This is a genomic window from Streptomyces sp. NPDC058239 (assembly GCF_042882185.1).
Lineage (GTDB): Bacteria > Actinomycetota > Actinomycetes > Streptomycetales > Streptomycetaceae > Streptomyces.
In genome coordinates this window covers 57,672-112,139 of the sequence record NZ_JBHVWS010000029.1, presented here as the reverse complement: position 1 = coordinate 112,139, position 54,468 = coordinate 57,672, and the positions used below count along the sequence as shown (strand labels likewise).

Sequence of the window (54,468 nt, the reverse complement as noted above, 5' to 3'; positions counted from 1 at the left end):
CAACGTCCCCAGATCAGTACTCGACCCACGCGACTTCGACGACAGCGTCGAAAGAACCTGCGCCCCCATGTCGAACTTCATCCAGTCCCCCTGCCAAGCCAATCGAATCGTCTAGGGGGCCATGCCTATCAACTCCGCGATCACGGATGCAATCGCAGGGAACTCCTGTGACACACGCGTGACAGCCGGACGGGGTGTGAGGTGCCGGGCCACATCATGGGAGACGATCTCGTTCGGTCCGTCCTCGGGAAAGGTTCTCCATGTCCGATCACGCCTACGGAAACCGCGGTTCTCTGCTCGCGGTGAGCGACCTTCACGTCGGGATGGCGGACAATCGCCCCATCGTCGAGTCCCTGAGGCCGGATTCGGACGAGGACTGGGTCATCGTCGCCGGTGATGTCGCGGAGAAGGCCGAGGACGTGGAGTGGGCGCTGCGGCTGCTCGCGGGCCGGTACGCCCGGGTGATCTGGACCCCCGGGAACCATGAGCTGTGGACGACCAAGCACGACCCGGTCCAACTGCGGGGCCGGGAGCGCTACGAGTATCTGGTCGAGCTGTGCCGGAGCCTCGGGGTGTCCACTCCGGAGGACCCGTATCCGCTGTGGCCCGGCCCCGAAGGGCCGGTGGCCGTCGCGCCCGTGTTCCAGCTGTACGACTACAGCTTCCGGGCGCCGGGCACGACGACCAAGGAGGAGTCCCTGGCGTACGCGCACGAGACGGGGGTGGTGTGCACCGACGAGTTCCTGCTGCACCCCGACCCGTATCCGAGCCGTGACGCCTGGTGCCGTGCGCGAGTTGCGGAGACAGAGCGGCGTCTCGCCGCGCACGATCCGGAGATTCCGCTGGTCATCGCCAGTCACTGGCCCCTGGTCCGCGAGCCGATGGCCGTCCTGACGTATCCCCAGTTCGCCCAGTGGTGCGGCACGGAACTCACTGCCGACTGGCACCGGCGCTTCAATGTGGCGGCCACGGTCTACGGCCATCTGCACATCCCCCGCACGACCTGGTACGACGGGGTGCGCTTCGAGGAGGTCTCCATCGGTTACCCAAGGGAATGGCGCAAGCGGGGCCACCCCAAGGGGCTCCTGAGGAGGATCCTCCCGTACGACGACGGCGTCACCGGGCCGGGTCCGGTCGGCGATGGCCCAGCACGTTGATCACCCGGCCGTTGGGGTCGCGGACGAAGAAGCGGCGTACCCCCCATTCCTCGTCGTGCAACGGGTACACGATCTCCGCGCCGTCCTCCTGCATGGCGGTGTAGGCCGCGTCCACGTCCTCCACCTCCATGCTCATGTCCGGGGTGACCGGGGCGGTTGCGTCTGCCTCCATGATGCTGATCTGGGCCGAGGGACGGGAGGGAGAGGCGAGCGTCATGATCCAGCCGTGGTTCATTACCTCCTGGAGGCCCAGCAAGCCGTAGAACTCCGCGTTCCGTTGCATGGCGGCGGCGGTGGTGGCGTCGGCGTCGGAGTCCGATTCGGCACCGGGGCCGGTGTTGGTCCGAATGTTGGGGACGATCCTGCGGACGGACATCGACAACTCCTGTCTCGGGACTGACGCTGTGCCACCCGGCCCCGTCGCGGATCAGATGACCGGTGGCCGTCCCAGTTTCGTCATCCGCCACACCGTGCGCCACCGCATGGGCTGTCGCCGCCCGCACGGCGTACGGACCCCCTCGGCGAAGCCGCCGGCCCAGGCGCGCAGCCCCGTCGCCGACCGGGTGCGGGCCACGGTCAGGAGGGTCCAGGTGCCCAGGTAGGCCGGGACCAGGGGAAGGGGAAGATTGCGGCGGGCCAGCCAGACCCGGTTGCGGGCCGTCATCCGGTAGTAGACGGAGTGCCTGGCCGGGGAGGTCTTGGGGTGCTGGAGCAGCAGATCGGGCTCGTACAGGATCTTCCAGCCCGCGTCGAGCGCCCGCCAGGACAGGTCCGTCTCCTCGTGCGTGAAGAAGAACTCCGCGGGCCAGGGCCCCGTCTGGGCGAGCATCTTCATGGAGAGTGCGTGGCCGCCGCCCAGGAACGCGGTGACCGGGCCGCGCCGCATCGGGTCGGCGGCGCGCAGGCGCGGGACGTGGCGACGCTGGGTCTCGCCGTGCTCGTCGGCGATCCGGAAACCGACGATGCCGAGCCGTGGGTCGGCGGCGTACAGCTCCTGGACCTTGCGGAACACCCCGCCGTCGACCAGGAGCCCGTCGTCGTCGAGCTCGATGACGACATCCACATCGCCGAACTCCGCCAGCTTGCGCAGGGCGACGTTGCGGCCACCGGGGCAGCCCAGGTTCTCGTCGAGTTCGATCGCCGTCACACCGCCGGACAGGTCGGACAGACCGGGAAACGCGGTGAAGTCCGGGAGCGGTGAGCCGTTGCCCACGACGACGAGCCGGGCCGGCCGGACGTCCTGTCCGGCCACCGAGGCCAGCAGGGCCTCGACCTGCTGCGGGCGATCACCCATGGTGACGACGGATACGGCGATGCGCGGTTGGGACACGGTCGGCACTCCTGGTCTCGCTGCGGTGCCCGCGATCGTAGCCGCAACCTGTCGTCTCCCGATGTTCAGCCACCCGTTGCCGCCGTGCCATGCCCTGTGATTCTTCGTCAGGGTGTGACGCCGGGGGGTTCGTCGCCGGTGGGTGGGGCGGCCCGCCTGCCGATCGACGAGCCGAGGGACGTCCATGAGGTCAGAAGGGCACCGTGACACCCGCCGCAGGACCTTCGGCGAGGTGGCCGAGGCGTACGACGCCGGCCGCTCCGGGCACGCGGAGCCGATGACGGCCGCCGAGGTGCTCGCGTACGCGGGGCTGGGGGACCGTGCGGCTGTGGAGGTCGGTGCGGGCACCGGCAAGGCCGTGGTGCTGTTCGCCGCACTGGGGGTTTCGCCGGTGTGCGTCGAATCCGACACGCGCATGGCCGAGGTGCTGCGACGCCACACCGCCGGATGTACACCGGGTCACCGACGTCTTCCTCGCCCGCGCCCGCTGACCGGGCCCCACCGTCAGCCTGGTGCGCCGGCCTGGCTGGGGACTGATCCGAGGGTGCCGATCAGGCGCTCGCCCCGGTCCTCGGCCATGTCGAGCGTAGCCAGCACGGCAGGGGTCGAGATGCTCGGCAGTACGTAGTGCAGAAGAATTGAAATCCGTCGCCCCAAGTCCTCGCGCTTGCACAGGGCTTGAGACATCACCTGAATGCCGGAGAAGGAACCCGCCAGCATCTCGGCGGTCTCGCGGGGGTCGACGTGCGGCAGGAGTTCGCCCTGGTTCTTCGCGGCGGTCAGCAGATGTTCGAGCCGGTCTATCCAGGCACGGAACGGGGTGCCCCGGTCGAGGCCTTCCACCGCCTGGTCCATGGCCAGCCCGACGCTGGCGCGTACCAGTGGCTCATGCCGGAGCCGGTGGGCGAGCAGCATGCCCTGATCGACCAATTCCTGAAGCTTTGTCAGCTGGGCGGGAAGCGGGTCGCTGTCCAGCTGTACGTCCATCACTCCGAGTGCCAGGTCTTCCTTCGAGGTGAAATGGAAGTAGAGCGCACCCTTTGTCACTCCGGCCCGCGCAAGAATTTCACTGATCGTGGCGCTGCTGTAACCGCGTTCGTCGAAGACGGCGGCGGCCGCCACCAGGATTGACCGTCGAGTCTGGATCGCGCGCGCCTGCTGTGCCATCAGCTACGAGTCTCTCTCAGTCGTGGCGTGGTCAGCGCCACTGGGATAAGGCTGGATAGGAAAACCGGACTGTCAGTATCTTACTGCGAGGGCGGCCCGCCCTCCCGGTATGGATCCTCTGGGAGGAAAATTCATGGTTCAGCTCACCTCGCACAGCGCATCGGTGTCCGTCGAGGACGAAGGTGCCGCCGAATTCACCGAAATCCCCGAAAAGGGCGAGACGGCGTCGAGGGGCAGACATGGGGAGGCGGACTTCCCGAGACACCTGGTCCACCGGTCCGATGCCGAGGATGTCTTTCCCACCGGCTGGACCCCGCAGACCGACACCCAGTTCTCGGTATCGGCTCGTTGGCCGCATACGCACCGCTTCTTCGCCCCCGTGTCGGGCCGTTACCAGGACCCGCTGCTGATCGCGGAGACCATGCGGCAGACGACGATGCTCCTGGGGCATGCGGCGTTCGACGTCCCGGTCGGGGACCAGTTCGTGATGTGGGAGCTCGCGTACGTCTCCGAGCCCGATCGGCTGCTGCTGGGCGATGCGCCCTGGGACATCACGGTGGACGTGTCCTGTTCCCGGATCCGGCGGCGCGGCCGGAGCATCGGCTCCATGCATGTCGAGCTGCTCCTGCACCGGCTCGGCACCGTCCTCGCCAGAGGCGGAGGACGTATCAGCTGCACCTCGGCCAAGGTGTACGACAGGCTGCGGGGCGACCGGCAGGACGTGATCGGCGCCCCGATACCCCTCCTGCCCTCCGTCGCACCGGCCGAGGTGGGCAGGACCGATGAACGCGATGTGGTGCTGTCACCGGGGCCGCAGCGGAACGTCTGGCAGCTGCGGCTCGACACCGCACATCCGACATTGTTCGCCCGGCCCAACGACCATGTGCCGGGCATTCTGCTGCTGGAGGCGGCCCGTCAGGCGGCCGTCGCCGTCACCCCCGGCCATGACTTCCTCCCGGCATCGGTGAAGACCGACTTCCTCCGGTACGTGGAACTCGACCGTCCCTGCTGGATCGAGGCCCGGCCCGTCCCGGCCGGCGGACGCAACACGTCCGGGGTGCACGTCTCGGCGATCCAGGACGGCGAGCCGGTCTTCACCTGCACCCTCGGCTCCCCGAGCCGCCTGCACAGCACAGCGGGGAATCAGGGGAGCCGGCCGGACGACCGGCAGAATGACCCGTCATGACACTGCGCATACTCATCACCGGCGCGACCGGCTTCATCGGCAGCCATGTGGTGGCCGCGGCCCGGGCCACCCCCGGTGTCCGGCTGCGGCTGATGACCCACCGGACAGCCCTCACCGCATCGGCAACGGCAGGCGCCGGGCCCGGCATCGAGACGGTGTACGGAGACCTCGCCGACCCCGCAACGCTGCGCGGCAGCTGTGAGGGCATCGACGCGGTGATCCACTGCGCCTCATGGATCGGCGGCGACGAACCGACCGCCCGGTCCATAAATGATCAAGGAACCCGTGCCCTGGCCGAAGAGGCGGCCCGCTGCGGAGTCACCCGGATCGTCCACCTGAGCACGGCATCCGTCTACGGCCGGGGCCCGTTCACCCGGCTGCGGCCCGGACAGGCGGAGCCGGCCCCGGCCTCGGTCACCAGCCTGACCCGCGCCGCCGCAGAACAGCACGTCCTGGCGGCCGGCGGCGTCGTCGTGCGCCCCCACATCGTGTACGGGGCCGGGGACCGATGGGCCGTGCCCGGCCTGGTCGCGCTCGTCCGGCAGCTCTCGGCCGGACTGGCCGGGTGCGAGGCACGGCACTCGATGATCGACGTACAGACGCTGGGGCGGGCGCTGCTGGGTGCGGCGCTGTCCCCGAAGGAGCCGGCCGGGGTCTACCACGTCAACCACCCGGAACCGGTGAGCTGTTCGCAGCTGCTGTCCACGGTCGTCGACGAGCTGCGGCTGCCCTGGGGAGCCACCGGCATCGATGTGGACACGGCCCGCGAGCGGCTCGCCGACGTCCCGTACGCACTGCACCACCTCGGCATGCTCGCCGTGGACCACTGGTTCACCGACGAGCGGGTCGGCCAGGACTTCGACTGGGAGCCGGGCGAAGGGTTCGCGACCGCGTTCGCCCGGCACGCGCCGTGGTACCGCCGGCACCTCGGCGGCTGACGGCGCCGCGGCGCCCTCTCGTCAGGCCTCGATCCGGGTACCCGTACCGCTCACCCGCACCCGCGCGTCACCTGCCCGCAGTTCGACCGTGAGCGTGCCGGGGCGGCCCATGTCCTCGCCCTGGTGAAGGGTGAGGACGGCGGTGTCCGGGACGAGGCCCAGGGCGCGCACATAGGCGCCGAAGGCGGCCGCCGCCGCGCCCGTGGCGGGGTCCTCCACCACACCGCCGACCGGGAACGGGTCGCGGACGTGGAAGACGTCCGGCGCGGCCCGCCATACCAGCTGCAGGGTCGTCAGGTCCAGCCGGTGCATCAGGGCTTCGAGGCGCGCGAAGTCGTAACCGAGGTCGGCAAGCCGCTCACGGGTCGCGGCGGCCAGCACCAGGTGGCGGGCGCCCGCGAAGGCGATCCGGGGCGGCAGGGCGGGGTCGAGATCGGCGGCCGGCCAGTCCAGGGCGGCGAGCGCCTCCGTCAGATCGTCCGGGGTGATGTCCGTGACGTCCGGTTCGACGCTGGTGAGCGTGGCGCGGAGTTCGCCGCCCTCCTGGGTGACGGTGACCGGGACCGTGCCCGCACGGGTGCTGAACACCAGATCGCCGGGGCCGTCGCGCTCGGCGAGTGCGAGGGCCGTCGCCACGGTGGCGTGGCCGCAGAACGGGACTTCGGCCTTCGGGCTGAAGTAGCGGATCGTGTATCCCCGGGCGGCCGACGGCCCATCGTCGCCCGGCTCGTCCCGACCGGTCAGAAAGGCCGATTCGCTGTAACCCAGCTCCGCCGCGACGGCGAGCATCGCCGCATCGTCGAGACCGGTCGCATCAAGGACGACACCTGCCGGATTGCCGCCCTCCGGGTCGGCGGAGAAGGCGGTGTAGCGCAGGATCTCGGTATCTGAGTTCTGGTTCATGTCGCAGGCCAACCCTGCCGCGACCCGGGGCATTCCCGCTCCGGCAGGCCGGATGGTGCCCCGAGCCGCGGTTGCCCGGCTCAGTGGCAGTTCTTGGTGCCCTTGCTCGACTTCGTCCAGGAGCAGGAGTCCTGGAGCTTGCCGTTCGGCTTGATCAGCCGGGCCTTGTCACCGGTGTTGTTCCAGACGTACGAACCGCGGTTCCAGTAGACGTGGCCCGAGGCGTTCCTGCCCTTGCCCGTGTGGACCTTGACGGTCTTGCCCGCGCCGATGGTGTAGCTGCCGAAGGTGTACGTGTACCCGGTGTTGTCCTTCAGCCTGTAGCCCTTGAGCTGAAGCTTGGACTTGCCGTTGTTGTGGATGTCCACCCACTCGGCGTTGAGGGACGTGTTGGTGCGGGTGTCCTTGCCGGGGCTGTCGTACTGGATCTTGCCGAGGTGCAGCCCGCCCTGGTGCGAGGCGGCCGAGGCCGGGGCGGTGACGATCAGCGAACCGGCCAGGGCGGTGGCGGCGGCCAGGGCGAGCGGCGCGGTGGTGCGTATGTGCATGCTGTGATCCCTGTGTGGAGTTCCGGTGAAGAACTGTGATCATAAGGGCAGCGCACACCGACCCGAAGGGTAGGTGTGTCTTCCGGTCGGGGTGTGGTCATTCGGGTGGCAATCGCCCACGCCGGGCGGCCGGTTCGGGCGGTCCCGTCAGCCGCGGCCCACGTACGGCATCGCCGTCGCCAGGACCGTCGCGAACTGCATGTTCGCCTCCAGGGGCAGCTCCGCCATATGGAGCACCGTCCGGGCCACGTCCGCCGCCGCCATCACCGACTCCACCGCCAGTTCACCATTGGCCTGAAGGGTGCCGGTCTGCATCCGCTCCGTCATGTCCGTGGCGGCGTTGCCGATGTCGATCTGCCCGCAGGCGATCCGGTATGGACGGCCGTCCAGGGACAGTGATTTCGTCAGGCCCGTCATGGCGTGCTTGGTCGCGGTGTAGGCGACCGAATGCGGGCGTGGTGCGTGGGCGGAGACCGAGCCGTTGTTGATGATCCGGCCGCCCTGCGGATCCTGCGCCTTCATCAGCCGGTACGCCGCCTGCGCGCAGAGGAACGCGCCCGTCACATTCACGTCCACCACCGAGCGCCAGTCCTGAACGGACAGGTCCTCGACCGGGACGGAACGCGGGCCGAACGTACCCGCGTTGTTGAAGAGCAGATCGAGTCGTCCGAAGCACTCCCGTGCCGAGGAGAAGAGCGCGTCCACGTCCTCGGGGCGTGACACATCGGCGGGGACGGTGATCACCCGGGCGTTCTCCCCGGCCAGCGCGGCGGTCTCGGCGAGGGGTTCCGGGCGCCGGCCCGCGAGCGCCACCGACCAGCCGGCGCCGGCCAGGGCGAGAGCCACCGCGCGGCCGATTCCGGATCCCGCGCCCGTCACGACCGCCGTCTTCGGGCCGGAGTTCAACAGTTTGTTGCTCATGGCGCCGCAGCGTACGCCTTCCCGTTCCGCGGGTCGTGTGGGGCCACACGGGGTCAAGACGGCGTATGCGGCGGCGGGTTCACGTCTCGGAGGGCCGGTATTGATGATCATGGCCTCCGTCGCTTATGCGCACTTTGTCGTGGGCATCCATTCCCGTCGTACTCCTCATCCGCGCGACGCCCGAGCGACGCGAACACGACAGCCGCTCGATGCGCCGGCCCGGTGCACTTGCCGAGTACACCACCAGCCAGGGGAGGGACAGATGACGCACTCATCGCACCAGCAGGAGATGCGCGACGCCGCCAGGCATGTCGGACGCCGCCGCTTCCTCACCGCCACCGGCGCAGCTGCCGCGCTGGCCTTCTCGGTCAATCTGCCGGCCGCGGGCACCGCGAGCGCCGCCGAGCTGGACGGCCGGAGGATCGGCGAGGACCCGTTCACCCTCGGCGTCGCCTCGGGCGACCCGCAGCCCGGCTCGGTCCTGCTGTGGACGAGACTCGCACCCAGCCCGTACGAGACCGGCAGCGGACTTCCCCAGTCCCGTGTTGAGGTGAGCTGGGAACTCGCCCACGACGAGCGCTTCTCCCGCATCGTCCAGCGAGGGTCGGTCACCGCCCACCCGGAGTTCAACCACAGCGTCCACGTAGAGGTCAGGGGTCTCGAAGCGGACCACGTCTTCTACTACCGCTTCCGCACCGGTACGTGGATCAGCCCCGCCGGCCGGACCCGCACCGCGCCCGCCCCCGACGCACGCAACAGCGCGCTGAGCCTGGCCGCGGTCTCCTGCCAGGCCTACCACGACGGTTACTTCACCGCGTACAAGCACCTCGCCCAGGAGGACGTCGATGTCGTCTTCCACCTCGGCGACTACCTCTACGAGTACGCCGTCAACGCGACCGGCGGAGCCCGTAACCACACCGACCGCAAGCTCCCCGCCCATTTCAACCGGGAGACGGTCACGCTGGAGGACTACCGGCTGCGGTACGGCCTCTACAAGTCCGACCCCGATCTGCGCGCCGCTCATGCCGCGCACCCCTTCGTCGTCACCTGGGACGACCACGAGACCGAGAACAACTACGCGGGCGACATCCCCGAGAACGGCGTACCGCCGGAGGAATTCCTGCTGCGGCGCGCCGCCGCCTACCGCGCGTACTGGGAGAATCAGCCGCTGCGCACCCCGCAGCGGCCGACCGGCCCGGACATGAAGCTCTACCGGCGCCTGCAGTTCGGAAGCCTTGCCCAGTTCGACATCCTCGACACCCGTCAGTACCGCAGCGACCAGGCCTACGGCGACGGCTGGCACAAGCCCGGACCGGAGTCCGAGGACCCCTCGCGCACCCTGACCGGCGCCACCCAGGAACGCTGGCTGCTCGACGGATGGCACGCCTCACGGGCCACCTGGAACGTCGTACCGCAGCAGGTCACCTTTGCTCAGCGGCGCGATGTCCCCACCGACGCCTATCTGCTCTCCATGGACGCGTGGGACGGCTACCCCGCCTCCCGGGACCGGATTCTGAAGGGGGCCGGGGCCGCCGGGATCGACAACCTGATGGTGCTGACCGGCGATGTGCACGTCGGCTACGGCTTCGACCTGAAGAAGGACTTCGACGACCCGTCGTCCCGCACCGTCGGCACGGAGATCGTCGCCACATCCATCACGAGCGGCAAGGACGGTACGGACAAGCCGGCCGGCTGGGACAACCAGATGCGGGCCAACCCGCACATGAAGTTCTTCAACGGCCGCCGCGGATACGCGGTCATCACGCTGGGCCGGAAGCAGGCGCGCGCCGACTACCGCACGGTGCCGGCCGTCACCACGCCCGGTGCGCCCGTGACGACGGCCGGATCGTTCGTCACGGAGGTGGGGAACCAGGGCCTCACGCCCGCGTAGGACCGACCGGCAAAAAAAGGGGGTGGGAGAAGGAGCGGGGCAGGGTGCGGGCCCGGCCCCGCGACGCCGCCCTCCATCTGCCAGTCCGTCCGGGGCCCTTCGGGGACGGGCCCCGGTCAGACGAGGCCGTCGGCCGGGTAGCGGACGCCGATGCGGTCACGTACCGCGTCGAGCGTCCGCATCACGGCAAGGGAACCGTCCAGCGGCACCAGCGGCGACTCCGTCTCGCCCGCCCGCAGCGCCCGCGCAACCTCGGCCTGCTCGAACTGCATCCCGCGCAGCCCCTCGCCCGCCGCCCCCGCGGTGAACTCCTCCGGCTCGTGCCCCTCGCGGTGCAGCACGAACCGTTCCGGGTAGAAGAAGCCGCGCGGGAAGTCGATCCGCCCCTTCGTGCCCGTGACCGAGGCGGTCAGCGGCGTGTCCGCGACGATCGAACAGTTCAGCAGTGCCGAGGCGTTCGCCTCCGACCAGCCCAGCAGCATCGCGGTGTGCAGATCGACGCCCTCGGGGGAGAGCAGTGCGTCGGCCTGCACCCGGTCCGGCTCGCCCAGCAGCAGATGCGCGAACGACACCGGATAGACCCCGAGGTCCAGCAGCGCGCCGCCGCCCAGCGACGGGTCGCGCAGCCGGTGTTCGGGGCCGAAAGGACCCGCGAGCCCGAAGTCGGCCTGCACGGTACGGATATCGCCGATGGCGCCGTCCCGCACCAGCTCCGTCATGCGCCGGATGACCGGGTTGCAGTACGTCCACATGGCCTCCATCAGGAAGAGGCCGCGGTCCCGGGCGAGCTTCACCAGCTCGTCCGCCTCCCGCGCGTTGAGCGTGAACGCCTTCTCGCACAGCACGTGCTTTCCGGCCTCCAGACAGAGCGCGGCCGCCTCCCGGTGCGCCGAGTGCGGTGTCGCGACGTACACCACATCGACCTCGTCGTCGGCGGCGAGATCGGCCCAGCTGCCGTACGCCCGGGGTATCCCGAACCGCTGCGCGAACGCCTTCGCCGCGGCGTCCGTACGGGATGCGACGGCCACCACCTCCGCGTCCGGCATCGACCGCAGGTCCTCGGTGAACGTCGCGGCAATACCGCCGGTCGCCAGCACGCCCCAACGCACAGCCCTGCTCTTGCCTGTCATGCCTGCTCCCCAAAAAGGTCTCGACCAGTCCGGCTGAGCTGAGAGCATAGAGGCGGATTCAACGACATGGAGATGAGAATGCCGGAGAGCGGCGCAAGCCGGGCCCAGCAGGAACGTACACACATATCGACCACCCAGGCCGTGGCCGCGGAGTCCGCGGCCACCGGCACACCTCCCGGAAATCCCGCCGCCACCGACGCGGCCCGGCGCACCGGACTTCTCGTCACCCTGGTCCTCGGCGGCCTCACCGCACTGCCGCCGCTCTCCATGGACATGTACCTCCCGGCCCTGCCCGCGGTCACCGAGTCCCTGCACGCCCCCGCCGCGACCGTGCAGCTCACCCTCACCGCCTGCCTCACCGGCATGGCGCTCGGTCAGGTCGTCGTCGGACCGATGAGCGACCGGTGGGGGAGGCGCAGGCCACTGCTCCTCGGCATGATCATCTATGTCGTCGCCACCGCGATCTGCGTCTTCGCCCCCACCACGGAACTCCTCATCGGCTTCCGCCTCCTGCAGGGCCTGGCCGGCGCGGCGGGGATCGTCATCGCCCGTGCCGTGGTGCGCGACATGTACGACGGCGTGGAGATGGCCAGGTTCTTCTCCACCCTGATGCTGATCTCCGGCGTCGCACCGATCGTCGCACCGTTGATCGGCGGACAGGTGCTGCGGTTCACCGACTGGCGGGGGATCTTCGCCGTCCTCACCGTCGTCGGCGTGGTGCTCACTCTGGTCGTCTGGAAGTGGCTGTACGAGACCCTGCCGCCGCACGAACGGCACACCGGCGGCATCGGCGACGCGCTGCGCACCATGCGCGGGCTGCTCGCCGACCGGGTCTTCACCGGATACATGATCGCGGGCAGCCTCGCCTTCGCCGCCCTCTTCTCGTACGTGAGCGCCTCGCCGTTCGTCGTGCAGGAGATCTACGGGGCCTCGCCGCAGACGTTCAGCCTGCTCTTCGGCATCAACTCGGTCGGCCTGATCGTCGTGGGCCAGATCAACGGCAAGGTGCTGGTCGGCCGGATCAGCCTGGACAAGGCGCTCGCCTTCGGGCTCTCGGTCATCGTGCTGGCCGCGGCCGCGCTGCTGCTGATGACGTCCGGGGTCTTCGGGCACGTGGGCCTGGTCCCGGTCGCGGCCGGGCTCTTCGTGCTGATGTCGGCGATGGGGCTCGCGATGCCCAACACCAACGCGCAGGCCCTGATGCGTACGAAGCACGCCGCCGGGTCCGCCTCCGCACTGCTCGGTACGTCGTCGTTCCTGATAGGCGCCATCGCCTCGCCGCTCGTCGGGATCGCGGGCGAGGGGACGGCCGTTCCGATGGCTGTCGTGCAGTTGGTGTGCGCGGTGGGTGCGATGGCCTGCTTCCTGGGGCTGTGCCGGCCCTGGCAGCGGGCTTCGTAGCGGGGGCCGGGTTCAGCCCCAGGTCTTGCCACTGATCAGGTCCGGTCCGAGGTGGCGGGAGACGACGGAGACGATCGCCGGTACCGCGCCTTCTCCCGACGCGTGCTTGAAGGTGTGGACCACGCAGGTCTGCACCGGGTGCATCGGCCCGCCGGGCCATCCGCCGTCGTCGGCGTACAAGGGCCGGTGCTGGGGGCGCGCCAGGGCGAAGCAGACGAGCATCGTGCGGTGGTCCTCGTACCGGAAGTAGTCGGTGATCCTCCGGTTGCCGAAGTCCATGCGGTCGAAAGCGACGGCGATGTCCTCGCTGCCGTACGGGGCCGCCCGGAGGGCCGGCAGTACATCGAGGACCGCGTCGCCGGCGGCGAGCAGCCGGGCCTCTTCGTGGGAGTCGCCCCAGGGCGGCGGGTCGTCGTCCCGCATGCCTTCCGGGTACTCCTCGGAACGCAGCACCGTGCCGACGGGAGGCCGGTCCCAGCGTGCCTGCCCGCTGACGCTTCCCCAGTTGAGGCAGGCGTTGGCACAGAGTTTCCCCGCGACGAGTGCCCACGGCGTCCGGACCAGACGCTCACGCGCCAGCTCGACCACGAAGCGACCGAAGGCCTCGGGCGGCAGCAGAGTCGGCTTCGTGGGCGCTATGAAGGCGTCGGTCCAGATTCCCATGCCCTGTTGTAACAGCGGGGTCCGGTGCGGAGCGAGCGGGTTTCCGCGGGCCCGGTCGGAGCGAGTGGTACGCCTAGTTCTCGCTCGGGTAGCCGATCAGATGCGGGCGGTCCTTCTCGTCCGTCCAGCGGAACAGGCCGACGCCGTCCGACGTCACCGCGCCCGGAACCCGCTGATTCGAGGGCAGGGCGCCCGTCGTGCCGCTCCTGATCGCCACCGCGACGGGGGTGCCGCCGCCGGCCAGCACGTCGGCCGCGTTGCGTGCGTTCGCCGCGCCGTACGCGATGCCCTCGTCGTTCACGGACGCGAGCGTCAGCGGCTTCGTGCCGTCGGTCCCCTCGAAGCAGAACCCCCGCTTCGTCAACAGGTCGAAGGCGAGCGGCCCGGCCACCAGGAAGTTGCCCGAGGGGGCGGCGACCAGCTGCGGGTACTGGCCCGGCTTGATTGCAGGCTTGCTGCACTCCACCGAGGCGAGGGGCTTGCCCGTCTCCATGTCCTGCACCGTCCACAGGTCATGGGTGGCGGCGCGCTTCGCCCCCTTCGCGAGCTGCCACTTCGCCAGCAGCAGGCCCGGGATCACCGATGTCGGGATTCCGCTGAGCCGGTCGGTGCCCTTGGGGGCGACATTGCGGCTGAACCAGCCGCCCTGCACCCAGAATTCCTTGGCCCCGCTGACCAGCAGACCCTTCTTCGTCAGCCCGCGCACCTCGGTGAGCTGCTTGCAGGTCTTGCAGCCCTTCGGGTACTTGAGCGCGGGGGCGGTGATCTCCGACACCCGGCCGGTCACCGGGTCGACCACCGCGCTGTTCGTCCGGCCGTCGCTGATGAGGATGCCGGGGCCGGTGGCGGTGACCGTCGGCACGGAGCCCCACGGCACCTCGATGCGCCGCCGGGAGCCGTCCTCCACGTCGTAGACATCCAGCGAGACGATCGTGTCGGCAGGAGTCAGCGCGTTCTCACCGACCTTCCCGTACGCCCACGTCACGAAGTACTCGTGGTCGTCCACGGTGACCGGGAGGAGCCTCGGGAAGTGCTGCGGGGACGGGGGCCGCCAGCTCTCCCCGTGCCAGCCGGCCTCCCCGGTCTCCGAGTCGATGGTCCGCAGCTGGTACTTGGTGTCCGAGACCCGCACGAGATAGGCGAGGCTGCCCGTCGTCCGGGAGAGCGCGTAGTCGGGCGAGGTGCCGATGAGCTCCCAGCCGCGCTCGGTGGCGAACACGGAGGGAACGGTGAGCTGTGTCACCGGGGCCGCGCTCGCCTTGACCTGCTTCTTCGGCTTGTCGGAGCTCTTCTCGCCGCTGCCGCAGGTGGCCAGCAGAAGAAGCATGGCAAGCACGAGCACTCCGCCGACCAGAACCAGGCGCACGATCTTCTGTCTCATGGTTTCCCTCGATGGGCGATCCCGACCTCGCGCCGGTCAGCGTAGCAACTTGCGCAGGTGTCGCGGCAGTTCGCATGCACTGCTGTTCGCTGCGGGTGCCTGGTCGGAAGCGAGTCGGCCGCCTTTGCCTACAATTCGTCGGTGAACGCCACCATCCCCACCGCGGAAGCCCTGCGCGCGGCGCTGGCCGGACTGCTCGACGGGCTGCCGCCCAAGCAGGCCGCCCAGGCCGTCGACCGGCTCATCGCCAACTACCGCGGGACCACCCCCACGGACGCCCCGGTGCTACGCGACCGTTCCGACGTCGCCGCGTACGCCGCGTACCGGATGCCCGCGACCTTCGAAGCCGTACGGTCCGCGCTCGCCGCATTCCAGGAGGCCGCCCCGGACTGGGTGCCCGCCACGCACACCGACATCGGCGGCGGCACCGGAGCGGCGAGCTGGGCCGTGGCGGGGGCCTGGGAGGGGCCGAGGACGACCGTCCTGGACTGGGCCGAGCCCGCACTCGCCCTCGGCCGGGAGCTGGCCGCGATCTCCGGCATCCCCGCTCTGCGCACTGCCGAGTGGCGCCGGGCCCGGATCGGCACCGGCCTCGAACTCGCCCCCACGGACCTGATCACCGTCTCCTACGTACTCAAGGAGCTGACGGCGGACGCCCGCGCCGGCCTCGTCGACACCGCGGCGGCCGCCGCACAGGCGGTCCTGGTCGTCGAGCCGGGCACCCCCGACGGCTACGCCCGGATCATCGAGGCCCGCGACCGGCTGATCGCCGCCGGGCTGAAGGTCGCCGCGCCCTGCCCGCACGACGACGCCTGCCCCATCGAGCCGGGCACGGACTGGTGCCACTTCTCGGCCCGGGTCAGCCGCTCCTCGCTGCACCGGCAGGTCAAGGGCGGCTCGCTGCCGTACGAGGACGAGAAGTTCAGCTATGTCGTGGCGACCCGCTTCCGGACGGAACCCGTCCGCGCGCGGGTCACTCGCAAGCCGCAGATCCGCAAGGGGCAGGTGCTGCTGGATCTGTGCACCCGTGACGAGGCCCTGCAGCGCTCCACGGTCACCAAGCGGCACGGCGAGCTGTACCGGGCCGCCCGGGACATCGCGTGGGGCGACGAGTGGCCGCCGCACGACGCGGGTGAGTCCGGTGCCTGAGAGCGGCTGACGCCCCCGGCTGCCGGACCCCCGGCTACCCGCGCAGCTCCTGCGTGCAGCACTTCACGCTGCCGCCGCCCTTCAGCAGCTCGCCCAGATCCATCGGCACCGGCTCGAAGCCGCGTGCCCGCAACGGATCGAAGAGCCCCGTGGCGGCCTGCGGCAGCAGCACGTGGAGCCCGTCGCTCACCGCGTTCAGGCCGAGCGCCGCCGCATCCGCCTCCTCGGCGATCAGTGCGTCGGGGAAGAGCCGCGCCAGCACCGACCGGCTGCCCGGCGAGAAGGCGCCCGGGTAGTACATGATCTCGTCGCCCGCGTCGTCGAGCACGGACAGAGCCGTGTCCAGGTGGTAGTAGCGCGGGTCGACCAGATCGAGCCCGACCACCGGGCGCCCGAAGAACTCCTGCGCCTCGTCGTGCGAGAGGGGACTGGACCGGAAGCCCCGCCCGGCCAGGATGTACGAGGCGGTGACCGCGAAGTCGCCCTCGCCCTCGTTGACGTGGGCCGGTTCATGGATCTCGGTGAAGCCGTTGTCCCGGAACCACTCGCGATGGGCCCCGGCCTCCTCGTACCGCTCCTGGTACGCGAACCGGGCGCCGAGCACCCGGCCGTCGATGACGGTGGCGCCGTTGGCGGCGAAGACCATGTCGGGCAGCTCGGGGCGGGGGGTGAGCAGCTCCACGGTGTGTCCGAGGGCGCGGTAGCGGTCGCGCAGGTCCTCCCACTGGGTCTGGGCCAGGGGGAGATCCACGGGCTTGCTGGGGTCCATCCATGGGTTGATGGAGTACGTCACCCTGAAGTGGGCCGGGGCGCACATCAGGTAACGGCGGGGTGTGGCTTCACGAGGCAAAGAAGGCTCCTCACGAAAAGCAGGGGTCACCTGCCGGGGGACTTCGCACGGGTGTGTGCGTGAGCCCATGGTCCGCTCTCCGGAGCCTGCGCGCAGTGATCCGATCGGGTGATTTCGCACGGTGATGAGACGACACGTATCGACTCGTGCCGCTGCTAGATTTGCCGCATGCTAGAGAACCGGCCACCTGACTCCAGTCGCCGCAGCGAGCGCTCGCGCCGTGCGATCTACGACGCGGCGCTCGGCCTGGTCGGTGAGGTGGGCTACCCGAGGACCACCGTCGAGGCCATCGCCGCGCGGGCCGGCGTCGGGAAGCAGACGATCTACCGGTGGTGGCCCTCCAAGGCGGCCGTCCTACTGGAGGCCTTCGTCGCTCTCGGTGACCGGGCCGCCGAGGGGAACGGCGCGGGTGACGTGCAGGGGCTCCCGGACACCGGTGATCTCGCGGCCGACCTCAAAGTCGTTCTGCGGGCCACTGTCGACGAGCTGACCGACCCCGCCTTCGAGGCGCCGACCAGGGCGCTGGCCGCCGAGGGGATCGTCGACCCGCAGCTCGGCGCCGAATTCGTCCAGAAGCTGCTCGATCCTTCACTCCGGCTGTACGTCGCACGGCTGCGCGCCGCCCAGGAGGCGGGTCAGGTGCGCGCCGACATCGTCCCGCGGATCGCCCTGGAACTTCTCGTGGGCCCGCTCACCCACCGTTGGCTGCTGCGCACCCTCCCGCTCACCCATGAGTACGCGGACGCGATCGTCGACTACACCTTGCGCGGGCTGGCACACCCCTGAGACGCACCCGTCATTTCATGACAAGAAGCGGCATAGTGCCCAGTTCATGGCGTCGCCACCCGTACCCCGCTTCGGGACTCTGGCCACCCGAGGCGCAGGATGGTGGGACCATGGGCAGGGGCAACGCTGAGGTAAGGGGATAGATGGGCGCCGATTTCGGCCGTTATCGCGGCTCAGAGAGCAAATTTTCCCAATGGCTCCGCCGCCGACCCAAACCGCAGCAGAGCGAGGCCGACGACACCGCCCGGGAGGCGCTGCTCCTGGCTGTCGCCGAAGCCGGAATGCCGATCGCGCCCGCCGCCCATCCGGTCGGCTACCGATGTTCGTGCGAACGCATCGGCTGTCCCACCCCCGCCCGGCACCCCATCTCCTTCGCCTGGCAGACGCAGTCCACCACCGACCGCGCCCAGATCGAGCGCTGGGCCCGCAGCCAGACGCAGGCCAACTTCATCACTGCGACCGGCATGATCCACGACGTTCTCGACGTGCCGCTGTCCGCGGGCAGCCAGGCACTGGAACGGCTTCTCGCCGCAGGCATCGAGGTCGGCCCCGTCGCCAGGTCCGGCGACGACCGGATGCTCTTCTTCACCGCCACCCGCGGTACGCCCGAGGACGAGGACGAGTGGTGGCCGTGCGAGCTGGACTGCCACCCCGAGACCATGGACGAGCATCCGGGACTGCGGTGGCACTGCCGCGGCAGCTATGTACTCCTGCCGCCGGCCAGACTGCCCGGTGAGCTGGATGTGCAGTGGGTGCGGGGGCCGGAGAACCCGCTGCCCGATCCGCTGACGCTGCTGGAGACGCTCACCGATTCGTGTGCTCAGTACGCGGACGCGGCGGACCAGAGCGATCTGGACCACGACTCGGTGGCGTGGCCGCTGAGCCGTTAGCGCAGTGGCCGGGGTCGTCCGGCGGCCGCTTTGTCCTGAAACGCCGGACGGGCTCGACGACATCCTCAATCGCCGGACGGGCTTGATCCTGCCCCGGTTACGACCCCTTCGCCGCCGTCAGGCCCGGCAGCCGGTTCAGCATGACCACCTTGTCGTCCCCGGCGCCCTTCTTCGGAACGAACACCAGCTGGCTGGAGACCCGCTCCTTGGTGAGGGTGGACTTCACCTCACCGGTCAGCAGCGCCTCCACATCCGCGTTGAGCGGCGGACGCAGACCCTTTGCCGCGGTCTGCCGTTCGAAGTGCTTGCTGCTGAAGAAGACCAGCGCCCCGCCGTCGTCCGTCTTCAGGCCGAGCGGGGCGAACGTACCGCTGTCCAGCGGCTGGTCGATGTACTGGTACGAGAAGCCCGCCCGACGGGTGGTGCGGCGCGCTTCCCGCCAGCCCGAAGTGGTGGTGCCGGGAGCGAAGACGTCCGGGGTGCCCTTCTGCAGGTACTCCGTGTACTGGCTGCCCAAGTCCTCCGGTGACACGGCCAGTTCGGCGCTGTCCGAGGCCACCGGCTCGACCAGGCCGTCGCCGTCCTTCGTGAAGCCCGGCAGCTGGGACGGCGTGACGACCGACAGATAGGAGGCCTTCCACCCCGCGTCCGGACCGGACTTGACGAAGACGAGCAGCCAGCGGGTGTCCAGCTTCCCGCTGTCCTCGTCGCGGTTGGAGTCGGTGTCCGCGAGGAACCACCGCGGCCAGCCGGCCTTCTTCGGGACGAGGTACCTGGCGTCGGTCAGCTCCAACGGCGTGTGGTTCGCGTTGCCGTCCGGATTGTTCTTCTGCCGTGCCTTCAGCCCGGCCTGATTGATCGCGCCGAGCGGGCCCGTGACCCGGTCCGCGTCCAGAGCCGGGTCGTAGGCCTTGTCCGCCGCGTTGTACGCGGTGGTGAAGGCCTTCAGGGCCTGTGCGGCCTCAGACCTGGTTGCTGTCGGCACCACTTCCAGCTCGCCGTGCACCGTCACGCACCCGCTCGCCGTCATGGACAGCACCGTCGCCGTCGCGAGCCCCGTCGCCAGCCGAATCGGCCTCAGGCTTCTCATCCGTTGCTTTCTGCGCCTTCTGATCCGTCGCCCCCACTGACCGTCCGAACCCTACCGGGGCGAGGAACAGCGCGAGAGTGGGGATCAGATACAGCGCCCACACCGTGATCTGAAGAACGGTCGGGTCGGGCTGGAAGTTGAACGTGCCCTTCAGCAGCGTGCCGTACCAGCTGTCCGGCGGAATCGTGGCGCTGATGTCGAACGCCCGGTTGTGGATACCGCCCAGGAACTCGGCTTCCTGCAGGTCATGGACGCCGTACGCGAGCACGCCCGCGGCGACGACCACCAGCATGCCGCCGGTCCAGGTGAAGAACTTCGCCAGATTGATCCTCAGCGCACCGCGGTAGAACAGCCAGCCCAGTACGACGGCGGCCGCGATGCCGAGGAAGGCGCCGATCATCGGGTGCCAGCCGTCGTCCGCCGCATGCACCGCACGCCACACGAACAGCGAGGTCTCCAGGCCCTCCCGGCCCACCGCGAGGAGCGCCGTGGCGACCAGCGCGCCGGTGCCCATCGCGAGTGCCGCGTCGAGCTTGCCGTGCAGCTCCGTCTTCAGATGCCGCGCGGTGCGCCGCATCCAGAAGACCATCCAGGTGACCAGACCGACCGAGACGATCGACAGCGAACCGCCGAGCGCCTCCTGGGCCTTGAACGTCATCTCCTGCGAACCGAATTCGAGGCCGGCACCGAACGCCAGGCTGACGACGACCGCGATACCGACACCGATCCAGATCGGCACCAGTTTGTTCTTGTTGCCGGTCTTCACCAGATAGGCGATGAGGATGCAGACGACCAGACTGGCCTCAAGGCCTTCGCGCAGGCCGATCAGGAAGTTGCTGAACACGTTTCGGTTCTCCTTTTCTGCTTCGAGTCCCCAAGAGGCACCGGCAATCGGGGGGCGGCGCCCCCCGATTGCCGCTCCCTCTACGAGAACAGCGCCCGGCCCCACCAGTCGTCCTTGTCACGGACGCCCGGCGGGACGGCGAAGTGCGCCGAACCCACGTGCTGGATGTACTCGTTGAGTGCGTCGTGCGCCGCGAGGCGGCGCTGCAGCGGAATGAATGCCTTGCGGACATCGCGCTGATAGGCGAGGAAGAACAGCCCGGCGTCGAGCCGGCCCAGGCCGTCCGTACCGTCGGTGAAGGAGTAGCCGCGGCGCAGGATCGTCGCACCGTCGTTGCTGTCCGGGTGGGCGAGCCGCACATGCGCGGTCGGCAGCATCGCCTTCAGGAACGGCTCGTCGCGCTCCTTCGCCTTGCCGACCGGGGCGCCCTCGCCCTTGTCCCGGCCGAAGACGTCCTCCTGCTCCTGGAGCCCGGTCCGGTCCCAGGTCTCGATGTGCATGCGGATGCGCCGGGCCACCAGGTACGAACCCCCGGTCATCCAGCCCGCTTTGTCCTTCTCGCCCACCCACACATGCTTGTCGAGGGCCGCGGTGTCGGTACCGGAGATGTTCCGGGTGCCGTCCTTGAAGCCCATCATGTTGCGTGGGGTCTGGGCGTCGGGCGTCGTCGACGACGTCTTGCCGAAGCCCAGCTGGGACCAGCGGATCGCGGTGCGGCCCATGCCGATCCTGGCGAGGTTGCGGATGGCGTGCACCGCGACCTGCGGGTCGTCCGCACACGCCTGGACGCAGAGATCGCCGCCGCTGCGGGCCGTGTCGAGATTGTCACCGGGGAACTTCGGCAGATCGACGAGCGCCTCGGGACGCTTGTCCTCCAGGCCGAACCGGCCCTTGGCGAAGAGCGAGGGGCCGAAGCCGATGGTGAGCGTGAGCCGGGACGGCTTGAGCCCCAGCGCCTCGCCCGTGTCGTCCGGCGGGGCCTCCGCGAGACCGCCGTAGGCACCGTCGCCGACCGCGTGACCGGCCGTCATCCGCTCGGCCGCCCGCGTCCACTCCTTGAGCAGTGCGATCAGCTCGGCACGGTCCTTCGTCGTCACGTCGAACGCGGCGAAGTGCAGCCTGTCCTGTACGGCGGTGGCGATACCGGCCTGGTGCGGACCGTGGAACGGCACGGCCGCACCGCTGTCCGCGGCCGGCACGGCGTCGCTCTCCGTATGCACCGCGGCGACCGCGCCACCGGCCGCGACCGCGCCCAGTGCAAGACCGGCGCCGCCCCAGCCGAGCAGTGCCCGGCGGGACGGGGCACGGCCATCGGTCTCGGCGGCCGTTGCCACGGCGGCGTTCTGCGTTTTCTCCGACATCCCGAAGCCTCCCCGCTCGGTTACTTCGTCACCGCGGCGGCGAGCTTGGACAGCGGCTCGGCCAGCGCGTTGACGGCGTCCGAAAGCTCCTTGCGGTCCGCCTTGCCGACCTTCTCGTACGAGGTGAACTCGTAGGAGGTCTTGTCCTTGCGGTACTTGTCCAGCAGCGTGTTCAGCGCCGCGAACTGCTTGTCCAGGGACGCCGTCAGCGCCGGGTCGTTCTTCGACGCGATCGGCTTCAGCAGCTCGTAGGACTTCTCCGCGCCCTCGACGTTGCCCTTGAAGTCGATCAGGTCGGTGTGGCTGTAGCGCTCTTCCTCGCCGGTGACCTTGCCGGTCGCGACCTCGTCGAGGAGTTCCTTGGCGCCGTTGGCCATGGAGGTCGGGGTGATCTCCGCCGTGCCGACCCGCTTCTGCCAGTCGAGCAGGTCCTTGTAGAGGACCGGTGCGAGGGCCTTCTCCTCGGCGCCCAGCTTCTTGTCCTGCCACAGCGCCTTCTCCAGGCGGTGCCAGCCCGTCCACTTCTGGCCGCCCTCCAGGCCGTCCTCGCGGATGTCGACCTTCGGGTCGATGTCGCCGAAGGACTCGGCGACCGGCTCGGTGCGCTCCCAGCCGAGACGGGAGTCGGCGTAGACCTTCTTGGCGGCCTCGATGTCACCGGCGGCGACGGCGTCCGTGAAGGCCTTGGCCTTCGGCAGCGTCTCGTCGGCCTGGGCCTGGACGTACGTGCGGTAGGCGGCGACGGCCTTGTCCATCTCGGGGCTGCGCTTGGCCGCGTTGGCGCCGGTGACCTCGATCTTCTGCCGGATGCCGTTGCCCTTCATACCGGGCTTGCAGGCGATCTCGTACGAACCGGCCTTGATCTCGGCCGTGATGTTGGCCTTGGTGCCGGGGCCGATGTTCTCGCGCTCGGCGACGATGCGGTCGTCCGGGAACAGGACGTAGACCTCGGTGACCTTCGAGCCCTTGTTCTGCACGGCCAGTTCGATGTGGCCGGCCGGCAGCTTCTTCTTCGAGACCTCGCAGGAGTCGTCCTTCGCGACGACCTGTACGGCGCCGTCGCCCTTGCCGTCGCTCTTCTCGGCACAGCCCGTGACAGCGGTCAGGGCGGCCACGGTTGCGGCGGCGGTGACGACGGAGGAACGAACGGCTCGCATGCGGGCTCCACAAGAAGGAAGAAGGAGAAGAAGGAGAAGATCGGACAAAGACAGGTGAGGCGGACCTAACTTAACCGAGGCTTACCTGACCGATACCCCCTTGTGCAGTGATTCAGCTCTCATCCGCGTGATGCGGGAACAGGGGGATCACGGGCGGCCCATGGGCAGACCGTGGAATGGTCAAGCAATGGTCAAGCGGATCTTGTCGGTACGACGAGGGGCGCCCCGGTCCGCGGATGCGGGAACACCTCGACCGGCTGCCGGTAGACCTCGCCGAGCAGCTCGCCCGTGAACACCTCGGCGGGCGGGCCCGCCACCGCGATCCGCCCGTCGTGCAGCACGGCGGCCCGGTCCGCGTACGCCGCGGCCAGCCCCAGATCGTGCAGCACGACGACCACCGCGTCACCGGCGGCGGCCCGCTCCCGGCAGATCCGCAGCACCAGTTCCTGGTGGCGCAGATCGAGCGCGGCGGTCGGCTCGTCCAGCAGCAGCAGCGGGGCGCGCTGCGCCAGCACCCTGGCCAGCGCGACCCGGGCCCGTTCGCCGCCGGACAGCGCGGAGAAGGGGCGGCCGGCGAACTCGGTCACCTCGGTGGCCGTCATCGCCGCGACGACCGCCGGATCGTCCTCGTCCGCCCGCTCCGTCCCGGCCCACGGCGCCCGCCCCATCCGTACGACGTCCTCCACCGGGAACGGGAACGACAGCGCGGCGGACTGCGGCAGCACCGCGCGGCGCAGGGCCAGTTCGGGGGCCGACCAGTCGGTGACCGGGCGTCCGTCGATCCGTATCTCACCGCTCTCGACGGGCAGATCGGCGGCCAGCGCCGCCAACAGGGTCGATTTCCCGGCCCCGTTGGGCCCGACGAGCGCCAGCACCTCGCCCGCGTACGCGGTCAGTTCGATGGAGTCGAGTACCGGCCGCTGCCCCAGCCGCACCCGCAGCCCGCGCGCCTCGACGACGGGGGAGCCGGGGGAGACGGGAGCGGGCAGCTGCCGGCCCCGTACCCGGAACGGGTTCGTCAAGGCCCTCATGCCCAACCACCTTGCTTGCGACGGGTTCTGCGCAGCAGCCAGAAGAAGAACGGGCTGCCGAAGAGCGCGGTCAGCACGCCGAGCGGCAGCTCGGCGGGATCGGCGACGGTACGGGCCGCGAGATCGCCCGCCACCAGCACCAGGGCGCCGCCGAGCGCGCTGCCGGGGACGAGGAAGCGGTGCCCGGGACCGTTCGTCATCCGCAGCAGATGCGGAACCAGCAGCCCCACGAACGAGATGATCCCGGCGACCGCCACCGCGGCCGCGGTCAACAGCGCCACGACGAGGACGAGCGTGATCCGGAGCCGCTCGACATCGACCCCCAGATGCCGGGCGGGCCGCTCGCCCAGCGCGAGGAGGTCCAGCTTCCGGGCGTAGAACGGCGCGACGAGCAGCCCGAGCACCGCACAAGGCAGCACGGCGAGCACCTTGGGCCAGGTCGCCTGGGCCAGCGAACCCAGCTGCCAGAAGGTGATCTGCGAGATCTGCGCGTTGTCGGCGAAGAAGATGAACAGCCCGATCAGAGCACCCGCGAAGGCATTGACCGCGATCCCGGTGAGGATCAGCGTCACGACCTCGGTCCGCCCGCCCGACCGCGACAGCGCGTACACCAGCAGTACGGTCGCGAGCCCGGCGGCGAACGCGCAGGCGGCGATGGTCCAGTTGCCGAAGAAATTCAGCCCGAGCGCGATCGAGGCGACCGCGCCCACCGCCGCACCGGAGGAGATCCCGATCACCCCGGGCTCGGCGAGCGGATTGCCGAACACGCCCTGCATCAGGGCGCCCGCGCAGCCCAGCGACGCCCCGACGAGCAGGGCGAGGACGACCCTCGGCAGCCGTACGTTCCACAGCACGCTCTCAGCGACCCGGTCCAGCGCGGCTCCACCGAGACCGAGCCGGTGCTGGACGGAGCCGAGGACGTCGCCGAGCGGGATGCTGTACGCGCCGAGCCCGGCGGAGAGCAGAGCGCACACCACGAGAGCGGCGAGCAGCCCTGCGGTCAGGGCGAAGGGGGCGGAGCGCCGGGGCTTCGGTGCCGTCGGCGGCTGAGGCTCCGGCTTCATGGGAGTGCCCGGCCGGGTGCGTTCCTCGTACGAGGTGGTCACTTGCCCGCCCCGTCCTTCGGGTAGAGCTGCGCGATGAGTTCGCTCAGCACCCGGTCCGTGCGCGGCCCGTAGTTCAGCAGCACGCCGTCGTCGATGGAGACGATCCGCCGGTCCATCCCGGCCGGGGTCTCGGCGACGCCCGGGATCTTCACCAGACCGTCGACGCCGCCCACCGATTCGAGTCCCTTGCCCATCACCAGGATGGCGTCGGGGGCGGCCTTGGCGAGGGCCTCGCCGGTAATGGCGGTGAAGTCCTTCTTCAGCCCGGACGCCTTGCCCGCGTCGACGGCCCCCGCCGCTTCGAGGAGCGAACTCGCACCGGACTCCTGGCCGCCCAGCAGATATACGGAGGCCGAGCCGCGCAGATAGAGGAAGGCGACCCGAGGCTTCTTCTGCCCGTCCGCCGGGGCGGGCACGGACTTCTGTACGGCGTCGATACGCGACTGGGTGCGCGACTTCAGTTCGGTGCCCGATTCCGGCACTCCCAGGGCCGCCGCCACGGTGTCGATCCGGCGGCCGACGTCGGCGAGCTCCTTGGCCGGTTCGACGACGACGAGCGGAATGCCGGCATCCCGGATCTGGCCGATGGCCTCGGCGGGGCCGGTCGTGGTGTCCGCGAGGACGACGGTCGGCCTCAGCGACAGCACGCTCTCCGCCGAGACGTCATGGGCGCGGGTCACCACCGGGAGTTTCACCGCCTGTTCGAAGGTGGCGGTGATGTCACGGGCCACGACCTGCTTGCCGAGGCCGAGGGTGAAGACGATCTCGCTCAGGCCGCCGGTCAGCGGGACGATCCGGTCCGTCGAGGCGACGGTGGCCTCGGCGCCGTCCGCCGACTCCACCGTGACCGGCAGCTGCGGCTTCGGAGCGGTGGCCAGGGGCTCGACGCGGTCGGCCGCGGCGCTCCTGGAACCGGCGGCGGGAGCCCCCGTATCCGCATCGCCGCCGCAGCCCGTCAGAACGAGGGCCAGGGCGACGACGGCCGTCAGCGCACCCAGCGGTCCACGGGTCCTGACCGGCCCGCGCCCTGGCCGCCGGGCACCCGGGCCCGACGGGGCGAAGTCCTGCGAGAAGCGCACTGGGGCACCGTCCTGTCGTTCTGCGGTGAGCAGTTGGCAATGTTTTGCGAGCAATGCGATGGAAGGGGGTACCACCACAAGATCTACATAACTTAGGTTAGCCTTACCTGACTTTCTAGACCTCGGAGGGGTCCTCATGCTGCCGTCCAGACCTGCCCGCGCGTCAGGACCTGTCCGGGGGGGGGGGGGGGGGCCCCCCCCGGGAGGCGGGGGCGGGGCGGGGGGGGGGGGGGGACCGGGGGGGGGGGGGGGGCGGCGACCCGCCCCCCGCCCCCTCGTCCCCACCTGCCCGGCGTACGGTCGGGGCCCCGCCCCCAGCCGCCGGACAGGTCCTGGCTGTCGCGCTTCTCGCGGTGCTGCTGGGAGCCCTGCTCCCGGCCACCGCCGCGCAAGCGGCGAGCCGCACGGTGCAGGGCGGCAGACTGGACTGGGGCATCAAGTCCTCCTTCCAGAGCTACGTCACGGGCCCCGTCGCGAACGGAAGCTGGAGCCTGACCGGTGGTGCCGCCACGGTCGGCGGCAGTCAGTTCCGTTTCCACTCCGCCACCGGTTCCTACGACCCGGCGACCGGCGCCTTCAGCTCCGGCTTCTCGGGCGGGGTCCGCTTCATCGGCCACAAGAAGTCCGACGGCGGCTACGAACTGGACCTCACCATCAGTCGCCCCACCGTCCGCATCACGGGCGGCACCGGCACCGTCCATGCCGACATGGTCAGCAAGGACCGGGGGAGCGGCCGCGTCACCTCGGCCTCCCAGGTGCCACTCGCGACGCTCGGTCTGTCCGGGATCGACATGAAGGGCGGGTCCACCCCCATCGCCCTCAACAACGTCCCGGCAACACTGACTTCGCAGGGCGCGAAGGCGTTCGCCGGTTACTACACGGCAGGCACACCGCTCGACCCGGTCAGTCTCTCCGTGGACACCTCCGCCCCGGCGGGGAAGCCGGCCGTGTCCAAGTCCCCCGAGAAGCCGGCGGAGCCGAAGAAGGCCGAGCGGGCCGCGGGCCGCTTCGAGGACGCCGCCGTGGACTGGGGTGTGCGCCGGACCTTCCGCGAGTACGTCACGGGCTCCATCGGCAAGGGGAAGTGGACCCTCGCCGACGGCGCCCAGGACGGCGGAGCGCTCTTCCGCTTCCCGCACGGCAAGGGCACGTACGACCCGGAGAGGCAGACCCTGGACGCCGACTTCGCGGGCAGCGTCCGCTTCACGGGAGCCGCCGGACTCGATCTGAAACTGTCAGCGGTCGCGGTCCGGGTGAAGGCGGGCAAGGGCACGCTCTCGGCCGACGTCCTGAGCGACGGCGACCGGCGCAAGGCCGTCCCGCTCGTCACCTTCACCGCAAAGGACTTCACGGCGAAGGACGGTCTCGCCGTCCTCACCGAAGCCCCCGCCACCCTCACCGCCGACGGCGCCAAGGCGTTCGGCTCGCTCTACAGGGCGGGCACCGCAATGGACCCACTCTCGCTGGCCGTCGCCGTCGACGCCAAGGCCGAACTGCCCGCACTGCCCGACCTGGGCAGTGCTCCCGACCCGTCCGACCCGCCCGCGGAGAAGACCACCACCGCCGCGTCGGTGTCCGACTCCGACTCCGGTTCCCGCACCGGGCTGTATCTCGGCATCGGCGGTGCGGGCGTGCTCGCCGCCGCGGCAGGCGCGCTGTACCTCGCCCGTCGCCGCAGCACCCAGCAGAACAACTAGACCCGTCCCCCACCCCCGTTTCATTCCTGAGGAGACCACCGACCATGACAGCAACCCGCCGTCCCACAGCTCTCGCCGCCGCCGTCGCCACGGCAGCCGCCCTCGGCGCGACCGTGTTCGCCCTTCCGGCGCTCGCCGCCGACAGCACCGCCCCCGACGGGGCAGCCGCCGCGGCACCGAAGCTGGAGCTGAAGAACGGCACGCTGGAATGGGGCGTCAAGGAGTCCTTCCGCAAGTACCTCGCCTCGTCGTTCTCCGGCGGGAAGATCACTGTCAAGGACGGTGCCACACAGGCGCCCGACAACGGTGCGTTCACCTTCGTCAACGGCAAGGGCACCTACGACACGGCCACGCACGGCACCGACACCGCCTTCGAGGGCGGAGTCAACTTCTACGCCCACGGGGGCGTTCTCGACATCACGCTCTCGGACGTGAAGCTCGCCACGACCGGCACCGGCGGCGCGATCACCGTCGACGTCGCGACCCCGGAAGGCACCCGGAACGACGTGGCGTTCGCGGCTCTCGACCTGTCGGCGGTGAAGCCGGGCCAGGGTGCGGGCGGCGCGATGGTCTTCAAGGACATCCCGGCGACGCTCACGAAGGCGGGCTCCGAGGCGTTCAACGGCCAGTACAAGGAGGGTGACGCGCTCGACCCGGCCACGCTCTCGGTGAAGGCGGTCTCGGCCCCGAGCACCGAGCCCACCCAGAAGCCGACCACCGAACCGACCGGGAAGCCCACCACGAAGCCCACCGGGAAGCCGACCACCGAGCCGACCGGGAAGCCCACCTCGACCGCGTCCCCCTCGGCCACGGTCACCGACAGGCCGGCCGCCGCCGACCAGGGCGCGATCGTCGACGGCACTCTGGACTGGGGCGTCAAGAAGTCCTTCCGTACGTACGTCACGGGCCCGATCGCCCACGGCAAGGTCGAGACGACGGCCGGCGCCGGCACATCCGGCGACGGCTACCGATTCCCGGACGCCACGGGCCACTTCGACGCCGACAGGCAGACCCTCAACGCGGACTTCGACGGCAAGGTCCGCTTTCTGGGCCACGAGGAGAACGGCGCCTACACCCTCGACCTCTCCCTCACCGGCATGGAGATCCAGGTGAACGGGACGAAGGGCACTCTGATCGCGGACGTCTCCACCAAGGACCGCGAGACCAAGAAGGTCAGCACATACACCGGCCTGGCCGTCGCCGACCTGAAGCTGCCGACGGGCGAACTCGCCGCCAAGGACGGCGTGGTGACCCTCTCGGCCGTCCCGGCGACCCTCACCGCCGACGGCACCAAGGCTTTCGGCGGCATGTACCGGGCGGGCGAGCAGCTCGACTCGCTGACCGTCGCGGTCGCCCTCGACAAGGACGCCGCACTTCCGGGCGGCACGGGCGGCACCGGCTCCACGGGCCTGGCGGGAGGCTCCACGGCCACCGGCGGCGGCAGTGTGGGCGGCGGCTCGGTCGGTGGCTCGGGCTCCCTCGCCGCCACCGGCTCCGACGTCCCGGCCGGCGCCCTGATCGCCGCCTCGGGCATCGTCGTGGCGACCGGCGCCGGAGCCGTGATCGCCGCCCGCCGTCGCCGTAACGCCTGATCCGTCCGGACCGCCCGACGAAACCGCCCGGGTGACGGCCCAGTTGTACGGCCGTCACCCGGGCGGTGTTTGAATGCCCACGTGAGCGACAGCGACTTCGACGTACCCGCAGGCATCGACGTACTGCGCGTGTTCTGCGGCCCCGACGGCCGGCACGGCAACGCCCTGGGGGTCGTACGCGACGGGCGTACGTACCCCGACGAGGCGTCCCGGCAGGAACTGGCCCGCCGGCTCGGCTTCAGCGAGACCGTGTTCGTCGACGACCCCGAGCGTGGGCACGTCGACATCTACACCCCGGGACTCCGCCTCCCCTTTGCCGGGCATCCGCTCGTCGGCACCGCATGGCTGCTCGATCTGGAGATCCTGGAGCTGCCGGTCGGGGAGATCTTCGCCCGTCAGGACGGGGAGTTCACCTGGATCACCGCCCGCCCCGAGTGGGCGCCGCCACGCAAGCTGGAGCGGTACGCATCCGTCGCCGAGGTCGAGGCGCTGACCGGGCCGCCACCGGGCGAGGGCTGGCTGTACGTATGGGCCTGGGAGGACGAGGCGGCGGGCCGGGTCAGGGCGCGGGCGTTCCCGCGACGCGACGACGGGATCGTGGAGGACGAGGCGACGGGCGCGGCGGCCCTGCTGCTCAGCGACCGGCTCGGCCGCGCCCTCAACATCGCACAAGGACGCGGCTCCCAGATCCTCACAGCACCCGCGCCGGACGGCACGGTGGAGATCGGGGGCCGCGTCATGTTGGCTGTTCGTGGTTGACGCGAATCCGAGCCCGTCCGGCGGAAGATCGAGCCCGTCCGGAGCCTGAGGACAATGCGGCACGGCGGACCGGGCCGGCCGACCCCGGTGAACCTTTCCTGCCGCACCGCCACCGCGTCACGCGCTGAGCGGGAACACCTCGCCCAGCCCCCGGAACACCGCCGTGTTCAGTGCGAACGCACGCTTGCACTCGTCGACGATGCGCTGCTTCTCCAGGTCGTCCGCGTTCACCGCGTCCAGCAGTTCGCGGTAACCCCGCTTGAACGAGGCGGGGTTGGATATCTCCTCGAAGACATAGAACCGGACCCCGTCACCCTTGCGCGCGAAGCCCCAGGTCTTCTCCGCCCTGTCGCGGATGATCTGGCCGCCCGAGAGGTCGCCGAGATAGCGGGTGTAGTGGTGCGCGATGTAGCCGGAGGGCCAGGTGCGGGCGCACTCGGCGACCCGGGCGGCGTACGCGGCCGTGGCGGGCAGCGGCGCCAGGCCCTCGCGCCAGCCGGCACCCCGCAGGTGGGCCAGATCGCGCTCCAGTTCGGTGGTGCGCATCAGCTCGGGCTGTATGAACGGGCCGGCGACCGGATCGTTCCGCAGCGCCTGGGCCCCCTCTTCCAGTGCCCGGTACACGAACCACAGCTGCTCGGTGTAACGCGTGTAAGCGTCCACTCCGAGGCGTCCACCCAGCAGGTCGCTCATGAAGGTCGAGGTCTCCGCCTCGGTGTGCTGTTCGTGCGACGCGGTGCGGATGAGCGTCGAGAAGGGCGTGGCGGCGGCGGTTGCGTCCAAGGCGGGCCTCCGGGGGACCGAGGGCGGACGGGAAGTCCGGAAAGAAACAAGAGACAGAAACATCGGCAGCGACTGCGTACGGCAGTGGCTGTCGACATCCCCGATCTTGCTACTTAGGCTTACCTAAGTCAACAGCTTCCCGACGGGCTGTCGGTAAAAACGATACGCCCGGTTCCGCTTCTGCGCGGGCGCGGCGGACGCGGCGGGAGAGCAAGCGAAAGCGGCCGCCCGGGGGCGGCCGCTTTCGAAAGGGAGTTGTCTGCGTGTCTACGGGAGCGTCAGGATCTCGGCGCCCGTCTCCGTCACCACCAGCGTGTGCTCGAACTGAGCGGTGCGCTTGCGGTCCTTCGTCACCACGGTCCAGCCGTCGTCCCACATGTCGTAGTCATGGCTGCCCAGCGTCAGCATCGGCTCGATGGTGAAGGTCATCCCCGGCTGCATCACGGTGGTCGCGTGCGGGCTGTCGTAGTGCGGAATGATCAGGCCGGAGTGGAACGAGGAATTGATCCCGTGCCCGGTGAAGTCCCGCACCACCCCGTACCCGAAGCGCTTCGCGTACGACTCGATGACCCGCCCGATCACATTGACCTGCCGGCCCGGCCGGACCGCCTTGATGGCCCGGTTCAGCGACTCCTCGGTGCGCTCCACGAGCAGCCGGGACTCCTCGTCCACGTCGCCGCAGAGGTACGTGGCGTTGTTGTCGCCGTGCACACCGTTGATGTACGCCGTGACGTCGAGGTTCACGATGTCGCCGTCGCGCAGCACCGTGGAGTCCGGGATGCCGTGGCAGATCACCTCGTTGAGCGAGGAACAGAGCGACTTGGGAAATCCGCGGTAGCCGAGCGTCGACGGATAGGCGCCGTGATCGCACATGAACTCATGGGCGACCCGGTCGAGTTCGTCCGTCGTGACGCCCGGGGCGATGTGCTTCGCGGCCTCCGCCATCGCCTGCGCGGCGATCCGCCCCGCGATGCGCATGCGCTCGATGGTGCCGGCGTCCTGGATCTCCGGTCCGGTGTACGGGGTGGGGGCCGGCTTGCCCACGTATTCGGGGCGCCGGATGTTTCCGGGTACGGAACGGATGGGAGTGATCTCCCCGGGTACGAGCAGCGACTGGCCAGACATGTCAGCGAGTCTAACCAGCGTGCTTGGGGCAGCATGGCCCCGAGGGAAGGAGCCGATGATGGCCCTGTTCAAGAAGCGCACGGTCGGCAAGCCGGGCGAGTGGTACTACTGCCTGCAGCATCAGAAGGTCGAGGAGGGCCCCGAGTGCCCGGCCAAGGACCGTTTCGGGCCGTATGCCTCCCGCGAGGAGGCGGAGCACGCGATGCAGACGGCGCAGGAGCGGAATCTTGAGTGGGAGACGGATCCCAAGTGGCACGACCGGGACACGCCGCCCGACCCGGAGGCGTGACCGGGGGCCCCGGCCCGGGGCCCCCGCTCCTCAGACGCCGGAGGGGCTGGACTCTCTGGCCGTACGCCTGCGTACCGCGTCCTCGTCCGTCTCGGAGTCGTACGTCAGCAGCTTCGGCAGCGCTGCGGTGAGCAGCGCCACCGAGGCGACGCACGCCACACCCCCGCTCCAGATCGCGGAGCGGGTCCCCGTCCAGCCCGCCATCGCACCGGCCCGCACCTGACCCAGCTGCGGGCCGATGCTGTACGAGAGCACCTCGATGCCCGCCAGCCGGCCCCGCAGCTCCTCCGGGATGGTCTGGTTCCAGATCGTGGAGCGGCCCAGACCGCTGAGCATGTCCCCCGCGCCCGCCACCGCCAGGCAGACCAGCACCAGCCACACATTGCTGAACCATCCGGCCGCCGCGATCGCCAGCCCCCAGGCCGCCGCGCCGAACACGACGAACAGCCCGTGCCGCCGTACTCGTGACGTCCAGCCGCTGGTCAGGCCCAGGACCAGCGAGCCGACCGATTCCGCCGCGTACATCAGGCCCAGCGACCACTCGGCATCCAGCTCGTCCGCGAGGAACGGGAAGATCGCGTTCGGGAAGGCGAAGAACATCGCCGCCAGATCGACCGCGTACGTCCCCAGCAGCACCGGGCGGCTCCAGGCATACCTCGCCCCCTCGGCAATGCCGCGCAGCGACGGCTTCTGGCTGTCCGGGGCGGACGGCGCGGGCGTCAGTCGCAGACACAGGAGCACAGAGACGGTGAATGTGACCACCGTGACCGTGTATGCCGTGGCGTGCCCGGCGTAGGCCACCACCAGTCCTGCCACCGCCGGGCCGGTGATCGCGCCGAACTGCCAGCGCAGCGAGTTCAGTGCGGCGGCCGCGGTCAGCTGGTCGTGCGGCACGATCCGGGCCATCAGCGAATCCAGCGCGGGCCGCTGGAGCCCGGCGAGCGCGGAGACCCCGCCCGCGACCAGATAGAGCGGCCAGAGCATCGGGTCGGGCAGCGCGGCGTTCACCAGGAGTACGAGGGCGAGCAGCCCCAGTCCCGCCTCGGTGCCCAGGATCACCTTGCGGCGATCCGCGGAGTCCGCGAGCGCCCCGCCGTACAGACCGAAGACGACCAGCGGTACCAGCTCGACCGCACCCATCGCACCGACGGCCAGCGGCGAACCCGTCAGCTCCTTGATCTGGAGCGGCAGGGCGATCAGCGCCATGAAGCTGCCGAAGTAGGTCACCAGGCCCTGGATCCACAGCAGCCGGAAGTCGGCCGAGGAACGCAGGGGCGAGAGATCGGGCAGCAGAGCGGAGAGCCGGGCGGCCGGGGAGGGAGCTGAGGTCACGAGGGCACATGGTCCGGCGCCGAAGGTGCCCTCTGCAACAGATTTTGGCGGCGGCCGGGGTGGCCGGCCGCTCCCGCCGCGGCATCCGGGACTCTCACCACCGCGCCGGTGGTGGCGCCGTCAGCTGGTCGGCGAGCCGGGACAGCCGGTCCCGGAAGCGGCGGCCGCGCGGCGCGGGGGCGCTGTTCTCCCCGGCCGCGGCGCTCACCAGATGCTGCACGGTGTCCAGATCGACGTCGTCGTTTCCGGTCACCGCGAGCGTCTCGTGGGCGAGCCCCCGCACCTCCGGGTCGCCGTCGTCCAGCGAGAGCACCGTCGCCCCGGCCCGGCGGGCGTCGTGCACCCGCTCCAGCAGCCCGGCGCCGGGCCGCTTCGGGGCCACCAGGAGCAGCGTCTCGCCCCGCCCGGCCGCCTCGATCCTGCACAGACCGACGGCCAGATGTGCCGGATCGCCCGGTTCGACCCGGTGGCGTACCAGGGTGGGTGTCAGCTCGGGCAGCCCGGACCAGGTCGACTCGTCGACCAGATGGGCCGCCAGATGCCACGGCTCGTACACCGCGGTCCCCACCAGCAGCAGCCCGCCGCCGTGCGGGACGACGGACGACCTGAGCGCCCCGGCGAACCGCCGGGCCTTCGCGGGCCACTCGGTCCCGGCGAGCACTTCACGCAGCAGGGCGACGCGTACGGCATCCATGGCCCGGCATCATGCCCCAAGGCCCGGTCCCGCCACCGGCGAACAACGGCGGAACCATCCGAACGGGCCCCGCGGAGCGATCCGGATCGCTCCCGCCGACGACGGAGCGTTCCCCTCCATCGCGGGCAGTAGTGTCGAAGCCATGACTACGAATGACAGTGGCAGCGCACCCAAGCCCCCCGCCAAGGACCCCTGGGACCTCCCCGATGTGTCCGGGCTGACCGTCGGCGTGCTCGGCGGCACCGGACCGCAGGGCCGCGGGCTCGCCTACCGGTTCGCCCGCGCCGGGCAGAAGGTGATCATCGGCTCCCGCGCCACCGACCGCGCACAGAGCGCCGCCGACGAGCTGGGCCACGGCGTCGAGGGCGCCGACAACGCCGAGTGTGCCCGGCGCAGCGACGTCGTGATCGTCGCCGTGCCGTGGGACGGCCACGCCAAGACCCTGGAGTCGCTGCGCGACGAGCTCGCGGGCAAGCTCGTCATCGACTGCGTCAACCCGCTCGGCTTCGACAAGAAGGGCGCCTACGCCCTGAAGCCCGAGGAGGGCAGCGCCGCCGAGCAGGCCGCCGCCCTGCTGCCGGAGTCCCGGGTCACCGCCGCCTTCCACCACCTCTCGGCGGTGCTTCTTCAGGACGAAGCCATCGAGGAGATCGACACCGATGTGCTGGTGCTGGGCGAGGCCCGCGCCGACACCGACCTGGTACAGGCGCTGGCGGGCCGGATTCCCGGCATGCGCGGCGTCTTCGCCGGGCGGCTGCGCAACGCCCACCAGGTCGAGTCGCTGGTCGCCAACCTGATCTCGGTCAACCGCCGCTACAAGGCGCACGCGGGTCTGCGTACCACCGACGTCTGAGCCGGACACGGTTGCGGCGCACCCTGCGGCGAGCGGAAAGGGGCATGGGGGACACTGGACGGGACCGTGCATCACCCCGGACAGGAGCCGCCCCCCATGCCCCGCCTCGCTCTCTACGCCATCGCCGTCTGCGTCCTGGCCGTCGTCGCGGCCGTGATCTCGTTCGCCCAGGGCAGCTGGCTCGGGATCGTCTGGGTGCTGCTGGCCGGGCTCTCGTCCAATATGGCGTGGTTCTACCTGCGCAGGCAGCGTGCACAGGCCGCCGGTTAGAGATTGAGCGCGCAGACCGGATCGGCTGTTCGCCAGAAGCGGTAGGCGTCGAAACCGCAGTACGTCGTGAACTCGCTGATACCCAGCGCCCGCAGCAGGGCGTGGATCGCGTCGAAGAACGCGTGGTTGACCTCGGGGATCCACAGGATGCCGAAGACCGCGATCAGCCCGAACGGGGCGAACGGCTCGACCCGCCGGCGGATCCGGTACGAGAGCCAGGGCTCGATCACTCCGTACCCGTCCAGCCCCGGGACCGGGACGAAGTTGAGGATCGCCGCGGTGACCTGGAGCAGTGCCAGGAAGCCCAGCGCGTACTGGAAGACGACCGGGACGCCGTCCAGCGCGTGCAGCCAGAACGGCGCCGTGCAGACAATCGCGAACAGCACATTCGTCAGCGGGCCGGCCGCCGAGATGAGGCTGTGCTTCCAGCGCCCGCTGATCCGGCCCCGCTCGATGAAGACCGCACCACCGGGCAGACCGATACCGCCCATGATCACGAACAGCACCGGCAGCACGATGCTCAGCAGTGCATGGGTGTACTTCAGCGGATTCAGGGTCAGATAGCCCTTCGACCCGATGGAGATGTCCCCGCTGTGGAGCGCGGTACGGGCATGCGCGTACTCATGCAGACAGAGCGACACCACCCAGGCCGCCGTCACGAAGAGGAAGAGCGGGAATCCGGGCCGCTGCGCGAAGTCCGTCCACACCGCCCAGCCCGATACCGCCATCACGGCGACGATCCCGAGGAAGACCGGGCTGATCCGCCGGTCGCTGCGGGTTGCTGCGGTGGTCATCGGCGAACTCCTGGTGGCTGGCCGGAAGGGGGACGGGCGGCTGTCGGCGAGAGCGACCGTACAGGCGACACGTCACAAACGTCTCGCGTCGGGGAGGTGGTTCCGTGAAGGGTGGGAGCATGACGAGCGATCCCGGCACACAGCGAACACGGGTACTGCCGTACGTGTGTCCACTTCCCGACCCCGGTCACGGAGAATAGGCGCGTGCGCTACTGCATCCTCGGGACCACCCAGGCACTCCGCGACGACGGCACGGCCGTCGCCATCGGCGGGGCGCGGCTGCGCGCCCTGCTCACCGTCCTCGCACTGCGTCCCGGCCGCACCGTTCCGGCCGCCGTGCTTGTCGACGAGGTGTGGGACGGCGACCCGCCGGCCGATGCGGCAGGCGCCCTGCAGGCACTCGTCGGCCGGCTCCGGCGGGCCCTCGGCCATGCCGCGATCACCTCCGCGGAGAGCGGATACCGGCTCGCCGCCGAGCCGGACGCGGTCGACCTGTACCGCTTCGAGCGGCTCGCGGGGGAGGGGGCGCGGGCGCTGGAGGAGGGCGACGCGGCGAAGGCCCAGTCCGTGCTCGAGGACGCGCTCGCCCTGTGGCGCGGACCTGCCCTGGCCGATCTGCCCGACCGCGGCGCCGTCGCGGCCCGCTGGGCGGCCCGGCGCCTGGACGCCCGCCGCAGCGGACTCGCCGCGGCCCTCGCGCTCGGCCGCGCGGACGAGTCCCTGCCCGAACTGGTCGCGCTCTGCGCCGAGCACCCGATCGACGAACCCCTCCAGGCGCTGCGGCTGCGGGCCCTGCGCGATGCCGGGCGCACGGCACAGGCGCTGGCCGCGTACGACGAGGTGCGCACCGTGCTCGCCGACCGCCTCGGCACCGACCCCGGGCCCGAACTGCGCTCCCTGCACGCAGAGTTGCTCCGCCAGGACCCGGCGCAACCGGTCGCGGTGGCAGTGGCGGCCGAGCCGCACCGGCCCTCCCGTACCCGAACCCCCACCGCACCGCAGGGAAACCTCCGGGCCAGGCTCACCAGCTTCGTCGGGCGCGAGGACGACATAGAGGCCCTGCGCGAGGACCTCTCGCACGCCCGGCTCGTCACCCTTCTGGGCCCCGGTGGCGCGGGCAAGACCCGGCTCTCCCAGGAGGCCGCCGAATCCGTCGGGGCCGCCTGGCCGGACGGCGTCTGGCTGGCCGAACTCGCCCCCGTCGACGACCCCGAGGCCGTACCGGAGGCCGTGCTGACCGCGCTCGGCGCCCGCGAGACCGTGCTGCGCGGAGCGGGCGCCGAGGAACTCCGGGTCGCCGAGGGGAACGCGGGCGACCCCCTCGTGCGCCTCACCGAGCACTGCTCCCGGCGCCGCATGCTGTTGCTCCTGGACAACTGCGAGCACCTCGTCGGGGCCGCCGCCGCCCTCGCCGACCATCTGCTGGCCCACTGCCCGGACGTCACCGTGCTCGCGACCAGCCGCGAACCCCTCGGGGTACCGGGCGAGTTCGTCCGACCCGTCGACCCGTTGCCCGACCCGATGGCGCTGCGGCTGCTCGCCGACCGCGGCGCCGCCGCGAAGCCCGGCTTCCGGATCGACGCGGACGAGGAGACCGCGGCTGCCGCCGCCGAGATCTGCCGCCGCCTGGACGGACTCCCGCTCGCCATCGAACTCGCCGCAGCCCGGCTGCGGATGCTCACCCCGCGCCAGATCGCCGACCGGCTCGACGACCGGTTCCGCCTGCTCACCAGCGGGGCCCGTACCGTACTGCCCCGTCAGCAGACCCTGCGCGCCGTCGTCGACTGGTCCTGGGACCTCCTCGACGCCTCCGAACGCGCCGTCCTGCGCCGTCTGTCGGTCTTCGCCGGCGGCTGCACCCTGGCCGCGGCCGAGGCCGTCTGCGCGGACGGGCCGCAGGACGCGCGCGAGGTCGCCGGGCTGCTCGGCTCGCTCGTCGACAAGTCCCTCGTCGTCGCCGCGCCCGCCGACGACGGCGAGATGCGCTACCGGCTGCTGGAGACCGTCGGCGAGTACGCCGCCGAACGGCTCGACGGGGCCGGGGAGCGGGACACCGTGGAACGGCACCACCTGGTGTACTTCCGGGAGCTGGCCCGTGCCGCGGAGCCCGGACTCCGCGGCGCCGGACAGCGGTCCGTCATCGAACTCCTCCAGCGCGAGTACGAGAACCTCCGCACCGCCCTGCGCCGCGCCGTCGCCGCCCGCGACGAGCAGGAGGCGCTGTGCATGGTGCTCTCGCTGTCCTGGTACTGGCAGATGCGCGATCTGCGCGCCGACGCCCTGCAGTGGGCCGACGCGGCCGCCGCACTGGGGCCCGACCCCTTCGCCCCGCCCGTCGAGCCCGCGCCCTCCCTCCACGAACGCTGCACCGACGAGCCGCCGCCCATGAGGCCCGAGCTGCTCCAGGAGGCCCGGCGCCAGGTGGCCCTGATCCAGCTGGCCTGCATGGACCACGCCAAGGACGAGTGGGCCGACGAGAAGAGCATGGCCCGGCTGCGCGTCATCGCGGGCACCTACCGGGCGGGCCAGCCGCAGACCTGCCGTACCCCGGCATCGCTCTGGTTCTTCGCGGTCCTGCTCACCGGGGACATGCGCGATCTGCGCGAGATGCTGGACGAAACGGTCCGCGCCAGCCGGGAGTTCGGCTACGAGTGGGAGCTGGCCGCGGCCCTTCAGATGCGGGCCAATGTGCTGGCCAACCGGTTCGAGTGGACGGGCGACGCACGGGCGGATGCCGACGAGAGCCTGGAGATCTTCAGCCGGCTCGGCGACGACTACGGCGTCGCCGAATCGCTCTCCTCCCGGGGCGAGGCCAACGAGAAACGGGGCGAGTACTCGCGTGCGGCCGAGGACTTCCGGGCCGCCATCGGCTATGCGGAGAAGCTCGGCGCCCAGTCCCAGGTGTCGGTCCTGCGCGCCAGATACGCGTCCGTGCTCTGCGAACTGGGCCGCGGCGACGAGGGCGAGACGATTCTGCGGGAGGTGCTCGCCGAGGGGCGTCAGGCGGGGCACGAGGCGATGCCCTTCGCCCGGCTCTACCTCGCCATGTGGCTCGGCCGCAGCAGCCGCACGGGCGAGGCGCGCGAGCAACTGGCGTTGCTGCGCGAGGAGTTCCTTTCCGAGACGATGGCGATCTTCGAAGGGTTCGTGCTGGGCGCACTGGCCTGGCTGGACAACCAGGACGGGCTGTACGCCGAAGCCCTGCCCCGGGGCCTGGAGGCGCTGGCGCGGTCCCGGGACCCGCTGTCGCAGATGGTGGCGCCGCACATGTCCGTCATCCATCTCTTCACCCTCGCACGGGCGTTGAGCGGAATCGGCGGCGAGCGCCGGGCCGCGCTCGCGGCCCGGCTGCTGGGGGCCGGCAAGGGGCTGCTGCCCAAGGGCCATGTGCCGACGTCGACGGAGCGGCACGACTGCGCCCAGGCGGAGGAACTGGCCGTCGCCGTCCTCGGCCGGGCCGCCTACGACGCCGCGTACGCCGAGGGCGGCGGCCTCTCCCTGGAGGAGGCCACCGCCCTCGTCGACGCGTACCGGGACTGAGACCGGCCGGACCCCGGCCGGAGCGCCGCTCAGGCCTTCTTGCGGAACTTGGCGACGGCGAGCGGCGCCATCACCGCGGTGATCACCGCAGCCCAACCGAGCGTCACCCACACCGAGTGGGCGATCGGTCCGCCCATCATCAGTCCGCGCGCGGCGTCCGCCAGATTGGAGAGCGGGTTGTAGTCGGTGAACGCCTGCAGCCAGCCGGGCATCGTCCTGGTCGGGGCGAAGATCGAGGAGCCGAACTGAAGCGGCATCAGCACGAGCATCCCCATTCCCTGAACCGCCTGGGCCGTCTTCATGGTCAGTCCGAGCAGGATGAAGATCCACATGATGGCGGCACCGAACACCGCCGACAGCGCGACCGCCTCGATCAGCCCGAGAACCGAGGTCTGCAGCTCCATACCGAGCGCGAAGCCCATACCCAGCAGGATCAGGGTGGCGACCATCATCCGGCCGAGCTCGACCACGATCTTGGCGATGAGCACCGAGGAGCGGGCGATCGGCATCGTCCGGAACCGGTCCATGACGCCCTTGCGGAAGTCGTCGTTGACTCCGGTGCCGACCGCCATGGCGATGTTCATGCCCATCATCGCCATCAGACCGGGGATCAGGTAGTTCAGGTACTCCTGCCGGCCGCCGCCCATGCTGCCGCCGACCGAACCGCCGAATACGTACACGAACAGCAGCGTGAAGATGATCGGCATCAGGAGCGCGTCGAACATCGACTCCGGATCCTTCTTGATCTGGAGCAGATTGCGCCGCACCAGCGCACCGATGTGGCGCAGATTGCTGCGCAGCCCGATCCGGCCCTCGTCGTGGACCACCTTCACCGGTGCGGGCGCGGCGGGGGCGGGCTTCAGAGTCGTCGTGCTCATGCCGCGACCTCCTCGGGGATCGTGTCGGTGACGGAAGAGCTCTTCTCGCCGGTGATGGCCAGGAAGACCTCGTCCAGGCTGGGCAGCGCGGTGGCGACGTGCGCCAGCGAGAAGCCCCGGGTGCCGAGCAGACCGATGACGGCCGTCAGCTGCTCGTCGCTGAGGATCGGTACGTACAGCAGTCCCTCGTCCGGGACGGCCTGCGCGCCCGATACCCCGTCGAGTCCGGCTTCCCTGATCGCCTGCGCCATCGCGGGCAGCTGCGCCGGGTCGGAGGGCCGGATCTGCAGGGTGCGGCCGCCGACCTTCGCCTTCAGCTCGTTCACCCCGCCACTGGCGATGATCTTGCCCTTGTCGATGACGGTGAGCTCATTGGCGAGCTGCTCGGCCTCTTCCATGTACTGGGTGGTGAGCAGGACGGTCGCTCCCTCCGCGACCATCCGCTGCACCTCGTCCCAGACCTCGTTACGGGTCCGGGGGTCGAGGCCGGTCGTCGGCTCGTCCAGATAGAGGACGGCCGGGCTGCCGATCATCGAGGCGGCCAGGTCGAGCCGGCGTCGCATGCCGCCGGAGTAGTCCATCGCGGCACGCTTGGCCGCGTCGGTGAGGGAGAACCGCTCCAGGAGCTCGTCGGCCCGGGACCGGGCGGCCTTGCGCGGCAGGTCGAGCAGCCGCCCGATCATGTAGAGGTTCTCCCAGCCGGAGAGCTTCTCGTCGACCGAGGCGTACTGCCCGGTCAGACCGATGGTGCGGCGCAGCTGCCGGGGCTGCTTCACCACGTCGTAGCCCGCCACGGTGGCGTGTCCGGCATCGGGGATGATCAGGGTGGACAGGCAGCGTACGAGCGTGGTCTTGCCGGCGCCGTTGGGGCCGAGCACACCGAGCACGGTGCCCTCGCGGACATCGAGGTCCACGCCGTCCAGAGCCTTGGTCGAGCCGTAGTGCTTGACCAGCCCCCGGACCTCGACGGCGTTCGGGCCGCTCCTGGGGTTCTTGTCGATTCGCGTCATGTCCACCATGGGACCAGGCGCCACCGACAGTCCACCGACAACAGGCCGACAGCCCGCCGATGGGGGATGACGGCGGGCTGTCGGTGGTGCGGGCAGTGGCTCTGCCCAGGGCCTTTCCTCCGGATCGGCCCAAGGGCCTTTCCTGCTGGTCAGGCCCGGGTGGGAACTAGTGGAAGGTGTGCTCAGGGGCCGGGAAGCTGCCTCCCACGACCTCCTCGGCGAACTCCTTCGCCGCGTCACCGAGCACCTTGCGCAGGTTCGCGTACTGCTTGGTGAAGCGCGGCACCTTGCCGCCGGTCAGCCCGACCATGTCGGTGTAGACCAGCACCTGGGCGTCCGTGTCGGGACCGGCGCCGATGCCGACGGTCGGGATGTGCAGGGTACGGGTGGCCTCGGCGGCCAGCTCGGCCGGTACGAGCTCCAGGACGACGGCGAACGCGCCCGCGTCCTGCACGGCCTTGGCGTCGCGCAGCAACTGCTGGGCCGCCTCCTCGCCGCGGCCCTGCACCCGGTATCCCATCGCGTTGACGGACTGCGGGGTCAGGCCGATGTGGGCCATGACCGGGATGCCGGCGTCGACCAGCAGCCGGATCTGCTCGTGGCTGCGCTCACCGCCTTCCAGCTTGACCGCACCGACACCGGACTCCTTGATCAGCCGGGTTGCGTTGCGCAGGGCCTGGACGGGCCCTTCCTGGTACGCCCCGAAGGGCAGGTCGGCGACGATCAGGGCGCGCTTGGTGCCCCGTACGACAGCGGCGGAAAGGATGGCGATCTCGTCCATCGTGACGGGCACGGTGGTCTCGTAACCGAGGTGACAGTTGCCCATGGAGTCGCCGACGAGCATGACCGGGATGCCGGCCTCGTCGAAGACGGACGCGGTCATCGCGTCGTAGGCGGTGAGCATGGGCCACTTCTCACCGCGCTCGGTGGCGGCGGCGATGTCATGGATGGAGATGCGGCGGGTGCTCTTGCCCCCGTACAGCGCCTTGCTGCTGTCGGTGGGGGCACCCGCGGGGGTTGCGGCGGACTTGTTCTGCGCAGCCTGAAGCGACATTGCCAACGGCTCCTTCGTCATCTCGAGGCGCCCTGACGGCGTCCCCGGACCGGTTCCATGGTGGCATCCCGCGGCCGTTCACGGGAAGTGGGCCCGCACACGTCCCCGGGAGGCGCCCACCCGGTAAAGACTTTACAATACGAGACGGTACCGTATCGAAATCGTATAAGCTCCTGGCATGTCAATACCGTCGGGCGCTCGCACCGCCCTGCCCCAGGTACCCGAGGCGGTCCACCGCCGCCGTTGGGCGATCCTCGTCGTTCTGATGTTCAGCCTGCTCATCGTGGTGCTGGACAACTCGATCCTGAACGTCGCGGTCAAGACCATCGCCAGCCCCGCACCCACCGGCCTCGGCGCCACCCAGAGCGAGCTGGAGTGGGCGATCAACGCCTACACGCTCGTCTTCGCCGGACTCCTCTTCACCGCGGGCCTGCTCGGTGACCGCATCGGCCGCAAGAAGGTGCTGCTCTTCGGCATCCTCCTCTTCGGCGTCGGTTCCGCCCTCGCCGCCATGTCCGGCTCGCCCGGCGAGCTGATCACCTGGCGTGCCGTGATGGGCTTCGGCGCGGCGTTCGTCATGCCGGCCACGCTCGCCGTCCTGATGAACGTCTTCGAACGCGACGAGCAGCCCAAGGCCATCGGCATCTGGGCCGGCAGCGTCGGCCTCGCCATCGCGATCGGCCCGATCACCGGCGGACTGCTGCTCGAACACTTCTGGTGGGGCTCGATCTTCCTGGTCAATGTGCCCGTGGTGATCGTCGCGCTGATCGCGATGGCGGTGCTGGTGCCGGACTCCAAGGACCCGAACCCGGGCCGGACCGACCCGCTCGGTGTCGTGCTGTCCATCGTCGGTCTGGTCCTGCTGGTGTACGGCATCATCCGCGGCGGCCAGCTCGCCGACTTCGCCGACCCCACGGTGCTCCTCTCGATCATCGGCGGTCTGGTCGTCCTGGCCGCGTTCGTCCGGCACGAGAAGCGCACCGGCCACCCGGCCATCGACGTCTCGTACTTCAAGGAGCCGTCGTTCTCCGCGGCCGTCGCCGCCATAGCGCTCGTCTTCTTCGCGCTGATGGGCGTGACCTTCTTCTCCGCCTTCTACATGCAGAGCGTGCGCGGCTGGAGCGCGCTGCAGGCCGGTCTGCTGATCCTGCCGCTGGCCGCCGCCCAGATGATCTTCGCGCCGCGGGCCCGGCTGGTCGTCGACAGGTTCGGCGCCCGCGCGGTCTGCACCGTCGGCATGCTGCTGGTCGCACTCGGCCTCGCGGCGTTCGCGCTGTTCGACGCCACCACGCCGGTCTGGGTGCTGTGCGTGCTCTTCTTCGTCCAGGGCACGGGCATGGCGCATGTGATGACACCGGTCACGGTCTCGGTGATGCAGGCACTGCCCAGGGAGAAGGCCGGTTCCGGATCGGCCGTCAACAACACGTTCCGGCAGGTCGGCGGGGCGCTCGGCATAGCAGTGCTCGGCTCGGTGCTCTCCACCGTCTACCGCGGCGACATCGCGGGGCACCTCGGTGTGCTCCCGGCAGGTGCCAGGGAGGCGGCGGGGGAGTCGATCGAGGCGACGCTCGGCTTCGCGGACAAGCTGGGCCCGGCGGGCGCCCCGCTGATCGCCGCGGCGAACGACGCGTTCCTGAAGGCGATGCATGTCACTGCCATCGGTTCGGCGACCATCGCCCTGGTGGGCGCTCTCGTCGTCGCGATGTTCCTGCCGGGGAAGACGTCCGCCGGACAGGAGTCCGACGAGGGCGAACGGCCGGTACGTGCCGGGGCGGGCCGGTGACAGCCATGGCCCCGGAGAACTGAAAACGCCGCCCCAGGGTTCCGGGGTGGCCCCGGAACCCTGGGGCGGCACACACAAGCACCGTCGGCGTCGGCGAGAATCGGAATGGCGAACGGTTCGGCGAGAGGTGGATTCACGTGCAGGCAGAGGCGCAGGTACGGGGCCAGGGCTGCCCGGTCCGGGAGGATCCGGAACCGCGAAGGGGCCGGCCGCGCAGTGCGGCGGCCGAGCGGGCGATCCTGGACGCCGTCGTCGAACTGCTGGAGGCCGGTGAGCCCCTCGCCGGCCTGTCCATCGAGCGGATAGCCCGGACCGCCGGGGTCGGCAAGGCGACCATCTACCGGCGATGGAGCGGCAAGGAGGAGCTCTTCGTCGATGTCCTGCGAGACATCGAGCCCCCGGAACCCACCGTCTCCGGCACCGCCGGACTCGACGACCTGCGGCTGCTGCTGGAGTCACTGCGCAGGCGCGGCCTGGCCCAGCGCTCCTCCGTCCTGCTCCACAACGTCTTCGCGCAGATGAAGAGCCACCCCAAACTGTGGTCCGAATACCAATGCACCGTCATAGCCCCCCGCCGCGCCGCCATGCTGGCCGCCGTGCAGCGGGCGGTCGACGCCGGCGAGCTCCGCGGAGACCTGGACGTGGAACTGATGGACGACCTGTTCCTGGGGCCCATGCTCGTACGCACCGTTCACCGGCCCGAAGCGCCGCTGCCCGAGGATCTCGCCGACAGCATCATCCAGGTTCTGACCGAGGGCCTCGCTCCCCGGCCCGCCGCCGACGGCTGACACCCCCGGACCCGTCCGAGTGTGATCGTTCTGTCACAAGCCCCCGCAGATCTCTCCTGGCCGGAACCCGTCGGACCCTGCCCTTCGTCCTCGTGGCAGTACAGCCGTCGTGGACGGCAGGAAACACGCCGCCCATCGCCTAGGGTCGAGGGCGCGGTGACATGCACGGCAAGGCAGTGAGGACAGCGCGATGGTGCAGGCGTACGGAGCGGACACCGGGAACGACCGTGCGGAGCCGCGGCGTACCGGGCCCGGATCCCGTTTCCAGGACCTGCGCGACAGATGGACCCGCGACAAGGGCATCTGGCGGCGTGGAATCGTCCTCGCCGTCTGCGCGGTCCTCCTCACCCTCGTGATGGTCTTCCACTCCGACATCCCGAACACCATCGGCAACCTGGGCAGCCTCACCGAGACATTCCTGCCGTGGATCGGTGTGTTCGTCCCGCTGCTGCTGATCCTGGGCCTGGTGCGCCGCTCGGCGACCGCGCTGATCGCCCTGCTGCTGCCGGTCGTGGTCTGGCTCAATCTCTTCGGCGGGCTGATGCTCTCCGACAAGTCGGGCAGCGGCGGCGACCTCACCGTGGCCACCCACAACGTCAACGCCGACAACCCCGACCCCGCGGGCACCGCCCGGCAGGTCGCGGACTCCGGCGCCGACATCATCGCCCTGGAGGAGCTGCCGAGCGGCCAGGTGCAGGCGTACGAGGCGGCGCTCGCCGTCCGCTTCCCGTACCACTCGGTGCAGGGGACCGTCGGCCTGTGGAGCAAGTACCCGATGAGCAGCACCCGGCCGGTCGACATCAAGATGGGCTGGACCCGGGCGATGCGTTCCACGGTGACGACGCCCAAGGGCGAGGTCGCCGTCTATGTGGCCCATCTGCCCTCCGTACGGGTCAAGCTGCACGCCGGATTCACCGCCAACCAGCGCGACGACAGCGCGGACGCCCTGGGCGAGGCCATCGCCGACGAACGGCTGGACAAGGTGATCCTGCTCGGTGACCTCAACGGCACGATGAACGACCGCTCGCTCAACGAGGTCACCTCCCAGATGAGGTCCACCCAGGGCGCGGCCGGCGACGGATTCGGCTTCAGCTGGCCGGCGTCGTTCCCGATGGCACGGATCGACCAGATCATGGTGAAGGGCGTCGAGCCGATGTCGTCGTGGACGCTCCCGGAGACGGACAGCGACCACCTTCCGATCGCTGCGCGCGTACAGCTGTGACGCAGGCCGGACCATGACGCGCTGAGCCGTATCGCCGCCCGCGTCCAACACTGCCGCAACGGTCCGTTCACCTGCCGGAACAAACCGTCTGAGAGAATTTGTTCCGATTGGGAACCAAGGGTGGCCGGCGATGGAGCCGGCCCGGCGCACGCGCCACCATGCCTGGTTCCCTCCCCATGCTCCGCCCCGCCCGGTCAGCCATGCCCGGCCGCGGGGCGGACACGGCTTCACTGCGGAAAGGTCTCTCCTCATGCCTCTGGCTCTGCTCGCACTCGCTGTGAGCGCCTTCGGCATCGGTACCACGGAGTTCGTGATGATGGGTCTGCTGCCCAATGTCGCGGACGATCTGGGCACCTCCGTACCCACCGCCGGCTATCTCGTCTCGGCGTACGCGATCGGCGTCGTCCTCGGTGCCCCACTGCTCACCGCCGTCGGCTCCCGGATCCCGCGCAAGCGGATGCTCCTGCTGCTGATGGCCCTCTTCACGGTCGGCAACCTCGCTTCCGCCTTCGCCCCGGACTTCGGCTGGCTGCTTGCCGGCCGGTTCCTCGCCGGGCTGCCGCACGGGGCGTTCTTCGGCGTCGGCGCGGTCGTCGCCGCGCAGCTGGTCTCCGAAGGGCGCCGGGCCCGGGCCGTGGCGACCATGTTCCTCGGCCTCACCGTCGCCAACATCGTCGGTGTCCCGGCGGCCACCCTGCTCGGCCAGCACCTCGGCTGGCGGGCCACGTTCCTGGTCGTCTCCGCGATCGGAGTCTGCGCGATGGCGGCGCTCGCCCGGCTCGTTCCGTACGTACCCGTCGACGCCCACCAGGGGCTGGGCCGCGAGATGCGGGCCCTCGGCAACCGGCAGGTGCTGCTCGGCCTGCTCACCGCCGTCCTCGGATTCGCAGGAGTCTTCGCCGTGTACTCCTACCTGTCGGCCATGACGACCGAGGTGATGGGCTTCGGCGAGTCCTCGGTGACGCTGGTGCTCGCGCTCTTCGGCATCGGCATGACCCTCGGCGCACTCGCGGCGGGCCCGCTCACGGACCGGGCACTGCGCCCGACGCTGTACGGATCGCTCGGCGCACTCGCCGTCGTCCTGGTCGTCTTCCCGTTCGCCGTCCATGTGCGGTGGGCGGCGCTGGTGATGGTGGTGCTGCTCGGCGGGGTCGGCTTCATGACGACCACCCCGCTCCAGATGCTGGTCATGAACAAGGCCAAGGACGCCCCGACCCTGGCGTCCGCCTCCAACCACTCCGCGTTCAACCTCGCCAACGCGGGCGGCGCATGGCTGGGCGGCGCGGCGATCGCGGCGGGCTGGGGCTGGACGTCGCCGGCCCTGGTCGGCGCCGTCCTCGCGGTCGCGGGCCTGGCGGTGGCCGTCACGGCGGGTGTACTGGACCGGGAGCGCCAGGGTGTGTCACGGATCGTCGCGAGCGCTGATGGGCGGACCGCGCGAAGCGAGGCCAGGGCGGACGCGCACTGACGCAGGAGGCCGCGCACCCTCCGGGCGCGCTTGTCCCCGATCGCCGGACGGGCTTGCTCTCAAGCCCGTCCGGCGATCGAGGACAACACGGCCACCGGACGGCGGCCCCGGTCACCCCGACTCGCGCCACCGATTGGTGATCGGCAGCCGCCGGTCCTTGCCGAAGCCCTTCGGGGAGATCTTCGTGCCCGGCGGGTACTGCCGCCGCTTGTACTCCGCCGTGTCCACCATCCGCAGCGTCTTCGTCACCAGCGCCTTGTCGAACCCGGCGGCGACGATTTCGTCCAGGCCCTGGTCCCGGTCGACGTACAGCTCCAGGATCCGGTCCAGTACGTCGTAGTCGGGCAGCGAGTCCGTGTCGACCTGTCCCGGGCGCAGCTCGGCGCTGGGCGGCTTGGTGATGGACGCCTCCGGGATCGGAGGGGTCTGCCCGCGTTCCTCGGCGGCGCGGTTGCGCCACTTCGCCAGGCGGAAGATCGACGTCTTGTAGACATCCTTGATCGGGCCGTACGCCCCGACCGAGTCGCCGTACAGCGTCGAGTAGCCGACCGCCAGCTCGGACTTGTTGCCCGGCGCGAGGACGATCTGGCCCTCCTGGTTGGAGACGGCCATCAGCATCGTGCCGCGCAGCCGGGACTGGAGGTTCTCCTCGGCAAGGCCGGTGAGCCCCAGCGAGCCCATGTACGCGTCGAACATCGGCTCGATCGGTACCGTGCGGAAGTTCAGCCCGGTACGGCGGGCCAGCTCGGCCGCGTCGCCCTTGGAGTGGTCCGAGGAGTACTTCGACGGCATCGAGATGCCGTACACGTTCTGTGCGCCCAGCGCGTCGCAGGCGATGGCCGCGACCAGCGCCGAGTCGATCCCGCCGGAGAGCCCGATCAGCACGCTGCTGAAACCGTTCTTGGCGGCGTACGCACGCAGGCCCACGACCAGCGCCGAGTACAGCTCCTCGTCGTCGTCGAGACGCTCCGCGTAACCGCCGGTCAGCTCCGTGTCGTACGCCGCCAGGGGCTCCTCGGAGAGCACCACGCGGTCGATCCGCAGCCCGTCGTTCACGACACCGGACGGCGCCTCGGCCGCGGCGGCCGGCAGGTCCAGGTCGAGGACGACGCTGCCCTCGGCGAACTGCGGGGCGCGGGCGATCACTTCGCCGTTCCGGTCGACGACGATCGAGTCGCCGTCGAAGACCAGCTCGTCCTGGCCGCCGATCATGGCCAGATACGCGGTCGTGCAGCCGGCCTCCTGAGCCCGCTTGCGGACCAGTTCCAGCCGGGTGTCGTCCTTGTCCCGCTCGTACGGCGAGGCGTTGATCGACAGCAGCAGTCCGGCGCCGGCGGCCCGCGCGGCCGGCACCCGGCCGCCGTCCTGCCAGAGGTCCTCGCAGATCGCGAGCGCCACATCGACGCCGTGGACCCGTACGACCGGCATCGAGTCGCCCGGCACGAAGTACCGGAACTCGTCGAAGACACCGTAATTGGGGAGGTGGTGCTTGGCGAAGGTCAGCGCGACCCGCCCGCGGTGCAGCACCGCGGCGGCGTTCTGCGGGGCGCCGGCGGGCTGCCCGTAGCGCGGCTGGGCCGTTTCCGAGCGGTCGAGGTAACCGAGGACGACCGGCAGCTCCCCGAAGCCCTCCGCGTCGAGACGGGCGGCGAGCGCGCGCAGCGCCTGACGCGAGGCCTCCACGAAGGACGACCGCAGGGCCAGGTCCTCGACGGGGTAGCCGGTCAGCATCATCTCGGGGAACGCCACCAGATGGGCGCCCTGTTCGGCGGAGTGCCGGGTCCAGTGGACGATCGCCTCGGCGTTGCCGGAGAGATCACCGACGGTCGAGTCGATCTGATTCAGTGCGAGGCGTAGTTGAGGCACGCGCCCCAGTGTAATCGTCTGACTGACGCGATGTCCTGGCGGGCCGCGCAATCGCTCGGCCGCCCGCCAGGAAAGGGTCAGTGGCGGTAGCCGAGGACCGTCATCATGCCCACGTCCGAGTGGTAGATGTTGTGGCAGTGGAGCATCCAGAGACCCGGGTTGTCCGCGTCGAACTCCACGGCGATCGAGTTGTTCGGCCGGACGATCGCGGTGTCCTTGCGGGCCCATGCGGCCTCACGCCGGTGGGAGGCCCGGTGCTCCGGCCCTGCCGATCCCACCAGCCCGAACGAGTGTCCGTGCAGATGGATGGGATGCCACATCTCCGTGATGTTGTAGAACTCCATCCTGACCCGCTCGCCCGCCTTGACCGGATGGCGCTGTCCGGGCGTGTACGGCTTGTGGTCGAAGCCCCAGTTGTACGCAGCCATGTTGCCGGTCAGCTTGAACCGGATGGTCCGGTCGGGCTCGCGGACGGACAGCGCCACGGATTCGTCCGGCGACAGCTCGCTCGCCTCCACCAGTTTTCCGTCCAGTTCCTTCGGCCGTACGGAGGCGGTGGGCGCCGCGCCCTTTCCGGTACGGAGCAGGGCCAGTGCCGACGCCCTCTTGCCCTCGGCGAGCGCGGTCAGCGGGAACACCCCGTCCCCGGCGGTGACCACCACGTCGTACCGCTCGCCCATGCCCATCAGCAGGGCGTCCGTCGTGGTGTGCCGGACCGGGTAGCCGTCGGTGTGGGTGATCGTCATCCGGTGGCCGCCGAGCGCGACCCGGAAAGCGGTGTCGCCGCCCGCGTTGATGATGCGAATCCGGATCCGGTCGCCGGGCTTGGCGGTGAAGGAGGTGGGGGCCTTCGGGATGCGGCCGTTGATCAGGTAGTGCGGGTAGTCGACATTGCCCCCGTGGCTGTCGAGCAGTTCGCTGAACGAATTCTTCATGATCCGAGAGGGGCCGGAGCGGCGCTTGGCGGACTTGGGGGACTTCGGGGAACCTCCGTGTCCGGCGTCGCCCGAACCGCTCTTGTCGGCCATGCCGCCCATGCCGCCCATGCCGCCATGGCGCATCCCGCTGTGGTCCATGCCGCCCCGGCCCCCGCTGAGTTCGTCGAGCACCCCGTCCGGCGTGGAGCCGTCCACCCCGTCGACCCAGTCGTCGAGGACGACGACCCACTCCTTGTCGTACTTGAGGGGCTCCTTGGGGTCGTCGACGATCAGTGGCGCGTACAGACCGCGGTCCTGCTGGACGCCTGTGTGCGGATGGAACCAGTACGTTCCCGGGTGCGGCACCTTGAAGCGGTAGGCGTATTCGGCGCCCTGCTTGATGGGCGGCTGGGTCAGGTCGGGTACGCCGTCCATGTTGTTGCGCACATTGAGCCCGTGCCAGTGCAGGCTGGTCGTCGCCGGAAGGTGGTTGGCGAGGGTGAGCGCCAGGGTGTCGCCGACCGCGACCCGGAGTTCCTTGCCGGGCAGCCGGCCTTCGTAGGCCCAGGAGCCGACGACGAGCCCGCCGCCCAGATCGAGGCGGGACGGGGTGGCGGTGAGGTGGATCTTGTGTACGGGGCCGGAGCCCCGTCCGGCCTCGGCCGCGGCGACCTCCTCCCCGTCGGGGGAGACGTACTCGCCCGTGGGCTTCCTGTGGGGGGCGGTCCCGTGGTTCGCCCCGCCGTGGCTCGTGCCGCCGGCGTTCGCGCCGCCGGCCTTCGTACCGCTGTGGGCCGTGTCGGATTCGCCGGAGCAGGCGGCCAGGACTGCCGTTCCGGCAGTGGCGACAGCGGCACCGAGCACGGCGCGTCGGGTGGGTGGAGTACGCATGGCGGAAGCACCTCGGGGTGTTGTCGGTATTTCGGTCTGCTGGGGGAGGGGGAGGCACCCCTCCTATATGCACAGCACCGACAACGAAGCGAGTTGGGTCCGGCCCGGCCGGGAAGCCGGCCCCGCGGCCGGCGACACCTGCGCCATGACGCCCCTGAGGAGGTGAGCGATCACGATGAGCAGCGCAATGGACAGCGACAACTGTCCGTATGCCGCACATCTACTCAGGGTCATGTCGAGCACCCTACCTCCGCCCCGTATGCACCGCGCGCGGAAACGTATCGCCGCAGCGATACAGGGCTCGGCATCGAGGGCGCCCAGCGACCCGGTACCCCTCGCGGGCAAGGGGTACCGGGCCATGGGCCGTGTGATCACGAGCCGGTCAGCCGGGGGCGTAGACCTTCTCCACCCAGAGAGCGATCTGCTCGTCGGAGAGGTGATGCGCCAGATCGGCTTCGCTGATCATGCCGATCAGCTTCTTGTTCTCGACGACGGGAAGCCGGCGGATCCGATGGGTCTGCATCTCCTCCAGAACCATCTCCACACCCGCCGCCGCGTCGATCCAGCGAGGGGTGCCCTGGGCGAGGTCGCCCGCGGTCATCTTCGACGGGTCGTGTCCCATCGCCACACAGCCGACCACGATGTCGCGGTCCGTGAGTATGCCGATCATCCGGTCCTGTTCGCCTTCGGCCGAGATGGGCAGCGCGCCCACTTTGTGGTCGCGCATCAGCTGGGCGGCGCGGTCGAGTGTCTCGTGCGCGGGGATCCATGTGGCCCCGGTGTGCATGATGTCCTTGGCGGTGGTCATGAGGGATTCCTCCTGCGTGCCGGTGGGCATGCTGTACGACCCCGAGCGAACCCATCGTCATGGGCCCGTTCGGGGCACGCGACCGCTATCACCCGTTCGGGTGCATATGCGGCTCGGAGGGAATCTTTCAGGACCGGGGCTTCGCGCCTCGTGCCGCCAGCATCCGGGCCATCATGTCCAGCTCGGACTGCTGGGACTCGACCATTCCCTGGGCCAGCCGCTTCTCCACATTCACCGTGCACAGCCGGGCGCAGCCGCGGGCCATGTCGATGCCGCCCTTGTGGTGGTCGGTCATCAGCTGGAGGTACAGGATCTCGGCCTTCTTGCCGTTCGCCCTGCGGAGCCGGTCCAGCTCGGTCCTGGTGGCCATACCGGGCATGAGGGAGCCGTCATGGGCCCGGTACCCGGCCCCCGTGCCCGCCGTCCCGTCCATTCCCTCCATGCCGTCCATCGTGTGTCCCTCGTGCCCCGCCGCCATCCAGGCCATCGGCTCCTGTCCGGCGGCCGCCTTCGGCAGCTCCCACAGGTCCAGCCAGCCGAGCATCATGCCCCGCTGGTTGGCCTGTGTATTGGCGATGTCGTACGCGAGACGGCGTACCTCCTCGTCCTTCGTGCGGTCACGCACGATGAAGGACATCTCGACGGCCTGCTGATGGTGAACCGCCATGTCGCGGGCGAAACCGGCGTCCGCCGAGTCCACCGCGGGCGTGCGCGGGGCGGGCGCGGCGGTGTGGTCCGCGCCGTCGTCCCGCGCGGAGGCGACCGTCGCCACCCCCGCGAACAGCAGCGCGAGCGCGACGGCGGAGCCCGCCACCCACTGGATGCGCCGGTCGCGTTTCACCACGGTCACTGGCCCCCCAGTCCGCCCGTGCACGCGGCACCGGGCTCGGGCGTCTGCGGCCCCTGGACGAACTTGGCGAAGAACTGGTCGACCCGCCGGTCATCGGCGCTGTCCACCGTCACCTGATTGCCCCAGGCACTCAGCATGATCGTCCCGGCCTGGCCCTCGTACGGGCTCATCAGCGAGTACGGCGTCCTGCCGACCCGCTCGGCGAGCTTCGCCACATCGGCGGCCGAGGCCTTGTCCGTGTACGTCACCCACACCGAACCGTGCTCCAGCGAGTGCACGGCGTTCATGTCGGCGATCGGCTTTTTGTACACCTCGCCGTCGCAGTTCATCCATACGGGGTTGTGGTCACCGCCGACCGGGGGCTTCATCGGGTACGTGACGGTCTCGGTGACGTGGTTGCGGGTCAGCTTCTTCGCGTCCCACGTCTTCAGCCCCTCGATCGGCTCGGCGGCGGGCTTCTTCTGCTCCGCCGCGGACGCCTTGGCGTCCTCCGCCTGAACGGCCTTCTTCTTCTCCGACGCCTCGGACTTGTCCAGCACCATGTACGAGCCGAAGCCGACCAGGCCCACGACGACGAGGACGCTCAGGCTTATGGCCAGGACACGGTTGCGGCGCTCCCGCGCGCGGTCGGCGTTGCGCATCTGCTCTATGCGGGTCCTGCGGTCGAAGCTCATGTCGTCAGGTCCTTCTGCGAAGGGGCGGGGAGGGACAAGAAGCGGTCGGGAAAACCGGCGCGTACCGGGCTGTTGCGAAGCCGCTCCGCCCCGTGCGCGCCATGGGCGCCGATCGTAGTGGGTGGCCGGGTGCTCCATCTCACTTCGTGTGCGTAATCTGGGTGAAATCCCGGGTCGTGATACTGGAGCTTCCCCCCTACCCCGGGCGGTGGTGCACGGACCGTCTGAACTGCAAGGATGTGGCTATGGACAAGCAGCAGGAATTCGTCCTCAGGACGCTTGAGGAGCGCGACATCCGCTTCGTACGGCTGTGGTTCACCGATGTGCTCGGCTACCTCAAGTCCGTTGCCGTGGCCCCCGCCGAGCTGGAACAGGCGTTTGACGAGGGCATCGGTTTCGACGGCTCGGCCATCGAGGGCTTCGCCCGGGTGTACGAGTCCGACATGATCGCCAAGCCGGACCCGGGTACGTTCCAGATCCTGCCGTGGCGCGCGGAGGCTCCCGGCACGGCCCGGATGTTCTGCGACATCCTGATGCCCGACGGTTCGCCCTCCTTCGCGGACCCGCGCTAT

Annotated in this window: 52 protein-coding genes (1 of these 52 cut by a window edge); 20 read left to right on the top strand and 32 right to left on the bottom strand. The window is 70.2% G+C overall.

The genetic code is table 11. The features are described 5' to 3' along the window. The first annotated feature begins 260 nt into the window (after positions 1-260). Complete coding sequence (locus ACFVYE_RS27700) at positions 261-1,157, top strand: metallophosphoesterase family protein (protein ID WP_383973750.1); 897 nt, start codon at positions 261-263, stop codon at positions 1,155-1,157. On the opposite strand, the gene ACFVYE_RS27695 is transcribed toward ACFVYE_RS27700, so the two are convergent. The 4 genes from ACFVYE_RS27695 to ACFVYE_RS27680 all read right to left on the bottom strand — a co-directional run bounded on the left by ACFVYE_RS27695 (position 1,117) and on the right by ACFVYE_RS27680 (position 3,654). Beyond that, on the bottom strand, positions 1,117-1,440 hold the full coding sequence (locus tag ACFVYE_RS27695) for a VOC family protein (protein ID WP_389607557.1): 324 nt from the start codon (positions 1,438-1,440) through the stop codon (positions 1,117-1,119). The genes ACFVYE_RS27700 and ACFVYE_RS27695 overlap by 41 nt on opposite strands. 144 nt (positions 1,441-1,584) lie before the next feature. Then, complete coding sequence (locus ACFVYE_RS27690; protein ID WP_383973748.1) at positions 1,585-2,487, bottom strand: glycosyltransferase family 2 protein; 903 nt, start codon at positions 2,485-2,487, stop codon at positions 1,585-1,587. A gap of 190 nt (positions 2,488-2,677) precedes the next feature. Continuing rightward, positions 2,678-2,950, bottom strand: coding sequence for a hypothetical protein (locus ACFVYE_RS27685; protein WP_389607554.1), 273 nt, complete (start codon positions 2,948-2,950; stop codon positions 2,678-2,680). A 41-nt stretch (positions 2,951-2,991) separates the two neighbouring features. Beyond that, a complete protein-coding gene (locus ACFVYE_RS27680; protein ID WP_383973744.1) occupies positions 2,992-3,654 on the bottom strand; it encodes a ScbR family autoregulator-binding transcription factor in 663 nt (220 codons plus the stop codon). Positions 3,655-3,787: 133 nt separating this feature from the next. On the opposite strand from ACFVYE_RS27680, the gene ACFVYE_RS27675 reads away from it, so the two are divergent. Together ACFVYE_RS27675 and ACFVYE_RS27670 are read left to right on the top strand one after the other, a co-directional pair. After that, on the top strand, positions 3,788-4,840 hold the full coding sequence (locus tag ACFVYE_RS27675; RefSeq protein WP_383973742.1) for a ScbA/BarX family gamma-butyrolactone biosynthesis protein: 1,053 nt from the start codon (positions 3,788-3,790) through the stop codon (positions 4,838-4,840). Further along, on the top strand, positions 4,837-5,778 hold the full coding sequence (locus ACFVYE_RS27670) for an NAD-dependent epimerase/dehydratase family protein (RefSeq protein WP_389607553.1): 942 nt from the start codon (positions 4,837-4,839) through the stop codon (positions 5,776-5,778). The genes ACFVYE_RS27675 and ACFVYE_RS27670 overlap by 4 nt, the downstream gene beginning before the upstream one ends. A gap of 21 nt (positions 5,779-5,799) precedes the next feature. Here the strand turns inward: ACFVYE_RS27670 and ACFVYE_RS27665 are convergent, their stop codons facing one another. The 3 genes from ACFVYE_RS27665 to ACFVYE_RS27655 form a co-directional block, all read right to left on the bottom strand. Then, positions 5,800-6,681 (bottom strand): PhzF family phenazine biosynthesis protein, encoded by an 882-nt coding sequence (locus tag ACFVYE_RS27665; RefSeq protein ID WP_383973738.1) that lies wholly within the window; start codon positions 6,679-6,681, stop codon positions 5,800-5,802. Between the two features lie 80 nt (positions 6,682-6,761). Then, positions 6,762-7,229 (bottom strand): lamin tail domain-containing protein, encoded by a 468-nt coding sequence (locus ACFVYE_RS27660; protein WP_383973736.1) that lies wholly within the window; start codon positions 7,227-7,229, stop codon positions 6,762-6,764. A 147-nt stretch (positions 7,230-7,376) separates the two neighbouring features. Further along, positions 7,377-8,150 carry an SDR family oxidoreductase gene (locus ACFVYE_RS27655; RefSeq protein WP_389607552.1) on the bottom strand — a complete coding sequence of 258 codons (774 nt, stop codon included), beginning with the start codon at positions 8,148-8,150 and terminating at the stop codon, positions 7,377-7,379. 262 nt (positions 8,151-8,412) lie between these two features. Here ACFVYE_RS27655 and ACFVYE_RS27650 point away from each other — a divergent pair, with 262 nt between their 5' ends. Beyond that, the gene (locus ACFVYE_RS27650; protein ID WP_389607551.1) at positions 8,413-10,041 is read left to right on the top strand and encodes an alkaline phosphatase D family protein; all 1,629 of its coding nucleotides are present in this window, start codon (positions 8,413-8,415) and stop codon (positions 10,039-10,041) included. A gap of 116 nt (positions 10,042-10,157) precedes the next feature. On the opposite strand, the gene ACFVYE_RS27645 is transcribed toward ACFVYE_RS27650, so the two are convergent. Continuing rightward, a complete protein-coding gene (locus ACFVYE_RS27645; protein ID WP_389607550.1) occupies positions 10,158-11,171 on the bottom strand; it encodes a Gfo/Idh/MocA family protein in 1,014 nt (337 codons plus the stop codon). 78 nt (positions 11,172-11,249) lie between these two features. Between ACFVYE_RS27645 and ACFVYE_RS27640 the strand changes: the two genes are divergently transcribed. Continuing rightward, positions 11,250-12,572 carry a multidrug effflux MFS transporter gene (locus tag ACFVYE_RS27640; protein ID WP_383973730.1) on the top strand — a complete coding sequence of 441 codons (1,323 nt, stop codon included), beginning with the start codon at positions 11,250-11,252 and terminating at the stop codon, positions 12,570-12,572. Positions 12,573-12,584: 12 nt separating this feature from the next. Here the strand turns inward: ACFVYE_RS27640 and ACFVYE_RS27635 are convergent, their stop codons facing one another. After that, positions 12,585-13,235: a hypothetical protein gene (locus ACFVYE_RS27635; protein WP_389607549.1), complete on the bottom strand. Its 651-nt coding sequence runs from the start codon at positions 13,233-13,235 to the stop codon at positions 12,585-12,587. Between the two features lie 73 nt (positions 13,236-13,308). After that, on the bottom strand, positions 13,309-14,616 hold the full coding sequence (locus tag ACFVYE_RS27630; RefSeq protein WP_383973726.1) for a hypothetical protein: 1,308 nt from the start codon (positions 14,614-14,616) through the stop codon (positions 13,309-13,311). Between the two features lie 141 nt (positions 14,617-14,757). On the opposite strand from ACFVYE_RS27630, the gene ACFVYE_RS27625 reads away from it, so the two are divergent. Next, a complete protein-coding gene (locus tag ACFVYE_RS27625) occupies positions 14,758-15,765 on the top strand; it encodes a small ribosomal subunit Rsm22 family protein (protein ID WP_389607548.1) in 1,008 nt (335 codons plus the stop codon). 34 nt (positions 15,766-15,799) lie between these two features. Here the strand turns inward: ACFVYE_RS27625 and ddaH are convergent, their stop codons facing one another. Then, positions 15,800-16,615, bottom strand: a complete 816-nt coding sequence (ddaH, locus tag ACFVYE_RS27620) for a dimethylargininase (RefSeq protein ID WP_383973721.1) — start codon at positions 16,613-16,615, stop codon at positions 15,800-15,802. A gap of 168 nt (positions 16,616-16,783) precedes the next feature. On the opposite strand from ddaH, the gene ACFVYE_RS27615 reads away from it, so the two are divergent. Then, positions 16,784-17,401 carry a TetR/AcrR family transcriptional regulator gene (locus ACFVYE_RS27615; protein WP_389607547.1) on the top strand — a complete coding sequence of 206 codons (618 nt, stop codon included), beginning with the start codon at positions 16,784-16,786 and terminating at the stop codon, positions 17,399-17,401. A gap of 143 nt (positions 17,402-17,544) precedes the next feature. After that, the gene (locus tag ACFVYE_RS27610; protein ID WP_383973717.1) at positions 17,545-18,291 is read left to right on the top strand and encodes a bifunctional DNA primase/polymerase; all 747 of its coding nucleotides are present in this window, start codon (positions 17,545-17,547) and stop codon (positions 18,289-18,291) included. A 97-nt stretch (positions 18,292-18,388) separates the two neighbouring features. Here the strand turns inward: ACFVYE_RS27610 and ACFVYE_RS27605 are convergent, their stop codons facing one another. The 7 genes from ACFVYE_RS27605 to ACFVYE_RS27575 all read right to left on the bottom strand — a co-directional run bounded on the left by ACFVYE_RS27605 (position 18,389) and on the right by ACFVYE_RS27575 (position 25,959). Continuing rightward, entirely contained in the window at positions 18,389-19,321 is a 933-nt protein-coding gene (locus ACFVYE_RS27605) for a hypothetical protein (protein ID WP_383973715.1), read from the bottom strand. Continuing rightward, complete coding sequence (gene efeU, locus ACFVYE_RS27600) at positions 19,254-20,225, bottom strand: iron uptake transporter permease EfeU (protein WP_383973713.1); 972 nt, start codon at positions 20,223-20,225, stop codon at positions 19,254-19,256. Before efeU ends, ACFVYE_RS27605 begins: the two co-directional genes overlap by 68 nt. 80 nt (positions 20,226-20,305) lie before the next feature. After that, the gene (gene efeB, locus ACFVYE_RS27595) at positions 20,306-21,586 is read right to left on the bottom strand and encodes an iron uptake transporter deferrochelatase/peroxidase subunit (protein ID WP_389607546.1); all 1,281 of its coding nucleotides are present in this window, start codon (positions 21,584-21,586) and stop codon (positions 20,306-20,308) included. Between the two features lie 20 nt (positions 21,587-21,606). Continuing rightward, positions 21,607-22,743 (bottom strand): iron uptake system protein EfeO, encoded by a 1,137-nt coding sequence (efeO, locus tag ACFVYE_RS27590; protein ID WP_383978849.1) that lies wholly within the window; start codon positions 22,741-22,743, stop codon positions 21,607-21,609. A 191-nt stretch (positions 22,744-22,934) separates the two neighbouring features. Beyond that, positions 22,935-23,774 carry a heme ABC transporter ATP-binding protein gene (locus ACFVYE_RS27585; RefSeq protein WP_383978852.1) on the bottom strand — a complete coding sequence of 280 codons (840 nt, stop codon included), beginning with the start codon at positions 23,772-23,774 and terminating at the stop codon, positions 22,935-22,937. Next, a complete protein-coding gene (locus ACFVYE_RS27580; protein ID WP_389607556.1) occupies positions 23,771-24,838 on the bottom strand; it encodes a FecCD family ABC transporter permease in 1,068 nt (355 codons plus the stop codon). The genes ACFVYE_RS27585 and ACFVYE_RS27580 overlap by 4 nt, the downstream gene beginning before the upstream one ends. Before the next feature lie 38 nt (positions 24,839-24,876). After that, complete coding sequence (locus ACFVYE_RS27575) at positions 24,877-25,959, bottom strand: hemin ABC transporter substrate-binding protein (protein WP_383978855.1); 1,083 nt, start codon at positions 25,957-25,959, stop codon at positions 24,877-24,879. A gap of 353 nt (positions 25,960-26,312) precedes the next feature. Here ACFVYE_RS27575 and ACFVYE_RS27570 point away from each other — a divergent pair, with 353 nt between their 5' ends. The 3 genes from ACFVYE_RS27570 to ACFVYE_RS27560 all read left to right on the top strand — a co-directional run bounded on the left by ACFVYE_RS27570 (position 26,313) and on the right by ACFVYE_RS27560 (position 30,007). After that, positions 26,313-27,656, top strand: a complete 1,344-nt coding sequence (locus tag ACFVYE_RS27570; RefSeq protein ID WP_389607545.1) for an HtaA domain-containing protein — start codon at positions 26,313-26,315, stop codon at positions 27,654-27,656. 44 nt (positions 27,657-27,700) lie between these two features. After that, complete coding sequence (locus ACFVYE_RS27565; RefSeq protein WP_389607544.1) at positions 27,701-29,248, top strand: HtaA domain-containing protein; 1,548 nt, start codon at positions 27,701-27,703, stop codon at positions 29,246-29,248. A gap of 81 nt (positions 29,249-29,329) precedes the next feature. Further along, entirely contained in the window at positions 29,330-30,007 is a 678-nt protein-coding gene (locus ACFVYE_RS27560) for a PhzF family phenazine biosynthesis protein (protein ID WP_383979819.1), read from the top strand. Between the two features lie 117 nt (positions 30,008-30,124). On the opposite strand, the gene ACFVYE_RS27555 is transcribed toward ACFVYE_RS27560, so the two are convergent. Beyond that, positions 30,125-30,790 (bottom strand): heme oxygenase (biliverdin-producing), encoded by a 666-nt coding sequence (locus ACFVYE_RS27555; protein ID WP_389607543.1) that lies wholly within the window; start codon positions 30,788-30,790, stop codon positions 30,125-30,127. Between the two features lie 267 nt (positions 30,791-31,057). Further along, complete coding sequence (gene map / locus ACFVYE_RS27550; RefSeq protein WP_383977765.1) at positions 31,058-31,915, bottom strand: type I methionyl aminopeptidase; 858 nt, start codon at positions 31,913-31,915, stop codon at positions 31,058-31,060. Between the two features lie 58 nt (positions 31,916-31,973). Here map and ACFVYE_RS27545 point away from each other — a divergent pair, with 58 nt between their 5' ends. After that, positions 31,974-32,204 carry a hypothetical protein gene (locus tag ACFVYE_RS27545; protein WP_383977768.1) on the top strand — a complete coding sequence of 77 codons (231 nt, stop codon included), beginning with the start codon at positions 31,974-31,976 and terminating at the stop codon, positions 32,202-32,204. 30 nt (positions 32,205-32,234) lie between these two features. On the opposite strand, the gene ACFVYE_RS27540 is transcribed toward ACFVYE_RS27545, so the two are convergent. Further along, the gene (locus ACFVYE_RS27540; RefSeq protein ID WP_389607542.1) at positions 32,235-33,536 is read right to left on the bottom strand and encodes an MFS transporter; all 1,302 of its coding nucleotides are present in this window, start codon (positions 33,534-33,536) and stop codon (positions 32,235-32,237) included. A gap of 94 nt (positions 33,537-33,630) precedes the next feature. Further along, complete coding sequence (locus tag ACFVYE_RS27535; protein WP_383977762.1) at positions 33,631-34,230, bottom strand: hypothetical protein; 600 nt, start codon at positions 34,228-34,230, stop codon at positions 33,631-33,633. Between the two features lie 142 nt (positions 34,231-34,372). On the opposite strand from ACFVYE_RS27535, the gene npdG reads away from it, so the two are divergent. Both npdG and ACFVYE_RS27525 read left to right on the top strand, forming a co-directional pair. Continuing rightward, entirely contained in the window at positions 34,373-35,083 is a 711-nt protein-coding gene (npdG, locus tag ACFVYE_RS27530; protein ID WP_383977759.1) for an NADPH-dependent F420 reductase, read from the top strand. A 96-nt stretch (positions 35,084-35,179) separates the two neighbouring features. After that, entirely contained in the window at positions 35,180-35,353 is a 174-nt protein-coding gene (locus ACFVYE_RS27525) for a hypothetical protein (RefSeq protein WP_383977756.1), read from the top strand. Here ACFVYE_RS27525 and ACFVYE_RS27520 read toward each other — a convergent pair. Continuing rightward, a complete protein-coding gene (locus tag ACFVYE_RS27520; RefSeq protein ID WP_383977753.1) occupies positions 35,350-36,147 on the bottom strand; it encodes a site-2 protease family protein in 798 nt (265 codons plus the stop codon). The two genes, ACFVYE_RS27525 and ACFVYE_RS27520, sit on opposite strands and share 4 nt — an antisense overlap. A 204-nt stretch (positions 36,148-36,351) precedes the next feature. Between ACFVYE_RS27520 and ACFVYE_RS27515 the strand changes: the two genes are divergently transcribed. Next, positions 36,352-39,687: a BTAD domain-containing putative transcriptional regulator gene (locus tag ACFVYE_RS27515; protein ID WP_389607541.1), complete on the top strand. Its 3,336-nt coding sequence runs from the start codon at positions 36,352-36,354 to the stop codon at positions 39,685-39,687. 29 nt (positions 39,688-39,716) lie between these two features. On the opposite strand, the gene ACFVYE_RS27510 is transcribed toward ACFVYE_RS27515, so the two are convergent. From ACFVYE_RS27510 to panB, 3 genes are all read right to left on the bottom strand, one after another. Then, positions 39,717-40,565: an ABC transporter permease gene (locus ACFVYE_RS27510; protein ID WP_383979059.1), complete on the bottom strand. Its 849-nt coding sequence runs from the start codon at positions 40,563-40,565 to the stop codon at positions 39,717-39,719. Continuing rightward, complete coding sequence (locus tag ACFVYE_RS27505) at positions 40,562-41,584, bottom strand: ATP-binding cassette domain-containing protein (protein WP_383979062.1); 1,023 nt, start codon at positions 41,582-41,584, stop codon at positions 40,562-40,564. The genes ACFVYE_RS27510 and ACFVYE_RS27505 overlap by 4 nt, the downstream gene beginning before the upstream one ends. 157 nt (positions 41,585-41,741) lie before the next feature. Further along, a complete protein-coding gene (gene panB / locus ACFVYE_RS27500; protein ID WP_389607540.1) occupies positions 41,742-42,629 on the bottom strand; it encodes a 3-methyl-2-oxobutanoate hydroxymethyltransferase in 888 nt (295 codons plus the stop codon). 178 nt (positions 42,630-42,807) lie between these two features. Here panB and ACFVYE_RS27495 point away from each other — a divergent pair, with 178 nt between their 5' ends. The 4 genes from ACFVYE_RS27495 to ACFVYE_RS27480 all read left to right on the top strand — a co-directional run bounded on the left by ACFVYE_RS27495 (position 42,808) and on the right by ACFVYE_RS27480 (position 47,890). Beyond that, positions 42,808-44,412, top strand: a complete 1,605-nt coding sequence (locus ACFVYE_RS27495) for a DHA2 family efflux MFS transporter permease subunit (RefSeq protein ID WP_383979067.1) — start codon at positions 42,808-42,810, stop codon at positions 44,410-44,412. A gap of 137 nt (positions 44,413-44,549) precedes the next feature. Beyond that, entirely contained in the window at positions 44,550-45,200 is a 651-nt protein-coding gene (locus ACFVYE_RS27490) for a TetR/AcrR family transcriptional regulator (RefSeq protein ID WP_383979522.1), read from the top strand. Positions 45,201-45,390: 190 nt separating this feature from the next. Next, entirely contained in the window at positions 45,391-46,422 is a 1,032-nt protein-coding gene (locus ACFVYE_RS27485; RefSeq protein ID WP_389607539.1) for an endonuclease/exonuclease/phosphatase family protein, read from the top strand. 250 nt (positions 46,423-46,672) lie between these two features. Further along, positions 46,673-47,890: an MFS transporter gene (locus ACFVYE_RS27480; protein ID WP_383979516.1), complete on the top strand. Its 1,218-nt coding sequence runs from the start codon at positions 46,673-46,675 to the stop codon at positions 47,888-47,890. 111 nt (positions 47,891-48,001) lie between these two features. Here ACFVYE_RS27480 and ACFVYE_RS27475 read toward each other — a convergent pair whose 3' ends face one another. From ACFVYE_RS27475 to ACFVYE_RS27450, 6 genes are all read right to left on the bottom strand, one after another. Continuing rightward, the gene (locus tag ACFVYE_RS27475) at positions 48,002-49,756 is read right to left on the bottom strand and encodes an NAD+ synthase (RefSeq protein ID WP_383973474.1); all 1,755 of its coding nucleotides are present in this window, start codon (positions 49,754-49,756) and stop codon (positions 48,002-48,004) included. Positions 49,757-49,833: 77 nt separating this feature from the next. Further along, the gene (locus tag ACFVYE_RS27470) at positions 49,834-51,564 is read right to left on the bottom strand and encodes a multicopper oxidase family protein (protein ID WP_383973475.1); all 1,731 of its coding nucleotides are present in this window, start codon (positions 51,562-51,564) and stop codon (positions 49,834-49,836) included. 63 nt (positions 51,565-51,627) lie between these two features. Next, entirely contained in the window at positions 51,628-51,798 is a 171-nt protein-coding gene (locus ACFVYE_RS27465; RefSeq protein ID WP_383973477.1) for a hypothetical protein, read from the bottom strand. Positions 51,799-51,946: 148 nt separating this feature from the next. Then, positions 51,947-52,372 carry a CBS domain-containing protein gene (locus ACFVYE_RS27460; RefSeq protein WP_383973479.1) on the bottom strand — a complete coding sequence of 142 codons (426 nt, stop codon included), beginning with the start codon at positions 52,370-52,372 and terminating at the stop codon, positions 51,947-51,949. Between the two features lie 127 nt (positions 52,373-52,499). Beyond that, a complete protein-coding gene (locus tag ACFVYE_RS27455; protein WP_389607555.1) occupies positions 52,500-53,216 on the bottom strand; it encodes a DUF305 domain-containing protein in 717 nt (238 codons plus the stop codon). Between the two features lie 2 nt (positions 53,217-53,218). Next, complete coding sequence (locus ACFVYE_RS27450; protein ID WP_383973481.1) at positions 53,219-53,896, bottom strand: DUF3105 domain-containing protein; 678 nt, start codon at positions 53,894-53,896, stop codon at positions 53,219-53,221. A 245-nt stretch (positions 53,897-54,141) separates the two neighbouring features. Here ACFVYE_RS27450 and glnA point away from each other — a divergent pair, with 245 nt between their 5' ends. Then, positions 54,142-54,468, top strand: partial view of a type I glutamate--ammonia ligase gene (glnA, locus tag ACFVYE_RS27445; RefSeq protein WP_361447595.1) — the 5' portion only. Its footprint extends 1,035 nt past the window's final position; the window shows 327 of its 1,362 coding nt (coding positions 1-327); its start codon is at positions 54,142-54,144; its stop codon lies off the right edge, out of view.

Excerpts from the sequence above, each read along its gene's own strand:
- efeB (WP_389607546.1), bottom strand. The coding sequence starts at position 21,586 with ATGTCGGAGAAAACGCAGAACGCCGCCGTGGCAACGGCCGCCGAGACC.
- ACFVYE_RS27485 (WP_389607539.1), top strand. The coding sequence starts at position 45,391 with ATGGTGCAGGCGTACGGAGCGGACACCGGGAACGACCGTGCGGAGCCG.
- ACFVYE_RS27635 (WP_389607549.1), bottom strand. The coding sequence starts at position 13,235 with ATGGGAATCTGGACCGACGCCTTCATAGCGCCCACGAAGCCGACTCTG.
- ACFVYE_RS27695 (WP_389607557.1), bottom strand. The coding sequence starts at position 1,440 with ATGCAACGGAACGCGGAGTTCTACGGCTTGCTGGGCCTCCAGGAGGTA.
- ACFVYE_RS27565 (WP_389607544.1), top strand. The coding sequence starts at position 27,701 with ATGACAGCAACCCGCCGTCCCACAGCTCTCGCCGCCGCCGTCGCCACG.
- efeO (WP_383978849.1), bottom strand. The coding sequence starts at position 22,743 with ATGCGAGCCGTTCGTTCCTCCGTCGTCACCGCCGCCGCAACCGTGGCC.
- ACFVYE_RS27665 (WP_383973738.1), bottom strand. The coding sequence starts at position 6,681 with ATGAACCAGAACTCAGATACCGAGATCCTGCGCTACACCGCCTTCTCC.
- ACFVYE_RS27670 (WP_389607553.1), top strand. The coding sequence starts at position 4,837 with ATGACACTGCGCATACTCATCACCGGCGCGACCGGCTTCATCGGCAGC.
- ACFVYE_RS27675 (WP_383973742.1), top strand. The coding sequence starts at position 3,788 with ATGGTTCAGCTCACCTCGCACAGCGCATCGGTGTCCGTCGAGGACGAA.
- ACFVYE_RS27580 (WP_389607556.1), bottom strand. The coding sequence starts at position 24,838 with ATGAAGCCGGAGCCTCAGCCGCCGACGGCACCGAAGCCCCGGCGCTCC.
- npdG (WP_383977759.1), top strand. The coding sequence starts at position 34,373 with ATGACTACGAATGACAGTGGCAGCGCACCCAAGCCCCCCGCCAAGGAC.
- ACFVYE_RS27680 (WP_383973744.1), bottom strand. The coding sequence starts at position 3,654 with ATGGCACAGCAGGCGCGCGCGATCCAGACTCGACGGTCAATCCTGGTG.
- ACFVYE_RS27650 (WP_389607551.1), top strand. The coding sequence starts at position 8,413 with ATGACGCACTCATCGCACCAGCAGGAGATGCGCGACGCCGCCAGGCAT.
- ACFVYE_RS27605 (WP_383973715.1), bottom strand. The coding sequence starts at position 19,321 with ATGACGGCGAGCGGGTGCGTGACGGTGCACGGCGAGCTGGAAGTGGTG.
- ACFVYE_RS27700 (WP_383973750.1), top strand. The coding sequence starts at position 261 with ATGTCCGATCACGCCTACGGAAACCGCGGTTCTCTGCTCGCGGTGAGC.
- ACFVYE_RS27520 (WP_383977753.1), bottom strand. The coding sequence starts at position 36,147 with ATGACCACCGCAGCAACCCGCAGCGACCGGCGGATCAGCCCGGTCTTC.
- map (WP_383977765.1), bottom strand. The coding sequence starts at position 31,915 with ATGTCTGGCCAGTCGCTGCTCGTACCCGGGGAGATCACTCCCATCCGT.
- ACFVYE_RS27450 (WP_383973481.1), bottom strand. The coding sequence starts at position 53,896 with ATGAGCTTCGACCGCAGGACCCGCATAGAGCAGATGCGCAACGCCGAC.
- ACFVYE_RS27460 (WP_383973479.1), bottom strand. The coding sequence starts at position 52,372 with ATGACCACCGCCAAGGACATCATGCACACCGGGGCCACATGGATCCCC.
- ACFVYE_RS27465 (WP_383973477.1), bottom strand. The coding sequence starts at position 51,798 with ATGACCCTGAGTAGATGTGCGGCATACGGACAGTTGTCGCTGTCCATT.
- ACFVYE_RS27505 (WP_383979062.1), bottom strand. The coding sequence starts at position 41,584 with ATGGTGGACATGACGCGAATCGACAAGAACCCCAGGAGCGGCCCGAAC.
- ACFVYE_RS27525 (WP_383977756.1), top strand. The coding sequence starts at position 35,180 with ATGCCCCGCCTCGCTCTCTACGCCATCGCCGTCTGCGTCCTGGCCGTC.
- ACFVYE_RS27660 (WP_383973736.1), bottom strand. The coding sequence starts at position 7,229 with ATGCACATACGCACCACCGCGCCGCTCGCCCTGGCCGCCGCCACCGCC.
- ACFVYE_RS27545 (WP_383977768.1), top strand. The coding sequence starts at position 31,974 with ATGGCCCTGTTCAAGAAGCGCACGGTCGGCAAGCCGGGCGAGTGGTAC.
- ACFVYE_RS27630 (WP_383973726.1), bottom strand. The coding sequence starts at position 14,616 with ATGAGACAGAAGATCGTGCGCCTGGTTCTGGTCGGCGGAGTGCTCGTG.
- ACFVYE_RS27585 (WP_383978852.1), bottom strand. The coding sequence starts at position 23,774 with ATGAGGGCCTTGACGAACCCGTTCCGGGTACGGGGCCGGCAGCTGCCC.
- panB (WP_389607540.1), bottom strand. The coding sequence starts at position 42,629 with ATGTCGCTTCAGGCTGCGCAGAACAAGTCCGCCGCAACCCCCGCGGGT.
- ACFVYE_RS27640 (WP_383973730.1), top strand. The coding sequence starts at position 11,250 with ATGCCGGAGAGCGGCGCAAGCCGGGCCCAGCAGGAACGTACACACATA.
- ACFVYE_RS27510 (WP_383979059.1), bottom strand. The coding sequence starts at position 40,565 with ATGAGCACGACGACTCTGAAGCCCGCCCCCGCCGCGCCCGCACCGGTG.
- ACFVYE_RS27615 (WP_389607547.1), top strand. The coding sequence starts at position 16,784 with ATGCTAGAGAACCGGCCACCTGACTCCAGTCGCCGCAGCGAGCGCTCG.
- ACFVYE_RS27645 (WP_389607550.1), bottom strand. The coding sequence starts at position 11,171 with ATGACAGGCAAGAGCAGGGCTGTGCGTTGGGGCGTGCTGGCGACCGGC.
- ACFVYE_RS27535 (WP_383977762.1), bottom strand. The coding sequence starts at position 34,230 with ATGGATGCCGTACGCGTCGCCCTGCTGCGTGAAGTGCTCGCCGGGACC.
- ACFVYE_RS27610 (WP_383973717.1), top strand. The coding sequence starts at position 17,545 with ATGGGCGCCGATTTCGGCCGTTATCGCGGCTCAGAGAGCAAATTTTCC.
- ACFVYE_RS27655 (WP_389607552.1), bottom strand. The coding sequence starts at position 8,150 with ATGAGCAACAAACTGTTGAACTCCGGCCCGAAGACGGCGGTCGTGACG.
- ACFVYE_RS27470 (WP_383973475.1), bottom strand. The coding sequence starts at position 51,564 with ATGCGTACTCCACCCACCCGACGCGCCGTGCTCGGTGCCGCTGTCGCC.
- ACFVYE_RS27480 (WP_383979516.1), top strand. The coding sequence starts at position 46,673 with ATGCCTCTGGCTCTGCTCGCACTCGCTGTGAGCGCCTTCGGCATCGGT.
- ACFVYE_RS27495 (WP_383979067.1), top strand. The coding sequence starts at position 42,808 with ATGTCAATACCGTCGGGCGCTCGCACCGCCCTGCCCCAGGTACCCGAG.